The organism is Halolactibacillus miurensis (assembly GCF_900116255.1).
GTDB classification, from domain to species: Bacteria; Bacillota; Bacilli; order Bacillales; family Amphibacillaceae; genus Halolactibacillus; species Halolactibacillus miurensis.
Genome location: NZ_FPAI01000021.1, coordinates 1 through 47123 on the forward strand (window position 1 = coordinate 1; position 47123 = coordinate 47123).

The 47123-nt window shown below is 34.3% G+C and carries 50 protein-coding genes and 1 pseudogene; 35 read left to right on the plus strand and 16 right to left on the minus strand.

What is annotated here, in order from left to right:
* The 3 genes from BM390_RS11520 to BM390_RS11530 all read left to right on the plus strand — a co-directional run.
* On the plus strand, window positions 1–495 hold a 495-nt coding region (locus BM390_RS11520; protein WP_143103178.1), incomplete at its 5' end, for an RNA-guided endonuclease TnpB family protein.
* 505 nt (window positions 496–1000) lie between these two features.
* Entirely contained in the window at window positions 1001–1588 is a 588-nt protein-coding gene (locus BM390_RS11525; protein ID WP_062323844.1) for a recombinase family protein, read from the plus strand.
* Between the two features lie 28 nt (window positions 1589–1616).
* A complete protein-coding gene (locus BM390_RS11530; RefSeq protein WP_089854890.1) occupies window positions 1617–2096 on the plus strand; it encodes a DUF2538 family protein in 480 nt (159 codons plus the stop codon).
* Window positions 2097–2219: 123 nt separating this feature from the next.
* On the opposite strand, the gene BM390_RS11535 is transcribed toward BM390_RS11530, so the two are convergent.
* From BM390_RS11535 to mobQ, 9 genes and pseudogenes are all read right to left on the minus strand, one after another.
* Window positions 2220–2750, minus strand: coding sequence for a hypothetical protein (locus tag BM390_RS11535; RefSeq protein ID WP_089854893.1), 531 nt, complete (start codon window positions 2748–2750; stop codon window positions 2220–2222).
* Window positions 2751–3272: 522 nt separating this feature from the next.
* Window positions 3273–3932, minus strand: a pseudogene (locus BM390_RS11540) (DUF6710 family protein); the annotation flags it as partial.
* Window positions 3933–3942: 10 nt separating this feature from the next.
* A complete protein-coding gene (locus BM390_RS11545) occupies window positions 3943–4167 on the minus strand; it encodes a hypothetical protein (protein ID WP_089854896.1) in 225 nt (74 codons plus the stop codon).
* Between the two features lie 118 nt (window positions 4168–4285).
* On the minus strand, window positions 4286–4474 hold the full coding sequence (locus BM390_RS11550; protein WP_089854899.1) for a hypothetical protein: 189 nt from the start codon (window positions 4472–4474) through the stop codon (window positions 4286–4288).
* A gap of 63 nt (window positions 4475–4537) precedes the next feature.
* Window positions 4538–5074 (minus strand): DUF4411 family protein, encoded by a 537-nt coding sequence (locus BM390_RS11555; protein ID WP_089854902.1) that lies wholly within the window; start codon window positions 5072–5074, stop codon window positions 4538–4540.
* Window positions 5071–6237, minus strand: coding sequence for an ImmA/IrrE family metallo-endopeptidase (locus BM390_RS11560; protein WP_089854905.1), 1167 nt, complete (start codon window positions 6235–6237; stop codon window positions 5071–5073). The genes BM390_RS11555 and BM390_RS11560 overlap by 4 nt, the downstream gene beginning before the upstream one ends.
* Before the next feature lie 138 nt (window positions 6238–6375).
* Entirely contained in the window at window positions 6376–7101 is a 726-nt protein-coding gene (locus BM390_RS11565; RefSeq protein WP_089854908.1) for a Fic family protein, read from the minus strand.
* Window positions 7102–7103: 2 nt separating this feature from the next.
* Window positions 7104–8597 carry an ArdC family protein gene (locus tag BM390_RS11570; RefSeq protein ID WP_089854911.1) on the minus strand — a complete coding sequence of 498 codons (1494 nt, stop codon included), beginning with the start codon at window positions 8595–8597 and terminating at the stop codon, window positions 7104–7106.
* Window positions 8598–8615: 18 nt separating this feature from the next.
* Window positions 8616–10664: a MobQ family relaxase gene (gene mobQ, locus BM390_RS11575; RefSeq protein WP_089854914.1), complete on the minus strand. Its 2049-nt coding sequence runs from the start codon at window positions 10662–10664 to the stop codon at window positions 8616–8618.
* A 244-nt stretch (window positions 10665–10908) separates the two neighbouring features.
* Between mobQ and BM390_RS11580 the strand changes: the two genes are divergently transcribed.
* Both BM390_RS11580 and BM390_RS11585 read left to right on the plus strand, forming a co-directional pair.
* Window positions 10909–11130: a hypothetical protein gene (locus tag BM390_RS11580; RefSeq protein ID WP_062323067.1), complete on the plus strand. Its 222-nt coding sequence runs from the start codon at window positions 10909–10911 to the stop codon at window positions 11128–11130.
* On the plus strand, window positions 11130–11387 hold the full coding sequence (locus BM390_RS11585) for a hypothetical protein (RefSeq protein WP_089854917.1): 258 nt from the start codon (window positions 11130–11132) through the stop codon (window positions 11385–11387). The genes BM390_RS11580 and BM390_RS11585 overlap by 1 nt, the downstream gene beginning before the upstream one ends.
* A 68-nt stretch (window positions 11388–11455) precedes the next feature.
* Here the strand turns inward: BM390_RS11585 and BM390_RS11590 are convergent, their stop codons facing one another.
* The 4 genes from BM390_RS11590 to BM390_RS11600 all read right to left on the minus strand — a co-directional run bounded on the left by BM390_RS11590 (window position 11456) and on the right by BM390_RS11600 (window position 13769).
* Window positions 11456–12115 carry a DUF5710 domain-containing protein gene (locus BM390_RS11590; protein WP_089854920.1) on the minus strand — a complete coding sequence of 220 codons (660 nt, stop codon included), beginning with the start codon at window positions 12113–12115 and terminating at the stop codon, window positions 11456–11458.
* A 137-nt stretch (window positions 12116–12252) separates the two neighbouring features.
* Window positions 12253–12423, minus strand: coding sequence for an antitoxin VbhA family protein (locus BM390_RS15530; protein WP_156321419.1), 171 nt, complete (start codon window positions 12421–12423; stop codon window positions 12253–12255).
* Window positions 12424–12442: 19 nt separating this feature from the next.
* Window positions 12443–12706 carry a hypothetical protein gene (locus tag BM390_RS11595; protein ID WP_062323061.1) on the minus strand — a complete coding sequence of 88 codons (264 nt, stop codon included), beginning with the start codon at window positions 12704–12706 and terminating at the stop codon, window positions 12443–12445.
* A 10-nt stretch (window positions 12707–12716) separates the two neighbouring features.
* The gene (locus tag BM390_RS11600; protein ID WP_089854923.1) at window positions 12717–13769 is read right to left on the minus strand and encodes a ParM/StbA family protein; all 1053 of its coding nucleotides are present in this window, start codon (window positions 13767–13769) and stop codon (window positions 12717–12719) included.
* Between the two features lie 637 nt (window positions 13770–14406).
* Between BM390_RS11600 and BM390_RS11605 the strand changes: the two genes are divergently transcribed.
* Window positions 14407–15564, plus strand: a complete 1158-nt coding sequence (locus tag BM390_RS11605) for a hypothetical protein (RefSeq protein WP_089854926.1) — start codon at window positions 14407–14409, stop codon at window positions 15562–15564.
* 425 nt (window positions 15565–15989) lie between these two features.
* Here the strand turns inward: BM390_RS11605 and BM390_RS11610 are convergent, their stop codons facing one another.
* Both BM390_RS11610 and BM390_RS11615 read right to left on the minus strand, forming a co-directional pair.
* Window positions 15990–16421 carry a helix-turn-helix domain-containing protein gene (locus tag BM390_RS11610; RefSeq protein ID WP_089854929.1) on the minus strand — a complete coding sequence of 144 codons (432 nt, stop codon included), beginning with the start codon at window positions 16419–16421 and terminating at the stop codon, window positions 15990–15992.
* Window positions 16422–16727: 306 nt separating this feature from the next.
* Complete coding sequence (locus BM390_RS11615; RefSeq protein ID WP_177220719.1) at window positions 16728–17009, minus strand: helix-turn-helix transcriptional regulator; 282 nt, start codon at window positions 17007–17009, stop codon at window positions 16728–16730.
* Between the two features lie 170 nt (window positions 17010–17179).
* Between BM390_RS11615 and BM390_RS11620 the strand changes: the two genes are divergently transcribed.
* From BM390_RS11620 to BM390_RS11755, 29 genes are all read left to right on the plus strand, one after another.
* The gene (locus tag BM390_RS11620; protein ID WP_062323053.1) at window positions 17180–17431 is read left to right on the plus strand and encodes a hypothetical protein; all 252 of its coding nucleotides are present in this window, start codon (window positions 17180–17182) and stop codon (window positions 17429–17431) included.
* Between the two features lie 474 nt (window positions 17432–17905).
* Entirely contained in the window at window positions 17906–18637 is a 732-nt protein-coding gene (locus BM390_RS11625) for a hypothetical protein (RefSeq protein ID WP_089854935.1), read from the plus strand.
* 163 nt (window positions 18638–18800) lie between these two features.
* Window positions 18801–21818 (plus strand): thioester domain-containing protein, encoded by a 3018-nt coding sequence (locus tag BM390_RS11630; RefSeq protein WP_143103179.1) that lies wholly within the window; start codon window positions 18801–18803, stop codon window positions 21816–21818.
* A 66-nt stretch (window positions 21819–21884) separates the two neighbouring features.
* On the plus strand, window positions 21885–22316 hold the full coding sequence (locus BM390_RS11635) for a hypothetical protein (protein WP_089854941.1): 432 nt from the start codon (window positions 21885–21887) through the stop codon (window positions 22314–22316).
* Window positions 22317–22533: 217 nt separating this feature from the next.
* Window positions 22534–22920: a pXO2-26 family protein gene (locus BM390_RS11645; protein WP_089854947.1), complete on the plus strand. Its 387-nt coding sequence runs from the start codon at window positions 22534–22536 to the stop codon at window positions 22918–22920.
* Window positions 22921–22925: 5 nt separating this feature from the next.
* A complete protein-coding gene (locus tag BM390_RS11650; RefSeq protein ID WP_089854950.1) occupies window positions 22926–24134 on the plus strand; it encodes a CpaF/VirB11 family protein in 1209 nt (402 codons plus the stop codon).
* Between the two features lie 18 nt (window positions 24135–24152).
* Window positions 24153–24965, plus strand: coding sequence for a hypothetical protein (locus BM390_RS11655; protein WP_089854953.1), 813 nt, complete (start codon window positions 24153–24155; stop codon window positions 24963–24965).
* The gene (locus tag BM390_RS11660; RefSeq protein ID WP_089854957.1) at window positions 24962–25681 is read left to right on the plus strand and encodes a hypothetical protein; all 720 of its coding nucleotides are present in this window, start codon (window positions 24962–24964) and stop codon (window positions 25679–25681) included. The genes BM390_RS11655 and BM390_RS11660 overlap by 4 nt, the downstream gene beginning before the upstream one ends.
* 22 nt (window positions 25682–25703) lie before the next feature.
* Entirely contained in the window at window positions 25704–26066 is a 363-nt protein-coding gene (locus tag BM390_RS11665) for a hypothetical protein (RefSeq protein ID WP_089854960.1), read from the plus strand.
* A gap of 23 nt (window positions 26067–26089) precedes the next feature.
* Complete coding sequence (locus BM390_RS15535; protein ID WP_177220720.1) at window positions 26090–26236, plus strand: hypothetical protein; 147 nt, start codon at window positions 26090–26092, stop codon at window positions 26234–26236.
* Window positions 26237–26270: 34 nt separating this feature from the next.
* A complete protein-coding gene (locus BM390_RS15540; protein ID WP_177220721.1) occupies window positions 26271–26414 on the plus strand; it encodes a hypothetical protein in 144 nt (47 codons plus the stop codon).
* Between the two features lie 267 nt (window positions 26415–26681).
* Window positions 26682–28025 carry an RNA-guided endonuclease IscB gene (gene iscB, locus BM390_RS11670; RefSeq protein WP_089854963.1) on the plus strand — a complete coding sequence of 448 codons (1344 nt, stop codon included), beginning with the start codon at window positions 26682–26684 and terminating at the stop codon, window positions 28023–28025.
* 80 nt (window positions 28026–28105) lie between these two features.
* The gene (locus BM390_RS11675) at window positions 28106–28444 is read left to right on the plus strand and encodes a CagC family type IV secretion system protein (protein WP_089854966.1); all 339 of its coding nucleotides are present in this window, start codon (window positions 28106–28108) and stop codon (window positions 28442–28444) included.
* A gap of 23 nt (window positions 28445–28467) precedes the next feature.
* Window positions 28468–28872, plus strand: coding sequence for a hypothetical protein (locus tag BM390_RS11680; RefSeq protein WP_089854969.1), 405 nt, complete (start codon window positions 28468–28470; stop codon window positions 28870–28872).
* Window positions 28869–29453 (plus strand): TraC-like domain-containing protein, encoded by a 585-nt coding sequence (locus BM390_RS11685; protein ID WP_089854972.1) that lies wholly within the window; start codon window positions 28869–28871, stop codon window positions 29451–29453. Before BM390_RS11680 ends, BM390_RS11685 begins: the two co-directional genes overlap by 4 nt.
* A gap of 15 nt (window positions 29454–29468) precedes the next feature.
* The gene (locus BM390_RS11690) at window positions 29469–31448 is read left to right on the plus strand and encodes a VirB4 family type IV secretion system protein (RefSeq protein ID WP_089854975.1); all 1980 of its coding nucleotides are present in this window, start codon (window positions 29469–29471) and stop codon (window positions 31446–31448) included.
* Window positions 31445–32791: a hypothetical protein gene (locus tag BM390_RS11695; protein WP_089854978.1), complete on the plus strand. Its 1347-nt coding sequence runs from the start codon at window positions 31445–31447 to the stop codon at window positions 32789–32791. The genes BM390_RS11690 and BM390_RS11695 overlap by 4 nt, the downstream gene beginning before the upstream one ends.
* Window positions 32788–33846 (plus strand): bifunctional lytic transglycosylase/C40 family peptidase, encoded by a 1059-nt coding sequence (locus BM390_RS11700; protein WP_089854981.1) that lies wholly within the window; start codon window positions 32788–32790, stop codon window positions 33844–33846. Before BM390_RS11695 ends, BM390_RS11700 begins: the two co-directional genes overlap by 4 nt.
* 17 nt (window positions 33847–33863) lie before the next feature.
* Entirely contained in the window at window positions 33864–34424 is a 561-nt protein-coding gene (locus tag BM390_RS11705; protein ID WP_089854984.1) for a hypothetical protein, read from the plus strand.
* A 9-nt stretch (window positions 34425–34433) separates the two neighbouring features.
* Window positions 34434–34862: a hypothetical protein gene (locus BM390_RS11710; protein WP_089854987.1), complete on the plus strand. Its 429-nt coding sequence runs from the start codon at window positions 34434–34436 to the stop codon at window positions 34860–34862.
* A 1-nt stretch (window position 34863) separates the two neighbouring features.
* The gene (locus BM390_RS11715) at window positions 34864–36390 is read left to right on the plus strand and encodes a VirD4-like conjugal transfer protein, CD1115 family (protein WP_089854990.1); all 1527 of its coding nucleotides are present in this window, start codon (window positions 34864–34866) and stop codon (window positions 36388–36390) included.
* Window positions 36391–37251: a conjugal transfer protein TrbL family protein gene (locus BM390_RS11720; RefSeq protein WP_089854993.1), complete on the plus strand. Its 861-nt coding sequence runs from the start codon at window positions 36391–36393 to the stop codon at window positions 37249–37251.
* 12 nt (window positions 37252–37263) lie between these two features.
* Window positions 37264–38625 (plus strand): coiled-coil domain-containing protein, encoded by a 1362-nt coding sequence (locus BM390_RS11725; protein WP_089854995.1) that lies wholly within the window; start codon window positions 37264–37266, stop codon window positions 38623–38625.
* Window positions 38626–38758: 133 nt separating this feature from the next.
* Entirely contained in the window at window positions 38759–40045 is a 1287-nt protein-coding gene (locus tag BM390_RS11730) for an IS110 family RNA-guided transposase (protein WP_089854998.1), read from the plus strand.
* A gap of 426 nt (window positions 40046–40471) precedes the next feature.
* Entirely contained in the window at window positions 40472–41479 is a 1008-nt protein-coding gene (locus tag BM390_RS11735) for a DUF3991 domain-containing protein (RefSeq protein ID WP_089855000.1), read from the plus strand.
* The gene (locus BM390_RS11740) at window positions 41457–43526 is read left to right on the plus strand and encodes a DNA topoisomerase (RefSeq protein WP_256212437.1); all 2070 of its coding nucleotides are present in this window, start codon (window positions 41457–41459) and stop codon (window positions 43524–43526) included. The genes BM390_RS11735 and BM390_RS11740 overlap by 23 nt, the downstream gene beginning before the upstream one ends.
* 215 nt (window positions 43527–43741) lie before the next feature.
* A complete protein-coding gene (gene iscB, locus BM390_RS11745; RefSeq protein ID WP_089855006.1) occupies window positions 43742–45085 on the plus strand; it encodes an RNA-guided endonuclease IscB in 1344 nt (447 codons plus the stop codon).
* A gap of 13 nt (window positions 45086–45098) precedes the next feature.
* A complete protein-coding gene (locus BM390_RS11750) occupies window positions 45099–46064 on the plus strand; it encodes a hypothetical protein (RefSeq protein WP_089855009.1) in 966 nt (321 codons plus the stop codon).
* A 138-nt stretch (window positions 46065–46202) separates the two neighbouring features.
* A complete protein-coding gene (locus BM390_RS11755) occupies window positions 46203–46868 on the plus strand; it encodes a restriction endonuclease (RefSeq protein ID WP_089855012.1) in 666 nt (221 codons plus the stop codon).
* A 97-nt stretch (window positions 46869–46965) separates the two neighbouring features.
* Here BM390_RS11755 and BM390_RS15545 read toward each other — a convergent pair whose 3' ends face one another.
* Window positions 46966–47109 (minus strand): hypothetical protein, encoded by a 144-nt coding sequence (locus tag BM390_RS15545; protein WP_177220722.1) that lies wholly within the window; start codon window positions 47107–47109, stop codon window positions 46966–46968.
* Between the last annotated feature and the right edge of the window lie 14 nt (window positions 47110–47123).

Genomic DNA, 47123 nt, shown 5'->3' on the forward strand with positions numbered 1-47123 from the left:
CGCAGATACGAACAGGCAAAGAAAGACGGCAAGCCGTTGCACGAAGCAAAAAATTATCAAAAGCAAAAAGTGAAAGTTGCCCGTATTCACGAAAAGATTAAACATGCACGTACGGATTTTCTGCACAAACTCAGTACCGATATTGTCAAAAATCACGACATCATAGGTATTGAAGATTTGCAGGTGTCAAATATGATAAAGAATCACAAGCTCGCAAGAGCGATTAGCGAAGTCAGTTGGTCAGAATTTCGTTCAATGCTTGAATATAAGGCAAAATGGTACGGAAAACAGGTGGTGCCAGTAGGAAAAACCTTCCCTTCGACCCAACTATGTTCTTGCTGTGGCTACCGAAATAAAGACGTTAAGCATCTTGCTTTGCGTGAATGGAAATGTCCAACGTGTCACACCCATCACGATAGAGATCTGAACGCAAGTAAAAATATTGAAGCTGAAGCGATAAGACTTCTAACCGAAGGGACTTCGGGGATAGCCTAATCCATAACTGACCGTTAGGTTGGTCTTCTTAGGAATCTCCATCTTCAAATTTCGTAAGAAATTAAGGTGGAGTAGTTCAAATAAGGATTTTTTTCTATCTACATTTAGTGTAAAAAAAGCTACTAAGAAAAGAAGCGAAAGGGAGAAGAAAAGATCTGTCAGTGGAGATAGCAAGGTATAAATACTTATGTAAAGGACACTGATGAGTAATGAACTTCCAAAAAGAAAATATGCTTTCATTTTATTTTCTCCATTTATTTGTCCTAAAGGCATCTTCAATGGTATCAGCTAGTGAACTACTCCTACCACTTACCACCCTTACGGGTTGCTTGAAGAGGGAGACTTCTTTCGGAAGTGCGTTAAACCAAACCCTTTTAAAATATAAAATATACATCACACCTTTTTGTATAGTCATAACTTAACATTTTTGACTATGAAACTAAAGTGTGATAGAATCAGTATATAGAGTTTGGTCAAAACACTTAGTCAAAAGTGAGGTGATATTTTGGAGTATGGATATTGCAGAGTGTCAACGAATGGTCAATTTGCACATGGTTCATCTTTGCAAGCGCAAGAAGAAGCCGTTACAAAAGCTGGCGCAAAAAAAATCTACAAGGATGTTTATACTGGAACAAGCAAAGATCGACCAAATTTCCAAGAATTATTAAATGTTCTATCACAGGGAGATACATTAATTGTTACTAAGCTCGATCGCTTTGCTCGCTCAACTATTGAAGGAACAAAAATTATTAAAGAATTATTTGAAAAAGGGGTAACTGTAAAAATATTAAACCTTGGAACAATCGAAAACACTCCTAACGGGCGACTAATTTTTAATATTTTTATGAGCTTTGCAGAGTTTGAACGGGATATGATTATGGAACGAACACAAGAAGGAAAAGCCATTGCTAAGCAGCGACCAGACTATAAAGAAGGGCGACCGAAAAAGTTTAAGAAAGCACAAATCCATCATGCACTAGATTTACTCGAGACGCATAGCTATAAACAAGTTGAGGAGCTAACGGGAATTAGCGCAAGTACACTAACTAGAGCTAAACGAAAAAGAAAGCAAGAAATAAATAAATATAATTGAAAAACATACTATCAAGGAGGGCACGTTGATGTATTTTATCAATAATAGTCACGAAAAAAATTTTAATCATCTTACACAAATGGTTTTTAGAGCATCGAATGATGTTGAGTACCAGGTACTTTCCTATGTTTTAGCATTACCTGAAGTTTATAATCGCTGTATTGAAGATCCGTTACTTCATGAATCACCATACGCATGGATTTATGATTATAAGGATGTTTCTTATACAGAAAAAGACGGTGACGAGTTAATAGAAGTATTCGACATAGAATATAAAACAGATAAAAAAGGCGTACCTGTTTATAGTGATGCATACTCGGTACTACCTACAAGCTATAAAATCATATTAGACGTAGGCATAAATTTGTTTAATAATCGTGAGCAAGATTTCACGGTTATGGATGGCCTAGGCACATGGGACGATAAGTTATTCAAAGTATTTCTTCAGCTCATTTTAATTAGAAAATCTACCCGTAACATGCCTGGTGTAAAAATAACCCTACACTAAAGAACATATTCATGAAGGAAACGATTATCATAGGGTCTCAATTTCTAAACTATTTAATGCACCTTATATTCACTCAGAAGATAGAAAAGACCTTGAATAAAAGCCTTTCTATCTTCTTTTTAATTAGATGGTAGATAAGAAATCTTCATAGGTTAAGTAGTATGAAGTTAAAGAAGAGCCTTCTTTAATGTGCATATAAATAGCCCATAAACGTAATGCGCTTTCTTCAGATAATTTATTATATATAATCTGTTCTTGTTCTGAATCAATATATCCTAAATCATATAAATCAAAACAATTATTAAGTGATTCGCAGAGTTCCTCTAGCGATTGGTATTTATTTATGATATTTCCTAACATTTTTTCTTTGTCAAAAATATTAATAGCCTGGCTCGCATTCTCATGCTTTTCATATCCGATATTGTCAAATAAAAATTTAATAATAGCTATCTCTTCATCTCCGTAGATTGTTTTAAATGTACACTGTTTGTTTGTTCTACAACCGATTTCCACATCTACATCTGTTTCCTCTAATAAAATTTCTAAACAGGTGTCAACGTTATCAGCTTGTATCACTGTTATGATTTCCTCGCTTTGTGTTTTAAGAATGAAATTTTGTTCTTCTTTCTCTAGAAAATAAATGGTTTTTGTCATGCTTTTTCCTCCTTGATTTTTCGTTTGTCATGCCCCTGAAACGAAATGTGTTCCCGAAAAGGGGAGTATTTTTCCCTTTTGCATGATGAAATCTAAAACCAGCATAAAAAATTGTCAATATGACCATGAAATACCGGAACATCGTGAGGATATGTCGTGAAAGCTTATTGATGGTTTTTTCAAGAACTTTGGGGATCGGCGGAAAGGTTCGGGTGCCCTGCCGCCTAGCCCCTTAGTTCGCCTGGTGTGTTTTACGATTCAGGGGCAAAAGGAAAAATACGCAATAAAAAAAGCAAGCGTATGCTTGCTATCCGTACGGAGGGGTCTATGGTATATAAGGGTTTTGTTGTCGGATATCCGTCAATAAATCATCAGGAATCTAGAAGAAATTAAGAAACGATTGGGGTTTCTTTAATTCTTCTGATTATCGAGGATTTTAGGGAAGAGCGAGACAGTTAGTGCCTGTCCGCAGCTGATCTTTAGCTGCTTACAGACACTTGCTGGACCTTCAGGCTACCCAACTTAAGAATCAATATCTAATGCCTTCTCACTATCGTCTAATATTATTCGTCCAATTTCAAAAATAGCGGCCATTTCAACAGACCTAACAGGAGCGAGCTTGGTAGAACTTTTCTTGTCAAAAAAATACACACCATCGGTAAATATCTCATTATATATTGGCGTTAAATCTAAACAACTTGTTACCTTAAATGGCGATTCATTAGTTATGATATTAATCGAGGACGAGTGATAACCATTTTCTATCACAGCAATGTTTAAAGGCTTTATCAAGCACACTTTATGATTAATTGGTTGATGCTCCCATTTATTCCCGACAGCTTCTCCAATTTCTTTAAAAGCATCAATCATCCTTTGTTTATTCCAGGGAAAAGAAAATACCAGGGTTTCACTAGGTGATATAAATGAATTATCATCTCTACGATCTTGTATATTTACTATTTCATAACCAGAATCAGAAAGCTTATGAAAATAATAGTTGCATTTATTTGTATCAAAGAACAAGTCCATAATGCTATTATTCGAATTAATTTGGTACCCCGTTTTCTTTATAATATTATTTATCAACTCAAATTGATGAACTCTACCTAAAGAATAAATGACATCTTTAATTCTATTCTCTGCCTTCTCTCGTTTCAACTGATTAACAAATGATAAAATCTCACTAAATTCATTATTTTAAAGTTGAACAATCTAATATTAAAAGTTCACTTACATCAATCCCTATTTCGTCGCATATTTGTTTGGCATTAGCATATTGCATTTTCCCATCAGGATTTGTTATTTGATTTTTCACCCACCGATTAAGTCCTGTATGAATGCCCTTAGTTTTATCATTTAATTTTATAGCAAATTCTTTATTTACCGGATATAATCCTTCAGGTTGTTTTTTAGCCATTTTTTCTACCTCCATTTTTCGATATATATTAATTTCCAATAATGTATTTCTATTTTACCATAGTAAAAAAAAGAAGACACGCTATCCATTTCAAATTAAGATAGATAGCGTGTCTGTTTTAAACTTCATTATTTGTTTTCCGGTACAAAGCAACATATTTGTTGCTTCCAATTTCACCATACCCTAAAACTTCATCGTCTAATGATTTATGGCGATCACTTGTTAAACTATTTACTGTCTGCCATTCTACTTGATCCATGATTGGCTTTTCACTTGCTTCAATTTCATATAAATAATATTCTCTCATTGGAAGACTCTACCTTTCTAATTCTGTACTGATGAAACTTAAAAGAGGTATAGAAAGACCTTTTTATATTGTACATTTTACTTCTCTCATTAAATCATATAAATTAATGCACTCTACATTTAAGTCTTTACAAACATCTGGTATTCTCGGTTCTTTACTTGTTGGATTATTTGCATTTAAATTCCGGTTTGATTCCTCCATTGTGACAATGGTATAGTCATTAGCTTTAGCTATTGCTATCAACCATGGATCAGCTTTTTGATTATCTGCCCATTCATGAAAACTTTTTTCTGTATAAAATGGTGAACTAGCTATATGTCTTAATACATTTTGATATTCTATTAATATATCATCGTCACTATTCGGATGAATTATTTTTCCTTTATCCAAACAATTGTTTTCCACCCAAACTTGCAACTCATCTTTGGGTTTGTGTTTATCTTTAACATGACAAAGTTCATCTCTAACCCTGTCTACTAATAATATCGATTGATCATAAGTCTGTTTAAACCATCCCCAAAAAGACGGAACTAAATCAAATTGATAAAATGTTCTATATGGTGATATCAAGCTATTACTATCCACTAGATATGTTTTCATTGTCCGCCCTCCATATGTCGTACTAACTTATCGTATGTGTTGCCTTTAGCACCTAAGAGCTCATAAGCTTCTGTGTATAATATTTTACCTTCTTTTGCTCTTCTATCAACTGATCGCACAAAGTTAATATCCATTCTAGAACCCTGTGTACGATAATAATCTCCACCAGACTTCTTTGATTTTTTTTCTTCTTTTAGCATATTTTCATTAATTTCTTCTAATAGCAAGGGGTATAACTCATTAAAAATCTTCGGTGATATCAACTCTTCTTGTTTCATCTTAATACATACTACCAAGTCACTAACATTAAATTTGTCTGATATATTCTTTAAATTTTCATATGGGGTAAGGTTGTGATCAAAAATGTTTACTAGTAAATCTAAAGGAAGCAACATTTCTGCTGACACTCTATTACAAAACCTTTCTAATTCTGCATTTTCAAATTCTTGATCTCTTTTAAATCTATCATTGTACAACTCGTCCAATCCTAACCATATATGAACTAATTCATGGCACACAGAGAATATTTTACCGTTCTCACTATCTTTAGAATTTAGAAAAATGAGAGGTGCATATTTATCAATCAATACAAATGCCCTAAATTCAGAAACATCTAATGATCGATGAGTATTATTTCCCGCGATTCCATTTTGCATCAGTATAACACCTATATTACTTACTGCTTCTCTTAAGATATTAAAAGTATCTTTATTCTTTTTGTTCCAACCCTTTTCTAAGTTCAACTTCTCAATAATATCTTTAGAGACTTTTCTAAAATCATCTTCTAAAGTCTTACATCCAACAAAAGGTAGCGGTGAAAAACCATCTTCAACTAAAACTTCCTTCATGAAGTTTTGTCTCTTTTCCATGCTTCTAATAGTATCTACTAATTCTCTGCTTGGGTTCTCATTTTCTAAATTATTTATTGTTCTATATTTCAACAATTTAATATCTTCTTTGGGTGGTGTTTCAAGAATAAAATAGCCAAAAGGAATACGTAGCTCCTTACTTAGTTTATTCAAATCGGTTACACTCAGTTTGCTTTCGATTGTAGACCATTCCCGTATTTTTGAAAACTTTTCAGATATATTTTCTACGCTTTTTCCTGAAGCATGGATTGCCCATCGAATAACACTTGGATTAACACTAATACCCTTAGCCATTTTTTTCCCTCCCTCATACAATCAAAGTTTATCATAGTAATAAAATTGGAGCTATTTATTAAAGCGGAATATAGTAAAATACAGTAAGTTTATTGCTTTTTAACTTACTATTTCCTAAAACTATTTATTTAAAACACCCTATCTTTCATATTCATCATCAAGCTCTTTTATTTGTGCTTTTTCTTTATTATTAAATCGTTGCATTCTTTGAGCTTCATCACAAATCAGCTCATAAGAAAACTTAGTTATGCCATCAATATCTTGTTTTGCCAAGTAGTTAACATAAGTCGCTTTATCCTTTGCTTGAATGATTAATGGTGGCAAGTCATGCTGCATTAACGAGTAATTCATCAACATCCGGCCAGTTCTTCCGTTACCATCTGAAAATGGATGAATACGCTCAAATTGAATGTGGAAGTCCATAACCACTCTTAAAAGGTCTATATCTTTACTTGTACCTTCTAACTGATAATTGAGATTATCAATCCATTGCTGCATTAAGATAGGTGTTTCCTGGGGGGATGCGGTTAGAAAGTCAGCCCCTTGAATCGCATTTTCACTTGTTTTGAATTGGCCCTTATCAACGAGTAATCGATCCATAAGTTTTTCATGAATATCCTTTAAGACAGAAAGGTTTAACGGTTGTTTATCTCGTAACTGGTCAATGACATAAGCAAAAGCATCTCGATGATTTTCTATCTCAAAAAATTCACGTCTACTATAACCACCCGGTAACGTATCATGTAAAATAATAGACACTGTATCAGGTAACGTTACCGTATTACCCTCGATTGCTGATGAGTGATGGGCTAAACGTACGAGCACATCTTGAAAATACTCTTCTAATTGGAATTTATTCAGCATGATTATAACGTCCTTTCAATTGATTTTATCGGTATATTGGGTGTGTTTGGATGTGAATCTTGATGATCTGGAATACCATCGTTGTCTGTATCTGAGCTGTACGGATTCGTTCCTAGCTTTAGCTCTTCTAAATCTGTTAATCCGTCCTGATCGGTATCTCTTGTACTTAGATCATGAGCTGGATTCTCTTTCGTTAACGAGTGGCCATTTAAAATCTTTGCTAATTGTGTCTTTAATTTTCCTAATTCCGATGAAAAATTGGAAACCAGTTTAATATTAGTTAGACTCTTTACGCCAATCGCATACATTTTTTTCTTTTTCAAATCCAATGGGTCAATGATATCTCTTTCAAAGATATGCGTATTTCCCTTTTCTTTATCTATTTGCTTCACTTGATCAAGTGGCAAATAGCCTTTCGTCTGTTCAAATGTTGCTTTTGCTAATTCTTTATTATCATATATATGCCCAATTGTTTTAATCTCTTCCAGGTTATTTAATACACTCGGTGAGAAATCTCCTTTTACAATACCATACTGATTACCATATTGAACGAGACTTACTTTTTGTTCGCCCTCAATCGCAGGTGCCATATTTTCATCGAGAACAACACCAATATCAAATGTAATGTCTTTCTCAACTATGACGTCCTCAATGCGTTTAATGATTTTTGCACTCTCTTTTTGGATGTCATTTTGATATTCTAACAATAAGTCTTCACTATGTTCTGCTGCCCAACCTCTTATATAAGGAAAAGAATAATCACTTGTATCCATGCCAAAGTTTTTACATGTGATATAAGCTACGGACTCAGCTTGCAATTCTTTTGTTTTCTTATCATATCCATGATACTTACCTTCAGGTTTATGGAAAATAGCATGAGCGTATTCATGAATGAGCGTTTTCTGTTGATTCGTAATATCTCGTTCAGGTCGTGCATTTAGTTCAATGCGGTGTTCTGAAGGCATATAGAAGCCGTTACTAGCCCCTTCATACGATTTATTTAACGTTATAGGTAAATCCCTTTCAAACTCATTTACGAGGTGTTTAAACGCCTTTTCTGCAAACTCACTAGCTGGCACATTCTTAGGCATAATCGGATTTAAGGGTAACGGGACACCGTTTGTATCGCTCACATCAAAAACATTTACCCGTTGAAAGCCGACAATCTTCTGTGTTTTTTCTTCTTTACCAGTTCGTTCATTCATCTCTTTCACCGACTTTGTTCGTGGAGCGATAATCTTAATGGCTTTGGCGCCTTTATTCACCTTGCGTCCGAACTTGTTCCACGCTTTAAATCCTGCGACAAATGTTGCGTCTTCTCGTTGTGAATAGATTAACATCTGATTTCGAAAAGATCGTGTCGGTAGTTTCGTGTAAAAATCCAAGAATTTTTGATATGCTTCCGGATCTGCTACAACCTTTTTCACACCATTAACCAATTCTTGATAATCCTTACTTACTTTGTCTTCAATTTGATCTAATGCACTTGTCGCCAATGTTACCAGCTCCTAAAATTATATTGATCGTCCTTGACTTCTTTTTCTGGTTTTCTTTTTCTTTCGTTTTAAATCTTCTTCAAATTGTTTCTTAGCAAAGCCTTCTTGCTTTCTATCTCTTAGAATACCTTGCATCATACTTCTTAGGCCTTGAACGGCTATTTGTGGAGTAATCTCTTGACTGATAACTCTACGTTCTAACGTTTCATTCATTTCATATAACGGAATAGCATGATTAATATTTTTCTCTCCAACCTGTTCAGGTGAAATTTTCAGAATGTTCACTTTGCTTTCTTTTGATAGCTCTGGATTTGTTAAACATTCTTCTTTAAACAATAGAAGATGAATCGGGTTTTTCCATTGGAAATCCGCAAAATGATTGGCCATAATTTCTCTTTTCACTTTATAAGGTTGGTTGAGTACTTGGATGATTTTTTCTTGATCTTCTGTCGAATATTTTCTTAATTCATTTAAATTTAAATCTACAGATTCACCATAATATTCGCTACTTGAAACAAGTAATTCTTTTTCATGAATCGTTAACGATGACAGATTAATATCCGGTTGCAATCGATTGATTTCCATGTCGTAGAATTCTGTCATTAATGTTTTAACCTCATGCAATGTAACAAGCTTTTCCGAAGTGTCCTTTAGTACATTAACCCGAGGGTTGGATTGGTCTTTTAATAATTTAATCCGCTCAATGTAGTTATCATCTGTGATACCTAACTCAGTGTTAATTTGTCTAAGTTTATTTCCAGCAAGCTCGATATGTTTTTCAACATTAACAACAAATGTCCATCTATTCTTAAGAATACTACTTAGTTCTTGTTGGACTTTTTCACTCTGAATATTCATATGAAGAAGGTCAATTTCATCATCACTTAAGAAATCATTTTGACTAAGCGTTTCATCTACTAATCTCACTTTTTCATCGTAATCTAAACTCTCAACATCCCAGTGCTTATAGTAATCTTTAATAAATCGATTAGCTTCATTTTCTAAAATTTGTTCAGCTTGTTCGATGGCTTTTTCTTCAGTTTCAATGCGTGATAATGCTTTGTATTTATCTTCAGAATCAGACTTGAATGTTACTGATTTTTTCCATTTCTCAAGTTGGATTTTTCGTTCAGATAGTGTTTCACTATTTACAAAGAATCGAAGTTCTTTTGCGGCATGTGATAAGACTGCTTTTTCTTTTGGCGTAAATTTTCGAGTGAATTTATTTTCAAATTGAATTGCTTGTTTCTTTTCTTTAAATGCTTGAATAGATTCAACTTTTTTATTGTACTTTTTCACGTCTTCATTGTAACTTACACGTTCAGATTCTCGACCCTCTTTTTGCATTTTTCGTGCAACAAACCCCTCATGAATTGTTGGTATTTTTTCTGTTCCAATCGCTTTATTTGAAAGATGAGTAATACGTTCGTTGATATTGTTTTTTTCTAAATATTCATTAGCTGTATCCGCCCATTGTTTACGCCAATTATTAAACGTTTTTATTGAATCCCAATCTGTCATATTTATTTTATTAAACTTTTTTTTACCTTTATCATCTAAAACATGTTCGCCATTTTCATCATAAATGTATTGTCTTTTAGACTTTATTCCCCACGACCCGTCTTTATTAAATGGACGCATAGTTAACATAACATGAAAGTGAGGATTGTTTTCATCATCTCGGTGAACAGCAATATCAGCTACCATACCTTTATCTACAAATGCTTTTTGACAATAGTCTTTTGCTAGATTATTTTGTTCTTCTATCGACAACTCTCTAGGTAATGCAATATTAAATTCTCTAGAAAATTGAGCGTTATAATTCTTTTCTACTTTATTGACTTCATTCCATAATTTTTGTCTATCAGTAGCCCATTCAGGTGCATGTTCAGGAGCTAATATAAATGAATCAGGAGATACTTCTCTTTTATAAAACCATTCTTTATCTGTTTTTTCATCAAATAATCTTTCACCTGATCGGTAAGCAGCAACTGCTAATGGACTTTTCGGTTTATTGTCTTTTGTCACTTTTGATATTACTTGACCAGAAAAATGATAGATAGCCATATTTTGTTCACCTTCTTTCTAAAATAACATGAGCGAAGCGAATTTTAACACACGCTTGACGGAAACCCAAATGCAATATGGGTTTTAGCACTCACTCGATAGAGTGTATAAGTGCGCCATTAATCACTTCGTTATGGATTATTATATCACTTAAATTGTTGGTTTGTAAATGATATTGGTATTTTATATTGAATATACTCTTTGAATCGTGTATGATTATATAAAACAATGAGGGGGGTATATAATGTCTAAATCTATAGAATCGACATTAACTAGTATTGACGAGCAGATTAATGCATTGAAGAAAAAAAAGAAAGAAGAACTAGCAAAAATGGAGCAGAAGGTCGGAAAGAAATTTATCGCCACTTTTGATTTATCTGATCGAACTATTGATGATATCTATTCAATCATTGAACAATTAAATAATAAGGATCAAACACCTAGTTCAATCAAAAAGAGTGAATAATGGTGACAAATAAAATTGATAAGATTGATAAACAAATAGAAAAACTAGAAACAGAAAAAAAAATACTTAAACGAAATATTAATAATCATCTCTCACGAAAAGAACGCACACGACGATTGATTCAAATAGGCGCTTTAGCTGAAAAATACTTTGATATTAGCTATAACAACTTAGATGAGGTTGAAGAAATTTTCTTGCAATTCTCAAGTTATATTAAACATAAAAAACTTAATAAACACAAAAAAAACCTCCAATAATATATGTATCGTATTATCTATTATTGGAGGCCCTCACCATATTTAATTTATCATGTCATTATCAGTTACTACAGATTAAAGTCTAACTCTTTAACACTACCGTACTCTTTAATAAGAGGATCTCCTGACCCCCAACTATGTTGTGCTCTTACAGGTAAATCATACGATAATTTTATTCGATATAAAGCAAGTTTTTCTGCTGTCTCTTTATCAGTAATACAAAACGGACTATCCATTTCATTAAATAAAAAGTAATCTCCTTGAAGAGCATCACAATGATCACAACAATTTGCTAAATATGAATTCTTAATTGTTTTTGAGTATCTCATTTTATAGTTGTATTTCGATTGAATATATTTTAATACTTTTTCAGGTAACGGATCAATATAAGAAGCCACATTTATTTCACCTGTGTAATAATGATAAATTGCACATTCTTCTTCATTGTCTTCATCTTCATCAAAGTCCAACCAATAATAATTTTCTATCCCAAAACCAATTACCTTTGTATTTTCCCCACACTTAAAGCATTGTCTATGTCCTTCAATTATGTAAAACACATCGCATATTATATAATCAAACCATTCTTTTTTTAAAATCCATTCATGAAAATCCGGATAGCTATCTTTGTGTGGCGCTATCCACTTTTTAAGTTCGGGATTCCATTTTGCTCCTATAGTTTTCGCCGTATCTTTTTCTTTATAAGGTACGTTCAGTATAAGTGGCATACTATCAGCTCCTCTAATATGTTTGTTTTATAATTCCGGTAATTTTTTAAAGGTACTTTAAATAAAAAGCCCCTTTGATAGGGGCTTAATTTAATATTTAGTAAAAACTAACTTGAGAACGTGAAAAATAAGATTGATCAGACTTTAGCAGCCAACTTCATATTTTCTTCTTTAAAAGTTTTTTCAGTGATCTCTCCGTTTAAATATTTAAAGGCAAGTACCTCTTGTTTTTCAGAAACTTCAAGTCCTTCCATAGTTAAACTAGCCTTTGCTGATTTTAAACCTTTATCATATGACTTTTTATCCATCTTGTTTCACTCCACTATTTTATTTACCGAGGTTGAGAAATTCCGGATCAGCATCAACTCTAAAATCATTGTTACTGTTATTAGTTGGTTGCTTTTTTGTTTCTTTTCTTTTAGACGGATCGTTTCTCATATCTGATGATGGGAAACCATGTCTATCAATATACTCCTTCAGTGCTAATCGAATATACTTGCTTTTCTCTCGGCTTTTAATACTTTTTAAAAAGGCTTGTATCTCCTGGTGTTCTACATCATCATAAGAAAATAACTGTGTTTTTGTAGCCATCTGATCCCCCCTAGCTGCTTTGCATATTGTTAACAAGTAGGCTACAGAATTTATCATAACCATGTACATTGGCCGTCTGTGAATCCTTAACAACATCAAGCGATTCTTCACCGAATACATCTTTGAAATATTCACCGACAGCATTTGCTCCGCCACCCGTCACAACAAACTCATCAATATTTTCTCTAACAGCAACAATACGATCAATTTCTGATACAATTTGATCAATCGTATCAACAATAGCTTCTTTTGCTTCTTGTTCAAACGGATATTGCGAACGTTCTGATATTTTTAGTACATAACCATTCCTAAATCCTTCTTCGATTTGAAGTTGATCTAGCGTTTTCAAGCTATATTTAGCACTTAATTTTCTTTGAACAGCTTTATAGATATCATTCATACCTTGATAAATCGTACGTGACTGATCATCAATACGTTTCATTCCTTTATACGTATCAATAATCGTCGTCCCTGATCCAAAATCAATGACGGTGATTGTATTGTCTGTAAGATTTTTATGCATCTTTCCATCAAGTAAATACTTGTTTAACAAGGTCCCTAGTGGTTGTTCGAGTAAGCGTACATCAACAACGTTGATAACTTTTTCTATACCGTTTCTTTTCACTAAATGTTTTTTCTTCAAAAACTCTTTTAGCTTAGCATCTAAATCTGTTTTGATTTCAGCCGATGGCATTCCTGTAACAAGAACAACCTCTAATGTATCTTCTTCATATTGTGATGCTAATTCTGCTAAAACAAACTGGCAAAGCAGCTTAAAACGTTTATTATTGTATCTGTTTTCGTGCGTATACGTGTGAATTAATTTATTTGGTGAAATAGCTTCTCTTAATTTTTCTCCCCATATGTATTCTGTACCATCATCAAGTGACGATTCAAATACGTTATACTGATCAGTTCCTTTATCAAAAAGGTCACTAATGCTTGATTGGCCTAACGCACTTTTCTTCGCAAATGAACTTGGTGCAATGAAAACTTTTTCCTCATTATTACTTACAGCTTTCACAAAACCGTTTCCAATATCAAAACTCATTTTCACTAACATTCATACCAGCTCCTTTTTTAAGTTTCATTTAATTTCTAACTTTATTATAACACCCTTCATTATATAATGCAATAGATATTGATAAGTTTTATAGATTGCATTATATAATGTAATATATTAAAGATTTTTATACATAAAGCAATATATACTATAATATATAATGAAGTTATTTTTATTACATTACATATACTGTGATATATAATGTAATATATGATATCTCTTTATAAAGAGATCGTTCTACGCTGAAAAATATATTTGCCAAATTTTTTTTTTAGTGGTATTGTAGATGTATCAAAAAAAACGCAAAACAAAAACGCCATGTTAGCACCAACTAACACCGCGTCCTTGTTTTAACGAATAAATAATACATAAAAAGACTCCTAGCCATCTCTATAGTGTTAGCCGCACTATGAGACGGTTTACCCTACACCAACTAGGGAAAACACTGACCAGAATCTTTTTTAATTTATTCAATTGATATTTAAAGTATACTAAATATCATTGAATAAGTAAAGAGAATCACTCGTCTTTTTGTCTTTCTTTTCAACCTTTTTCGGACGTGAAGAGACAATGTTTTCCTAATGATTTTTTAGGGGGAAACATTGTCTTTTTGTGTAATCAAAAGGAGAAGGAAAATATGTTAAATACAACATCTGCAAATCTCAACCCTCAACACTACATCGTGTCCGGCGTAAAGTTCTTTAAAGACACTCTCGATAAGCTCCGCCTAGATGCGAGTGTGACAGATCAGCCAATCACCGCATCGGAAATCTCTGTTCTTATGATTCTACATAGCTATGCAGATGAAACAGGACAGATCCACTCACTCACACATGACAAAAATACCAGCGATCGTAAAGCACTAAGTATCTCAAATATTGCTCGTGATCATGAACTTGTTTACGAGACAACAAAAAAAGCTTTCGACTCATTAATTGCACGTAATTACATAACTGAAGTCTATACATCAAATAGCATGTATTATGAATTAGTTGATTATACTGAGCTGAATAATTCAAATAACTTAAATTATTTCAGAATTCCACAACGATTATTTGAGGAAAAGGTCTTTGGCCAATTGATTAAACATCGCTACCATACGGCACCACTCGTCCTACTAGAGTTAAGTCAATACTTTACTCGACAAATCGGACTAAATAAACGTTTTTCAACACCTCAAGACGTATCGGCTACTCGAACGATGAATTATTTAAAATCAGCTTTAAAAACAACGGCTAAGCGTGTACGTGCATTCACAGATATCGTGAAGAACGTCTTTGTTTTTAAACCGATTGATACCAAAGTAAAAGCGCCTTCAGAATCAAGATCGAATAGACTACGAACATTTGCACAAGTATGTATTGATAAATTTGAATGCTCAATGAACGTTGCGTGTTTTAAAGAAAACGATAAACAAAAAGAAAAAGAAACTTATTCATACGCAAAAAGGGAAATAGCTAACCGTATTAAAAATGCTAGTATTCCTTTAAAGTGGCGTGATCGTTTAGATATCAATAAATCAATGCAGCGCATATCAAAGATTGCGCTTCACCTTGATTGTATAAATAAAAAGCATCACATGTTGAGACAAGTCTTGTTACAAGTAGGGGATGCCTTAGAAACCCTTCACCTTGATGGAGAATTACGTGATATCAAATCTATTGGAGCCTTTGTCAATAAACTTTGTAGTAATGCATGGGAAGATTATAAAACTCGTAATCTATCAGCTGAAGACCGTATTGAAATCATGACAAACTATCAAACACAATACGAAGAGCATCCTGCATTCCTCTAGGTTTTCAAAAAAATAACAACATATAACCCTTTCTAAAAAATCGCAAAAAAAGAAAGGGCTATTTGCATGCCTTTTTTTATTCTCTGACTTCCACAATCCTCTCTATGCTCTATTTTTCCTTTAATAAATATCTTGTAGAGACACCTATTCCCTAATATATACAAAAAGACAAAAAATTATAAATGTATTTCAAAACATCTGAAATTATAAAAATGTATTTCAAGATATGTGAGAAGTGAATACTGTATTTTAGCTTATGTGAATTTGTTAATACTGTATTTCAATCAATAGAAAAAAGAGCTATAGACCTCGTTTTCAAAGGGTTTATAGCTCTCTAGAAAATCTCTTTATTCTTTCTTGTTAATTTTTATTTACTCTTGTTTTGTTATATAAATTATTTGATTCTTTAGACAAGAATTGTCGGATTAATGAAACTCATTTTTCTGTAAAAATAATAGTAATCGCATCATTTTTTCTCTTTGCTCATCATTTAGTGGATCAAATACGCTATGCAATTCAAAAAGTAAATCACTATTATTTAGTTTTTTTATAAACATTAATAATTTTTCTTTTTCTTCATCACGCATTTCCTCAAATAATTCAACAACTTCACTGATATAAGCATGATCAGATACATTAGCAGTAAATGCATCACTTTTTCCAATCAAATAGTCAACAGATACATTAAAAAAATCGGCCATATCCCACAAGCTACTAACTGACGGTTTTACAAGTCCTTTTTCATACTTTGAGATAGCAGCTTTAGATACACCGATAATTTTGCCGAGCTCTTCCTGTGTCATTTTATTTTCTTGTCTTAATAGAACTAAACGTTGTGGCAATAAATCTCTTTTCATATGGAACACCTCCCTTGTAAGTTTACTATAAGTTTACTATACCGTCTAAATGTAACAAATTAAAGAACATTTACAAATATAGTTGAACATAAAGATACAATATGGTACGTTTATATCACGAAAGTAAACAAACAAGATACAAAGGAAGGTATTTCATGGCTCATTTTGTAGAAGATAAAGAAAAATTGGTACACATGTTGAATATTATGATACTAAAGGGTGATAAAAGATCAAAAGAAAAAAAATAGAAAAACCACTTTACAAACAGATGTTCTTGATATAACATCTAAATAAGAACAGGTGTTCTTATTTTTGCTTTTTACTTAAAGACTTCATTACATCAATAATTAATTGTTTATCGTCATCATCAAGGCAACTAAATAATGTTTGTGCTTCAGAGTCAGATTTATTGAACATGTAATCAAGAGAGACGTTAAATATTTCAGATAACTGTAAAGCCTTTTCAACTGAAATAGCAGCATTACTTTTCTCATATCTTTGAATTTGTCTAGGAGTCACATTTAATAAATCAGCAATTTCTTTTTGTTGTTTATCTTTTAAAATTCGTAACTGTTTAATTTTGTTCATTAAATCCATCCTTTCGTGTAAATGGTTGACGAAAAGAAGAAGGTGTTATAAAATAGACTAAACAGACATTTAAAGTCTTGTTTTGTATCAAAAAGGGACTTTAAAAGTTACTTTGTCATTTTACGACATCTTAGCATTTTGTGTTATAAAAATTAGAAGGTGGTGCTTATATGAGAAAGAATAAGTTACCGTTGATGCTACGCTTTGATTTTTTATCTTTACCTAAAGGCACAGTGAGAACTTTCAGCAAAGACATCTACGAAGTCAAATCAGGTTTACTGGTTAAAGACATACATACTAACAAAGTTTTCCGAATACAAGATATCTTTTACGATATTCGTACCGTAAAAGACGCCAATGGTAATATTGTTGCCAAAAGAAAGAACCCTCAACGAGAACTACACATAATAAATCATACTTAACAAAAATTTTCATCTGCTATGATGTGGACATTGTCCATGTTGATCATTGAAAAGTACATATTAAGGTGGAACTCGGTGAAAAAGTCACGTATCGAGAATTCTATACCATATAACTAGTTAGTGGGGGCGACGCTTAAAATCCACTTGTGACTTCGCAAAGTAAGAACAGCACAACATGTGTAAGGTTGTTGGAATGAGCCAAAAACCAACAGAAATGAAAAAGAGTATTGAGTTACCAGCGCTCTGTGAAGGAGCAACCGACTGGTAAAGATCCCTTTTTTTCGACAACGTAAACAATAAAAATCCAGGGTTGATCTTATTTTTCTTACTAAGATCAACCTTTTTATATTTTGTCACAATTGTCTGTAGTCTATTGTAAACGGTAATGAGGAAAATGTGTACATCATAGCAGATGAAAACAAGTGTAAATTGAAGGAAAATGCAGTATAATTAAAAATAAGGACGGTGATCAACGTGAATAAGAAATTTGCAGCGACTCTCTTAACTATTACAACAGTCGTTATTGTTGGAACAACACATACTGTTTTAGGGTCAGAACAAAAGCAAGCGAGCTTAGTATCAGGCATAGCTAGAACAGAAATTATTCAAGAAAAAATAAATACAAACAAAAATAACTTACAGTTAATCCATCAAGCAAAAGAAGAACTTAGTATTGCAGAAGAACTTTTAGATAATGAATCCCTAAATAGTGCAAACGAAAAAATTAACAACGTTCCTCCCTTCATTCGTAAGTTATTTACAATAGAATTTAATGAGTTAACAGAAAAAAAAGAGGCAATGGATGAACAAAAACGTATTGCAGAGGAAAAGGAACTAGCGGCAGCAAAGCAAGCTGAACAAGATGCACAAGTTAAGAAAGAAGCAGTACAAACGGACACAAGCGTTGCATCATCAACCGTTACTCAATCAAAAACAAGCAGCAACACGAACACAACAACAAAGAAAAAGAGTACGCAATCAGGTACAAGCAGTAAAACGCCTGACACAAAAGAAACAACTGCATCTAAAGAATCGACAACAACACCCAAGGAACCAACACCTGAAGAATCAACAACCAAAGAATATTCATCACCAACAGATGCTAGGAAAACAGGCGAAGGTGAAATAAAAAACCATGGTGGTACTGGTAACTCAGGAAGAACTTATGAAGAGTGGACTTTTACGGTTCCGTCTGATTGGGATTAAATCTTAATATAGTAACTAGTTATTATAAATCAAGTCTAGAGATATTGGGGCAACCCTATGTCTGTAGACTTTTTTGTTTGATGAAAATTTAGAGAGGAGAATTATATTAGTGAAAACACGAAAAGAACGATTAGTAGCTTTATGGATAACCATTCTTCTGTGTTTGCAGGTTATTATTTCGCCGTTAGCCGTGTTTGCGGATGCTGACAATAAAGAGACACCAGTTGATCAGAATGGCGATGGGTTCATTTCTGATGATGAATTACTTGAAGTGACCGAAGAAGAATTAGATACACAGTCATTAGCTGTTAATGAGAAGGGAGAAGTGTTGTATAACGGTGAACCTCTTTACGTCGGTGGCAGCAGTGAAGAAGTTCCAGTAACTCTAGATCGTTTGATGCAAGAGGGGGTGAAGCAAAAATTAGTAACCAAAAAAGAGAGTGCCGGTTTACTTTCCGATTTCTTTTTGGCAATTGCTAATTGGATATCCCCTACGCTTGTTCAAGCATCAGATGCGGTGCCAAACATTCGCTACAACGGATCTGTTTCTTATAGCTATTCAACTGTTGGCGATTTTACCATTGATGGACGGCAGGCTTTTTGCGCAGAACATGAAGACTCATCTCCACCCACAGGCACACCATTTAACTCTTTAAAACCATATGATAACGAGAAGATTCAAAAAGCGTTATACTATGGTTGGGGAGGACCTGGCAACCTCTTTTCTAGTCGAAATGAAGGTATCGTTGTGACATCCTTAGTTTTATCAACCATTTATTCTGGTACTACTTCAGGTAGAAACTATCAAGGGTATAAAAATTTGATGGACAAAGTAAACAATGGTTCAGTACCGGATACGGATGTTAGTTTATCCGACACTAATCTTTCAGTTAGTGTAAAGAACGGAAAGCAAGTTTCTCAATCGACTACCTTTCAATCAGATAATAGCAACAGTATTACAATTAATTTGCCATCCGGCGTGACGCTAGTCAACGAATCTACTAATAAATCCTTTACTGGTTCGGCGACAATCAAGGGTAATCAGAAGTTTCATTTAGAAGCTTCCTTGTCTTATGACAAATCTTATAGTTCAGGGAATCTAGCAGGTTCAATGGAAACATATCAACCTTTTCTAACAAAACCAAAATCGGGCGGTTATCAAGATTTAATTACAGCCAGGGCATATAAAGACCCTGCAAACACAACAAGTTTCAGTGTACCGTTCAAAGCACAAACAGTTACCATGACGAAGATTTACAAGGATGAATTTACAGGTAATACGATTGATAGTACCACATCCACGGTTACGATTGGCTCAACTTATCGCGCATGCGGGCCGAATGAATTAAGTTATCAAGGTTACCCGATGATAAAGAAAACTTGGTGTAGCGAAGGCACAGTGCCAAATAAAAATTTCACGAAGACTTTTTGGTACAATTCAGAACACACTTTAAAAATCAACTACTACAACGAGCATAATGGAAAATATATTAAGTCTCTTGGTGAATGGACGTATGAAGCCGGAGAAAATTACAGTAAAACGGTTGTAGATAGTTTTGTTTTTGGTAACAATGATACACTTTATAAATTTAGTGACACTGATAAAACAATCAGTGGGACGATGGGACGTGGAAATAAAACAATTAAGGTTAATTACTATCCGCATCATGATATTGCTGTTACATGGAAAAACAGATACGCAAATTATGATGTATTTAAGAAGGATGAATCAACTGAAAAAGTTGGTCATGATTACAGTTATGATCAACCTGACACATTTACGAAAAATAGTTTAGTCTATGTAAGAGAAAACAACAATATTTTTTCAGGTCAATTAGGATATAGCGATAAATCACATACCTTTTATTACCGATTAAGACGAAATGTCACGGTCAATTATAAGGACATTAGAAATGGTGATGTGATTAAGGATGCTAAAAGTTATGATTTAGTACAGGGAAACACTTATTCAGAAAGCCCAGCGACAATCAAAAACAATAATTATACGTATCGATATGTCAAACATAGTGGTAGCTCAGAAAGTGGTACGATTGGAACGAGTGATGTAACGATGACCTATCACTATGATTTGCCGTTAGCTAAAGTGGGTTTGGAAAAAATTCAAATATATACGGCACCTAGTAGCAAGGGACTGCCAGTGAAAGTGAAGCTAAGTAAAGTGAATAATTATCAAGTTGCTGTTCCTGATATGACTGATTCAACTAAGTCCATCACAGTCGCACTATATCAAGGATCAACAAAGATTGATTCAAAAACATATGTTGCAAAGAATTTGCCGTATGATGTGTCATTCACTATTCCATCAAATGTTCTTAACAAGAATGAAAACAAGCCATATACCGTTAAATTTGAAGGTTATGACACTCATAATTGGGATGTCATTAACGGTCAAGGTGAAATAACTACAGACGGTTATACATCATCAGAGCGCACGATACAAGTTAATGCAGCTACAGATGATCACCTATCTTATCAAGGCGTTGTTATGACTGAAAGAGAAGTTGGAAACATGATGAAAGTCTTCTACGAAACATTAGATATTCCAATTGCTGAACTAGACCCGATCCGAACAGGATATGGATTTGAAATGCCAATCGATATGTCATATGAAAATGATTTAGGCAATGGTGGTACTGATTTTTCCTTTAATATGTTTGCCCCGATGGATATTGTCGATGATACCTACGTCGAATACGATACAAATGGCAGCATAGCAACTGTTCCATTAGAATTAACGAACAATGTCACTAGCACAGATAAAACAAGCTCTAAACAACTATTTGAACTACAACACATGAACGTTGAACGTATGACAGGTCACTTATTTACAGATCAACAAGTGGCTGCCAATGATTCGAGAATTGAAAAAGAGATTATATCAGGAGATCGTAAGTTTTATCTTCCGATTTGGGGATATGTCGGGAAATATGATTTTAATGTCGCATCAGATGAAAAAATAGGTATAAATCAAATTGCCGTAAACATTGATTATACGTTAGATGTTGTTGGTCATATGTATTTGCACATGGATTCACCAACAAAAGATAAAGATGCCATTCATTTTGAACCAATCAATAAAGATGATCCTTTTCCTAATGGCGTACCCAACAATTGGACAGATGAAGAAGTAGAAGCATTTTATTCCTGGTTAGAAAAGTAAGCAGAGTAAGGACAAGATGATTTAAAAGTCTTGTCCTTTTTGCATTTTTGAAAGGAGATGTGCATTTTGTTAGTAGCAAAATCAATAAATATTAATGAACTTAAGAACAATATCGATGAAACAAATATGCTAGATAAGTCTCAAAAAAATTTCTTAGAGAATCTTTTAAATATTGATTCATCCTTTCTCCATTATTCGTTTGGATTAGGTGATCATTCAAGTGTGAATTGGGATTTTATTTATACAGAGTTGAAAACATATGTTATTCCTATCTTCTTAGAAACAGATTGGACATATACTTACTCTCACACAGTATTTGATGAAACAGTTTTTATTGTAAATATAACTTTTTCTCAAGAACAAAAAATCGCTGATTTTTTAATTGGTTCAACTTATGAAAATGATAATAGGACCATTTTTAATCAACTTGAGATATATCTCACTGAAAAGAATGGGCGTCTTCTGAAAGGAGTTAATAATGAATTTAATCGAAAATAACTATATTATCCTATTTCTATTACCTTTAGTTGGCCTTGTCCCTGCTGTTTGGTTGTACGCTAAAGCTATACAATCAGAAATGGAAAAAGAAAGAGCAAAATATACATTATTTATAATATTAATAGCGCTATCCTTCTTAATAATATTATTGTTATACACTTTTCATTAATTATTGAGGGTAATTTAGGTATTACTTTATAAAGGGAGGAAATCAACGTTGATTAAAGATTCTATCTCTATGGTTGGTTTATTTTATATAGCGATGGTGGCGCTAATGCTTTTGTTCACAGCACAACGGGAAGGAATCAATCATGATGCAGTTGTGTCGGCTATGGTAACATCTGGGCAAGTGTCCACAATGCAAGGATTGGACAACAGTGCACGGACGACAAGTGATGCGGTATTTATATCAACCAATCAATTTGAAGAACAGTTTGAAAAAACGTTCGCATCTAACATGAATGTTGATATTGATATCAGTAATATATCGTATGATTATTTTCAGGATAACGGTGATATTAAAGCTGTGAAAATCATTGTTAGCAGTCAAGACGGACAAGAGTATACTACATTTTTAAGACAAAATTTCTATGAATTGGAGTGATTGACTTGGTAAGTCAAGAAATATTACAGGAAATCAAGAATGATCTAAAAGAGTATCATTCAGAACTTTATTTAAAATCTTTCGTAGATATGGATTCGAGAGACATACTAAAGCGCATTGTTAAAGAAAAACATCAAACAATTTTAAAGGATGAAGAACGATTAAATTATGTCGTATCCGAAATCGTTGGGTTAGGTGTAATTGATGACATCATAAGTAAGGATGAAACAGTAACGGATGTCAGTTATAACGGAACTTCTTTAATTGTTGAAACACCAAATGAGAAGTATGAACACGAAAGTGTTATTGAAGAAGATTATATTAATCAAATTATACAAAAATTCGCTAATGCAGTAGGAAAGGAATTTACACCTAAGTCACCAATTCTTGATGCCGCACTTAATAATCTTAGAATCAATGCTGTTCATCGTTCTATCAGTAGTTACGGTACGACAATGGCTATCCGTGTGAGTCGTCCTGTATTGGCGCTAAACCATAGTAATTTTGAAAACTTTGCTCCTGAGTATATGTTGGAATTCTTCGAAGCAGCTGTTACATCAAGGTGTAACATTGTTATTGCAGGCGAGACAGGAACAGGGAAAACAGAACTTCAGAAATTCTTAACAAGTTTTATTCCCTTTGATGAGAAAATCGGATGGATTGAAGATACTTTAGAGGGCCATGTAAAAGAATTATTTCCTGAAAAGGATATTATTAGCTGGCTAGTCACACCAAGTACTAATCATTCTACGTTAATTAAAGCCATGTTAAGAAATAATCCGACGTGGATCAATGTTTCCGAAACAAGGGAAAAAGAAGCCTATGAAATGATTCAAGCCGTATTAAGTGGGCACCATATGATTACTAGCGCACATACAGTCAATGCGCGAGCTATACCGACTCGATTTATTAATATGGCCAAGATGGGGTACGTCGTTGATGAGAAATCATTAGAAAGAGATATTTATAGATATTTTCAGTTGGGCGTATTCATCAAAAAGAAACGTATTAAAGGAAAAATGATACGATTTCTATCTGAAGTTGTTTTCTTTTTAGATGGTGGAAAATGCCACACGATATTTGAAACAATTGAAGAAAATGATACACTCAATCATCGCTTTCATACATTACCGATTGAATTTACTAATCGATTAAAAGAATTCAATATTCAGCTAAGTGACGTGTTACGCATGAATGAACCAATGACAGTATAATAGATGGGGGTAAGAGAAGTGGCAAAGAAAAAAAAGAAAATTTTTAACATTGATGAAATCAATGCTTATAGAGTCGCATATGGAAATCCAATTGAACGGAAAGATATTATCAAATCGATAATCTTTCCGTTTTTTATATGCGCTCTTTTTGTCTTCATCCTATTCTTTAAATGGTGGCTAGCTGTTATTGCAGGTTTTATAGGTGTGGTGTATGCATTCAGCTATACGATTCCTCAAAATGAACGAAGAATTTATGAGTTGAAGTCATTTAAAGAACGCAACAAGTTTGTAAACAACATGACACAGATTCTAACGAATGCGGATCGCACAGTCTTACAAGCGATACAGATTGTATCTGATCGAGCAGAAGGAGAATTCAAACAAGAATTAATGATTCTGCAATCTGATTTAATTGAGGGGTCTAGAGAAATAACATTGCGAGCTTTCAAGCGTTTGGAAGAAAAATATCCTAGCGATGTAATGTTTGCACAGTATATCGAGCAACTTACGACGGCAACTTTAGAAGGCAGAAACAATTTAGATACATTAAAAGATATCAAGTCGTATCACAATATGATTAAAGATCGGCAAAACTCATTTTTTATATCCAAAAAAGAAAAACATAAAGAATTTAATTTCATGGTTAAAGTAGCATTGGTATTTATAGGTGCTATTATCTTTTCTTTTGGCTTCCGACAATATATCGATGTATTCGCTAACGGTATTATTGGTTGGGTGACAGCGAGTATCTATTTAGTTGCTGTTATGTTTATCTACCATTCTTTTAATCAACGAATGGCAGATGATAGTGTACTGGAGGTAAATGTATGACAACGATGGAAAAAGTTTATCATCGATTAGCCGAGAAAGACCTTAGAAAAATGCTGCATCGCATGAGATATAGTGAAGATAAATTTTATGAGATACAAAAGAAAAGAGTCATTCGTGGTGCGCTGATGCTGCTACTAACTATATTTTTAAGTTTATTTTCTTGGGTATATGGTGTGTTTGGTTTGATATTGACCGTTGTGCAATGGATGAGTCAATATCGATCAATTAAAGGTAGTTATCGAAATTTTATATTTAAGCAACAATTAAACTTTTCTAAATTTGCAAGAATGCTAATTCCTTATCTTTATGAAGATGGAGCAACCTTATACAGTGTATTTAATCGCTTATTAAATCGACTAGAAGAAAGCTATGTAAAGCAATGTTTAGAACGATTAATTATAGACATGAATAATCATCCGAATTCTGCTATCCCATTCAAAGAATTTGGAGAGACAGCATCAGGAACAGATGAAGGTGTTTTATTTATGCATACATTGCATGATTATCAACAGAACAGTTTTGACCGTAGTATCATTCAAGAACTTGGCCGCATGGCAAGCGAAGACTTGTTTAAGGGAATAGATGAAATTATTACTTTTAAATTAAAAAAATTCAATCTGTTTCCCACTAAATTAACAATGATTAATTTAATCATCGCTATGGGCTATATGTTTTCTGTATATAGTCACTTATTTAAAGATCTCTTACCTAAGTAACATTTTGAAAGGATTTGATTAAATGATAGAAGGTAGTGTTATGAACGTCGGAAAAATATATATGACTATGTTATTAGTTGCACTGATTGTAACAATATCTGTCTTTCTTTTCCATGTTCAGCAATCCAATCATTTTAAGCAGTATATAAATTATCAGATTGAACGTTCCGGTGGACTCACATTGGATACGATAGACAGAATTAACCAATATAGCGAACAAAATTTTAGCGGTGTTTTTTCTTTAGATGATTCTCAACAAACAGAAAAAAAACCATATGGCGAAACTGTTGAATATCAAGCGAATGTAAGTATTAAGTTTCTATTTTTAGACTTCGATATTGTTGAGTTACCAATTTCAGGGTCTGCAATATCTTTAGTTAGATAAACAATTTGAAGGAGGTGTTATTCATGTTAGATCAAAACACAGATCGCTCAGGGTGGGCGATGGTGGCCCTTGTAGCATTAGGGATCACTGTGGCAATCGTTAAAGTATCATCAACAGAAATTGGTACTTTAATTACGGATCAAATTAAAGCTTTATTTTTAAATGTATAAAACAAAATCTAGTTAATAAAAAGGAGACGATAAAATGTTAGATCAAAATACAGACCGTTCAGGGTGGGCGATGGTGGCCCTTGTAGCATTAGGGATCACTGTGGCAATTGTTAAAACATCATCGACAGAAATTGGTACGTTAATTACAGATCAAATTAAAGTTCTGTTTACTGGTTGATGATTTTCATTGCTTGTTAATCCACAGTCAATTACCCACCACTTAAACGCTAACGCGTTTTGAAGTGGGGCTTGCAAAAGCTCTAATTGTCTAGCCTAAGTCTTTCGAGGACTACGTTAGAAAAGTGAATACGGCTTTGTATGATTCCCTAGTACATTTTGTCGTTCAGGCGCTGTAACAACTCTGAGAGGTAGGAGTGGTCAACCTGTTGCACGAAGCTTTTCTAACATTGGCGAAGGGAAACTAACCCTAAAAGGAGGGCGAATCTTGAGAGTATTCGTCAAATCCATGCGAGGGTTCAATTTGGACCCTTGCAAAAACCAAAAAGCAAGACAATTACTCAAAGAAAAGAAAGCCAAAATTATAAGTTACAAACCTTTTACGATTCAAATGTTGATTGCGACGGGTGAGACAACACATGAATCGCATGTCGGTATTGATTTAGGCGCTAAGTACACAGGTGTTGCGATAACACAAGAAGACAGAGTCTTAGCAAAAGGCGACATTGAATGTCGCCAAGATATAAAGGCGCTACTTGAAACTAAAAAAATCTACCGAAGGAGCAGACGCTCTCGTAAAACACGTTATAGAAAATGTAAATGCAAACATAAAACAACGCGTGTTTACTCAAACAAGAAAGGGAAATGGGTTAAGAAAAAAACATCTTTCACAAGCCCCAGACCCAAAAGCTGGCTACCACCAAGTCTTGAAAGTCGTACACAAAACTTATTCTTTTGGATTGATACATTCACTTCCCTTTTACCGAAGGTAAAATTGCATATTGAAGTTGGAAAGTTTGATGTCCAAAAGATGAAAAGTCCAGACATTCAAGGAAAAGCCTATCAAGAAGGGGATACCTTTGGGTATCACGATGTCCGTTATTTTGTTTTTGCTCGTGATCACTACACCTGTCAAGTGTGCAAGAAAAAAGGAAACATTCTTAACACGCATCATATTATCTATCGAAGCCACGGCGGAAGCGACGCACCTTCAAACTTAATTAGCGTATGCACAGATTGTCACACAAGCGACAATCATAAAAGAGGTCGCATTCTTTGGCACTGGATGGAGAAAAGAAAAAAAGTACCAACGTATAAAGAACCGCCATTCATGAATGCCTTAAGAATACGCACGTTTCGTAGATATCCTGATGCTAGAATCATCTACGGTTCTGAAACAACGCCAAGAAGAAAAGAACTTCATCTAGAGAAGACACATTATAATGATGCGATTGCCATATCAGGCATTCAACATATCAAAGAAAATCCACATACGATATTTTATATCAAGCAATTCAGAAAGAAAAAACGTTCTTTACACGAAGCGACAGCTAGAAAAGGTCGGAAGAACAAGAACCTAACACAAAAACGCAACAAAAAAAATACAAAAGAAATGAAAGGTATTCATTTGAATGACACTGTACGCATTTTTGGAAAAATCGGCTTTGTTAGCGGATTTACCACCACTGGTATTTATATCAAAGACATCCACAATGCCTATATCACAAAACCGGGAAAGACATACAAACAAGTCGGTTTCAAAGATGTGACAGTGGAAAATCATAACAACAATTGGCAATTCATCTCCCACCTAGCTCCTGACGGAGCTTGAGGAAGGAGACTTCTTGCCTAAGTTCGTTGAACGCTTTTATAAATGAAGCTATATTTTAAAATCAGAATGGAGAATGACACATGAAAAAATTTCTACTTAAAAAGACTTCTAAAATAATATTAGCAATAGGTTTTCTATACTTTATTTTATTACCAGAAGTAAGTTTTGCAGCATCGACATCACAAGTGAAGACGAAATTAAATAGTGGTTTTACAGCTATACAAGGTGTTCTAACAGGTGTTGTTGTTGTTATTGGTGTAATTGCAGCCATTAAAATTTTCCTTAAATACATGCCTTCTTTAGATGATCCGCACAGCAAAAATGAAATGTGGAAATCTATCGGTGGTGTAGGCGTTGCGGTTGGTGGCGCAGCAGCAGCCGTGTGGCTTGTACCGTGGATTTTTTCACTCTTCCAGTAATCATAGCGAATGGGGAGATAAAGATGTCAGATGTTAATGATGTAAAAGCAAGTTTACTAGAGTTGTTAAATGAAGGTCGAGAGAATCAACGCAAGTGGTTTTTCCCCCGAAATGTAGATAGTCGTTATAAATTAATTGCTAATCTCACATTAGGTGAGATTGTTAAATATTTCATCCCTGCACTAGCTTTAGTTGCAGGGATTTGCTTTATACCGCCTTATAATAGCGCCATTCTTTGGATAGTAAAATCTGTTTTTATTGTACTAATTCTACTTGTGCCAATGGTTTATGTTATGTATCGGCCAGTAAAAGGACGAGATAATATTCGTACGAAAGACTTTATCAAAGAATATGCAATGTTCCAACAAAAACAAAAAGTGTATTACAAAGAACCGAAAAAAAGACCGTGGGAGGTTGATCCGTCATGAGTGATAAATTTATAGATGAATTAAGCCCAATCGGCGGTGTGTATTCAGATTTTATCTATATGAAAGATAATCGGTTGATTTCTATTATTAAAGTGCAGGGGTTTAACGTAGATATGTTATCATCCTATGATCAGAACGCATTATTTGATGATTATGGTACATTCATTGCACAAAATGCACACTACCTACCGCAAACTGTATCAAAAACTGTTCCTATTAGGTTGGAAGATTACATTAAAAATTGGAAGAAAGTTTATGTCATGTCTGAAAAAGAAACGCAAACCAATGAAGAATTACGACAACTGAGGGCAAGCTATTTGGCAGAATATCAAAAAGTAGAATCGAATGTAAAGATGGCCAAGAAAGAACATTTTATGGTCTTGAGTGAGGATATCAAAAATCCAACAATTGAATTTTTAAAAGCAGCTGAACAAAACTTACGAGCAAAGACAGACGAGGTTAAACGGTCTTTAGGTGATTTCCTTGAAGGATATACATCGAATATTACTGTTTTAAGTAGTTATGAGGCGAAGAAATTACTTCACCAATACTTAGATTATGAAATGTCTATGTTTGGATAGAGAGGAGAATAAAATTTGGGATTACTAATGCCATCAAAAAAGAAAAGTAAAACACAAAAAACAACAAAGAATGAGATAAAGTCACTCATTGATCAAGAATCTTTGGAAAGTATCTATCCATTTGTCTTTGAACTAAATAGAGAATACATTGCATCGAGTGGAAATTACATTAAACCTTACGTCATTTTGACGTATCCAAGTGAACCGACAGGAAATTGGCTTTCCCCCCTAAAAAAATTAAAGGGGAATATCACGATTAGTCAATTCCTTGAACCTGCTAATGGGGAGGTCTTAAACAGTTATTATAACGAAACAATTAAGAATAAAGAAGCTGAATTATTAAGAACAGTTGATTATCAAATGCAACAAAAGATAAACCGAGAGATTAAAACCGCAAAACAGCAATTAGAGCAGTCGTTAGATGAAAAAAGTGCGTATGTTTATTTATACACATACATACTACTTCAAGGTACGTCTGAAGCCGAATTAAAGGCCTTAGAAGAAAATTTAAACCGCATCTTATTAAAACTACACGTTAAAGCTATTACGCCTTACAGACGCATAGATGAGGCATTCTGGTCAACGCTCCCAATCCAGCAGAACTCTTTAAAAGAATACACGTACTATATGACGAATTCAATGAGTGCCAGTTCTTTTTTTCCTTATGATGATAATGAAATTTGTGATATCACGTCAACTTCAACATTAGAAGGGATTAATAAAGAAACGGACAGTTGGATTTCGATTGATTATAAAAACAAACGAAAAACACTTAATCGTGGGAAAGTTGTGATTGGTACTTCCGGTGTTGGGAAGACGACTTATATGTGGTCAATTTTATTAAAGAAGCTCGCTTTAGGTGAAGATCAGATTTATATTATTGATCCGGAAAATGAATACAGCGAAAAGGTTCGGAAATACGGCGGAACGGTCATTGATTTATCAAGTGTCAGTTCAACGATCATTAATCCATATCAAATTTTTTCATCGGTATTAGATGATGAAGAAAATAATCACAGTATTCATGAAGATTTAAGCGAAGTGGAAGTTGAAAACTTAATTAAGCAACGGATTCAACGGTTAAAAGGGTTTCACAAAGTATTAAAACCTGATATGAACCAAGAAGAAATATCAATTATCTCGTCGGAGTCAAAAAAACTTTACGATACGTTCCGGTCAGTTAAAAATCTTAATGTAATGGAAAATACAGATTGGCCAATTTTAGAAGATTTATATAATCGCTTGAGCGAGATGAAAAGTCATGATCCAAGTAAGTTTAAACGTGTTGAAAGTTATTATTATATTTTAGAAGACTTTGTTCATGGATCAAGTACGTTATTCAACGGACATACGAATATTGAGTTAAATACAAAGGTTGTGTCCTTTAATCTAAAGCCACTTCAAACAGAAAAAGACGTACAAAGCGCTGCTTATCTCAACACATTTTCTTATCTTTGGGAGATTATCACAGCTGATAAAACACAGTCTTGTGAACTTTTTTGTGATGAATTCCACTTCTTATTATTAAATGAGGAAAGTGCTGATTTCTTCTTTCAAGCCTATAAACGGTTTCGGAAGTACAATGCAGGGGCGACAGTCACCACCCAACAAATTGAAGATGTATTGAACGCTCCTAAAAATACGGGCGCTGCCATTATCGGTAATAGCTTTACAAAGATATTTTTCGGATTAGAAGGACGAGAAGTCGATGTATTAAAGGAAAAATTAAAACTTCCCTTCAGCGAAAAAGAAATAGGTTTCCTGAAGCGTCAAACACAGGGGGAAGCACTCATTAGTTATGGTAGCCAACGAGCGTTTTTAAAAGTTGTTCTAACGGAAGAAGAAAAGCGCATCTTGAATCCTGAAGAGTATGAACGTACAACGGGTAAAGATGCACGAATACAGCCTGATTGGTCAAGTAAAGTATTCCTTACACAAAATGAAATATTTGAAATTGAAGATTTAATCGATAAGGAGGTGCGACTGAAACGATGAAAAAGATTACGACTATTGATAACTTAACGTTTTATGTTAGTGGGTTATCTTATAAAGTTGAGGTCAACGAATCAGATACAACGGCAAGATCAATTGAAGATTTAGAAGACCTTGAACGTATTCATCCTGCTTATGTGGAATTAGACAGTGTTAGTCGTTCAGATCAGAAATACCATTTAAATTATGAACTTCCGGAAGGCTATCAACCATTCACTCATGCGAAAAAGTATAAAGTGGTATCAAAACTACAGCTCATTCAACGGCTGTTAGCATTTGATCCTTTAGGTGACGGAACAAAAACATATTTAGATTTGAATAATGTCTTTTTCAAAGGGTTTAAAGAAATTAAAGTATTATATCGTTCAAATGGGCACTTACCTTATCACGGTATTACCCCTTTAGAACAGTATAAATTGTTTGCACTAGGGTTAATCAGTGAAAAGTTCACTTATAAAAAATATGTGGTGAACAAAGATTTATTGTTAAAAAAAGAAGATGAACATTTATTGTATCGTATTAATGCAGCGCAAACCGTTAGTGAATTAAAAACATTAATTAGTGAAGTGTTGGTTGATGAACAAGCTAAGTATCATGAAACAATAAAAAAAGAAGTCGATCAGAAACAATCTAAAAAAAGAAAATCGTGGGTGTTAAGAGGAGTTCTAACTATATCAATAGTTAGTGCTTTTTTCTTTGGCATGCAACAAGTTGAATCAGCATTGGCCGACGCTTATGAAGATGATTTATATCAATTAAATTTAGAGAATGAAATTTTACTCGCTGCATCATCTGGACAAGTAGAACAGGCGGCGGAATTGATGGAAGGACGAGGCGACGACCCGAAAGTCATCGCTCAATTATTTTTAGATACGGGCATGTATGATGAAGCCATCGCCTATGATGAGACGATGGAAGAAAACGTCATTGATCGTTTATATGAACTAGATCAAAAAGAAAAGATTTTAGGTTTGGCATCAGACTCAGAATTTATGGCCATTGAAAAGCAAATTGTGGAATATAATACCGATGTTCTAGATAATCAAATATCACTGATTGAAAACAAAGACACACTTAAACGTTTAGGTTTAGCGTACATTGAACATGAAGACTATGAGAAGATAGAACGATTACAACAATTTTTAGATGATCAAGAACTTAACCAGTATGTTGAGCGCTCATATTTGATGAAAGACATTACAGAAATCAATAGACAGATTTATGAGCTATCAGAAAATAGTGATGATCAAAACAGTGAAGAAATTGAAGTGTTGAACGAAACATTGAGAAGTAAACAACGAGAATTACTAGAAATTGAAGACTCTTTAGGGATTGATGTGCAATGAATCCAGTAGCTGTAAAAATTGCGATGCAAATTGCGGCGGAAGCCTATAAACATCGCAAAAAAATTATAATCACCATTTTTATTATGTTGATTTTTCTTTTCATTTTATTCACGGCTATTTTTAGTTCTTCAGATGAGTCTAGAAGCGACTACCCTAACATAAATGATGAAGTAATGGCTTTTCATCCTGTAGTAAGTAGTTTTGCAATGCAGTACGGTATCCCAGAGTATACAGACATAATATTAGCAATTATTATGATAGAAACAGAAGGCAAGCAACTTGATATTATGCAAAGCTCAGAGTCACTAGGATTGTCTGCCAACGCTATCACTGATCCTATTCAATCTATAGATGCCGGTGTTAAACACTTGTCTGAAATGATAAGCGATGCAGAAAAGAAAGGATTGGATTATTGGACACCTATTCAGTCGTATAACTTTGGTGGAGGATTTAATGATTATATTGAATCAAACGGAAAGCAATACACATTTGATTTATCATCAAATTTTGCAGCAAGTAAGTCAAATAACAAAGTTGTCCCCTATCAAAATCCTGTCGCCTCTTTCAATGGTTATTGGCGGTATAGCTATGGAAATATGTACTATGTTAAGTTAATTCAACAATTTATTGGTGGCGCAAGTGATATTGGTAATGTAGATGCAAGTCCTTTAGGCGGTGATAACTATCAGACGCTAATGAGTGAAGCTTTACGATATGATGGTTGGCCATATCAATGGGGAGGACAGAGTCCTGGAACGTCGTTTGATTGCTCGGGACTCACACAGTATGTCTATAATTCAATCAGCTACGGTTTACCACGAACAGCAGCTGAACAATATAATGCAACGATTCGAGTTGCAGAACCGCAACCAGGAGATTTAGTATTTTTTAAGGGTACCAATCCCTCACGTCCGGCTAATTCTATTACACACGTTGGTATTTATGTTGATCATAACCGTATGTTTGATGCATCATCATCAGGTATCGGCTATCATAGTTGGTCGAGTGGTTATTGGAGCAAACACTTTGCTGGATTTGGAAGAGTCCTTAAATAGAGGGAGTGAAACTAAATATGAAAGTGAAATTAATTATTATTTTAAGCGTTATAACAATGATATCATTATTTGCCAATCTTGTTATTTCCTTAAATTTAACACAAGCATTGTCTGAGAAAGATGATGCCATTAATCAATCTCAGAACTATGAAAAAAAGCTTGAAGAATTAGAAGGAAAAACAATACAAGAAAGTCGTCAAGAATATGTAAATGGTGATGCTGTTGAAAAATTGATTGAGTCTTTTTTTAGAACAAACTATGAATATGATCAATCGGGTTATAAAGAAAGAATTCCTAGCATCAAGCCATATGTCAGTGACGAAGTGTATGGCCAATTAACAACGGCGGGTGTTCCTGAAATACCTGGTATCGAATTCTCAAATACTATTGAAAATATTCAAATATATTCAACCGAAAAATCATCACATGTCGAGTCGCTTATTTTACTAGATACTACTTATCAGGTCGAGGGCTTTGATAACTCTGTCATAACCCAATTATTTAATATTCAGGTAAAGGGCGATGTAATTACTAAATTAGAACAAGTCGGTACATTTTCTAAGCTCTCGGAAAGTTAGGTGGATGAAATGAAATTTAAAATTATAATGGTAACGACATTGAGCCTATTGCTGTATGCAATGGTTCTTTTTTTATCTGGTATTTTACCTTTAATAGGTCAACATAAGACATCTTTTAACCAATCCATACTTCTTGAATACGCCATTGACTTAATGCGGCACCCATTTTCAAATGCTAAATCAATGATTATCAGTGGAAATCCCTTATTTATCATAGGTATGATTGCGGCTACAGGCGTTATTGTTTATATGATAGTTAAGATGTTTTCTAAAAAAGATTATGAGAATGTGGGAGAAAATTATGGGGTGCAAGGTTCAGCTCGATTTGCTAAGAATAAAGAGTTGTTTATTGATGAACAATTATGGCACCTTGACTCCAATTTGCTAAATAACATTATTGTAAATAATTTTAAAAAAGAATTGAAAGATGGTGAATGATATGAAGGAAGCGTACAGTGGCATTATTTCAGGTATCAAAGATGGTGAGTTACTTATTCAACATGAAGAAAGTAAATTAGCTAATCGTAATTATTATGTTGTAGGAGGGCCTGGTTCTTTTAAAACACAGTCGTTTGTTTTAACGAACATGGTCAATATAAGAGATTGTTCCATCGTTGTGACAGATCCGAAAGGCGAAGTTTATGAGAAAACAGCGAAGATCAAAGAAGCGCAAGGATACGAAGTCCGGGTGATAAATTTTAAGAACATGACAGCTTCAGATCGTTATAACCCCTTTGGTTATGTACGTAAGGACTTAGATGCAACGACAGTTGCAAATACGGTTGTCAGTGCAAAAAACGATCCAAAGAAAAAAGACATTTGGTTTAATTCTCAGCTTAGTTTACTAAAAGCACTGATATTATTTGCAAAGACTGAATTTCCACCAGAGAAACGCAATATGGAGGGTATCTTAGACTTTCTACAAGAATTTGATCCTGAAGCCAATGAAGACGGCGAAAGCGAATTAGACAATCAATTTATGGCCTTAGATTTAAGACATCCGGCTAGGCGTACTTACGAATTAGGATTTAAGAAATCACAACAAAACACAAGAGGAAGCATCATCATTAGTTTACTCACAACTATTGGTGATTACGTTGATGAAGAAGTATCAAACTTTACAAGTACGAACGATTTCTTTTTTCAAGACATTGGGAAAAAACGTATAGCACTATATGTATTAATCCCTACGATGGATAAGACCTGGGAATCTCTGATTAATCTATTCTTTACACAAATGTTTCAAGAGTTATACTTACTCGGTGATAATCATGGTGCAAAATTACCCGTACCAACCGTATTTTTACTTGATGAATTCCCCAACCTCGGACGTTTTAATGATTATGAAGAATTTTTAGCAACGTGTCGTGGTTATCGTATCGGATGTTGTACCATTCTTCAAAATCACTCGCAAATGGTTGATAAATACGGTCGAGATAAAGCTGAATCGATACTTGGTAACTGTGCATTCAAACTGTGCTTAGGTAATGTTAATGAAACATCGGCAACCTATTTTAGTAATCTGATGGGTAAAACAACCATCAAAGTTGATACAGGGGGTCATTCGGTATCGAAAGGAAAAACAGGTAGTTCATCCAGTTCTCATAATTACTCATATTCTCAAAGGTCATTGATGAATATGGATGAAATTTTAACAATGAAAGAAGACGAAAGTATTTTGATTATTGCCGGAAAGTACCCTATCAAGATGAAAAAAGCTTTTCAATTTAAGCTATTTCCTGGACTACTGGATCAATACACGGTGTCGCAACAAGATTATCGATATCATATGTCCGATGAAGCCAAAGCGTATTATGATAGCCTAAATGAAGCTTATAATAATGGTGTTAAGACAATAGAAGAAACACAATTGATTGAAGCACAAAACGCATCAGAAGACAGACAAACCCAAGAATTAGATAATGCAAAACGAATGATGTCGGTGTTGAGAAACGAGGTGGAGTAAATGGTTTCAGATTGGATAAAAGGGGAACTTAATGGTTTAATCGAAGACACTTTAAACGGTTGGATAGAAGAGTTCATGAATTTTATTTTATCACTCGTCAATGAGCTCGTTTTTAATATACCTGAGAATGACTTTGCAAACGATATAATTAATATTTTAACTTGGTTGACCAGTTTGGCTGCGGTTGTCGTTGTCGTTTATAAAATTATCGAGTACATCATCAATACATCAACAGGGACACAACAGTACCCTTTAGATGAAATTTTCGTTCGTGTGGGAAAAAGCGCAGGAGCTTTATTGGTTTTACCTTGGTTTTTGCGTTGGATGATCTTTGACGTAGCTTTTCCTTTATCCAACTATTTTGCGGCAGCAGGGACAGATTTTGATGGACAGGCCGGATTCACACTATTAAAAGCAGCCTTAACAGGTTTTTATACAGGGATGGGTGGAATTGTACTTGTTTTATTTTTAATCTTTTTCCTGGTTGTCTTCATTATGTTTCTTTATTCCGTTTGTGTATTTTATGCAGATATATTACTGATGCAAGTTTTTATCGCCCCCGTAGCTTTATCAATGATCGCTGATGATAATAACTTTATGCAAGTATGGTGGAGAGAATTGTTATCACAAGTGTTATCACTATTAACAAAACTCTTTCTCATGACGCTCATTATTAACACTTTATTTACAGGTGAAGGTAATATGATGCTAGCGATTGGGGCGGGAGCACTTATTATTAAAAGTCCATCTATACTAAAACATATGTGGTATGGCGGTGGCGGCGCACGTGCGACAACAAGAGGTATTGGATCAAGTGGATCAATGGCTACACGTGTTATGATACAAAAGTTAATGAAGTAGGGGGTAACAAAGTTGTATTTGATAGAGTTTAAAAACATCAATCATACAGACGATATATTCTCTTTCGGTAAATACCTCACATTTACTAGGGCAAATGAGATGCTTTTAGAAGCTGTTAATCGATATAAGATTAAAGGCAAGAAGTCTAAAATCGGTTATAAAATTATTGAACAAGAATCCAAAGATATTTTATTTAACTCTCGCATCATCATTAATGGTGATATCGAGAGTCTTTTTAATATCATTTTAAATAATAAGGGCATAGATATAGACATTAAAAACTATGTTAAAAACGTTTCTGATGAAGCAATTATAGAAACAAGTATTAATATCCCTGAAGCGAAAAAACAAAAAGAAAAAGTTAATGATCTACGTGAAGAAAAAGAGCAATTAGTTACTTTACTTAGAGAACAAGAAAAAGAGTCTAGTAATAGGGAGTTAGAGCATCAAGAACAATTAAATAGACTAAAGCAAGAAATCGATCAAATTAAACAAGTTGTGGATAGCAAGGGAAATGAAGAACAAAAGTTAGAACAGGACCGTCTTAATCAGATAAAGGCATTAGAGGAAAAAAGATATCAACTTGAGCAACAAGCTCAAGAAAAAAGAAATGAAGAAAAACGAAAAAGAGAGCGTCATGAAAAAACTTTAGCTGAACTTGAGAAACAAAAAGAACTAGCTGAGGAAGAACTATCAACTTTAAATGAACAAGTAGAGATGTCTGAGGTTGAACGTAAAAAAAGACGACTAGAGCTTGAAGAACAACAACGGGAGTTAGAAAGAAGTAAAGAACTAACATTAAATCAAATGACATTAGAGGAAGCAAAAGTAGATGCAGAATTCCCTTTAAACAATTCTAAAAAAGAAGCACCACTCACACAAGCCGTTTCTGTACCAAACATTGAAGAAGAAGAGCAAAATAAATGGATTATTTTTTCGAGAAAAGCATGGGGAATAGCGAAAAAAATTACTCGATATATATTTATTAATAGCAAAAGACGTTTACGAGTGCATCGACAGAATAAACGAAAAAAGAAAGCTTTTGATGAACAATTACAGAAAGCGAAGATAGCATTCTTAAAGGAAATTCAGCAAGATAAAAAGCATCGAGAAAGACAGATTACGAAAGCTGAAAGAGAACGTTTAAAGGATCAGATGGCTTATGAACGCAAAGAAGCTCGTTATTTGAGAGAGATAAAGAAAAAGAAAAGAAGTTTTCCATCAAGAACTATATTTAGAATGTTAATAATTCTTCTGTTGATCTATGTTGCATTTGATTTCTTCATAAACCGTGATAGCAGTTATTTAATGATTATCCAAGAGAGGGGAAAATCTGTATATTATTCATTAATTGAATCTATTTTTAGCCTATAAGGAGCATTCCTGTAAGGAACTAAATACGAGGGAAAATAAATGATTTTGAAGAATGCAAAAAAGAAGCCCCTTTGGTACGATAGTGAGTGTCATCGATGACCTCTAATTCAAGTACCGAAAGGAGACTTCTACAATGGATTTTACACAAAATCAACGCTTAATGCAAATCACAGAAAACACATTAATTATTGGGGTGGATATCGCTAAACGTAAGCACGTGGCTCGCGCGATTGATGATCGCGGTCGAGATCTTGTGAAACGCTTGGCGTTTGAGAATACACTCCCTGGCTTTAAAGACTTATTGACCTGGGTTGAAACACTCAGACATGTCGAACGACGCTCAGACGTTATTATTGGCATGGAACCAACAGGACACTATTGGCTGAACTTAGCTTATTATCTACAAGACCTTGGGTTTAAGGTTGTCGTCGTGAATCCGTTAAAAGTGAAGCGTTCGAAAGAGATGGACGATGATTCACCAACAAAAAACGATGCAAAAGATGCGAAGGTCATCGCACAATTAATCAAAGATGGCCGGTTCAACGAACCGACGTTACCAGAGGAGCTGTTCGCCGAATTACGTGAAGGTATGAAGTTACATGACATGATTCAGGAAGACTTATCATCGATCAAAGCACAAGTGCATAATCTGCTGGATCGCTACTTCCCTGAATTCCTTACGGTATTCAAAGACTGGACAGGTCGCTCGGCTTTGCATCTCTTAACAGAGGGATACTTCCCTGTGGATATTATCAACACATCGGAAGATGTGTTACTAGAAGAGGTCAACAAGGTAACGAAGCGTTCAGTAGGTATAAAGCGTATTCGCGCTTTGAAAACGGCCGCTGAAAATAGTGTAGGCATACGTGTTGGTTTAAAGATGGCACGTCAGGAAATGGCTTATCTTATGGATCAATATCATGGCTTGGCAGAACGATTAGCGTCACTAGAAAATGATCTCGTCACGCTTGTGATGGAGGTTCCAGGCGCAGAAGAAATGATGAATATCAAAGGCATTGGAGCGATGACAGTGGTGGCCTTCTTTTCTGAAGTTGGTGATATCACACAATACCGAGATCCACGCCAAATTATTAAACTAGCGGGACTTAATTTAAAGATGAACCAATCGGGCTTACACAAAGGGCGCACCTCCATTACAAAAAGAGGACGCAAACGACTTAGAAATATTCTTTATCAGGTTGCCATTCCATTAGCCAAGCACAATGCCGCCTTCAGCCAATTACATGACTACTATCGCACACGAGCCAACAACCCGTTAACAGGGAAACAATCCTTTATCGCCTTAGCTAGAAAACTAATTAAAATCTTTTATGTGATAGGCACACGCAAGTGTGCATTTGATCCACAACGCATGATGCAAGATATCCCATCATTACAGGGAATTCAGGAAGCTGCTTAAAAGAAAGTAAGTACACAAGATCAAAAAATAACGCTGATGACACACCGTTACATCTAAACAATTGAAGCACGGATTAGCCGGTCGATATTATTTCCATTAGGGCCTAGACCCACCAAAGGAGCATTTCCGGCATCCACCATGGAGAGGTTGAGCGAAGGAATTTGCGCACATAGATGCCGTGAGACATGGGAGGGTACACCGCCATGAATAAGTGGAGATCCACACGTGCGATTATACCTTTATATACATTTAATGGAAATTAAAGCATTGATGTTTATTTCACCCAGGCCTCGCATTCCAATATTTAATATTTTTTGAATAATTAGGTTTGACTAATCTGTGGTTTAATATCATATTGGATAGAAAAACGGAGTAAATCAACGAAATTTTAAGAATAACTTATTTTATAGAGGGAGGTTGATATTGTTGTTTGTTAATGAAGATCAAAAAAAAGTGGCTAACGATGTGGATATGGTTGATTATCTTCTAGCTATAGGAGAGCCTTTGAAGCAAGAAGGAAGTTATTATCGTCATAGTGATCACGATAGTTTAGTTATCAATACGAAACAAAACTACTTCACATGGAACTCAAAAGGCGTTAGTGGTAATGCCATTACCTATTTAATGCACGTGAAGGGATTGAGTTTTCAAGAGTCTGTTCTCAAAATAAATGCCGATCTTGGCCAAAAAGAAATCAAGACATTTGATCATCAAAGTTGCAATAATTACTTAGATGAGTTTGTTTATAACGTAAATGAAGTTAGTAATACAGATGCTATTGAGTCTTACCTGATTGGTGAGAGAGGTATAGACAAAGATATTGTAAGGGATTTAATTAAAACAGATTATATAAAGCAGGACAGCTACAAAAATATTGTTTTCAAGTGGAAAAAAGACAATATGACTATTGGAGCCAGCTTACAAGGAACTACACTTATTCCTGAAGAAAAGCGAATTAGCCCAGACCGAGCTTATTTCAAAAAAATACTTAAAAACACCGAAGAAAACACGTATGAAGGTTTTTCCGTTCAAATAGGTCAACCTAAAAAAATATACTTTTTTGAATCGCCGATCGACTTGCTTAGCTATATGAGTTTATATAAAAAAAATATTAAGAATTGTTTGCTTAAAAGTATGGATGGATTAAAGCATGAAATCGTATTTAGAACAATATCTAGTACGTCAGATGTATTGAGACAACAAAAAAAGGATATTGAACAAATAAAGTTATGTGTAGACAACGATCAAGCAGGTAATGAGTTCGCTAATAAATTATCGTGTTATGCATATAAGAGAATAGATAAACATAAAGTGAAATTTACTTCCCATGTTCCCCAACGACCTAAAAGAGAAGAAAAATGGGATTGGAATAATGAGCTTAAAAAAAAGAAGATAGATAGGAGAATGGATCATGAAGGAAGTCTTTGTTTGTGAAAAACCGTCAGTAGCAAGAGATTTAGCTAAAACACTATCAGGTGGATATAAAGAGATAGGTGGCCACTATCAAGGAAATGATGGCCGTATCTATGTGAGTGCTTTTGGTCACCTTGTTACATGTGTAAAACCCGAAGAAATGAATAGCAATTGGGGATGGAAGGGTGATATATCACACCTTCCATTTTTCATTAAAGATATACCTAGAAAAGTAATTGATGATACCGGTATTAAGAAACAATATAAAATAATTGTTGATCAGATGAAACAAGCTGATGTTATCGTTATTGCGACCGATGCAGGGCGAGAAGGAGAACATATTTTTAGAAATATCTATAAACTTGCAGGTATCAATAAGCCATTAAAGAGATTGTGGGTACAAGACAGCACGGATTCAGGTATTCTAAAAGCTTACGAAAACATGAAAGATGGCCAAGACTATGAGGGCTTAGCAGAAGCAGGAAAACTAAGGGAAGAAAGCGATCTTCTTATTGGATTAAATGCTACACAACTCGCAACAAAAGTGACTGGCAATCAAAAAGTGTTGTCATTAGGAAGAGTACAAACACCTACTCTTGCTATGATCGTTAAACGAGACTTAGCAATTGAAAACTTTTCAAAAGAAGTGTTTTATACTGTCATTGCGCCTATTAAAGATGGTAAAGGAGCATTTGAATTAAAATTAGATAAAGATGAGCGATTAGACAAAAATCATGCAAATACAATCCTTAATATGTTGGGTAATCGCACAGGCTGGAAAATCGATAAGGAGATTAAAAAGGAAAAGCCCAAAGGGCTATTTGATTTAACAACCTTACAAGAATACATGAATAAAAAGCATAAGTGGGGAGCAAAAAAAACACTCACTGTTACGCAAAAATTATATGAGAGTAAGTTTGTAACGTATCCTCGTACAGACAGCACATATATTGCAAGTGACGAAAACTTACCAGGTATTTTAGAAAAACACCAAGATAATAATGTGGTAAATCACATACTTACAGAAGGATATAAAATAGAGAAAACATTTGTAAATCCATCAAAAGTTAATGATCACGAAGCTATTACAATCACAACAAATGCAAATATAAAAAATCTCGAAGGTGACCAAAAATTACTGTATAACGAAATATTCACTCGTTTTATTGCGGCTTTTTATCCTTATGCTGTTAAAGAAATAACCACTCTTTCATTTAGTGATGGTGAATATCGTTTCGATACAAAAGATTCACGATATATTGAATTAGGTTGGCGATCTCTATATGATGAAGAAAAAAAATCAGAAGATACATTATCTAACGTAACATTAGATGATATTTTAGATTATGAATTAAAAGAAAAAGCAACAACGCCACCAAAATATTATACAGAGGGTTCGCTGATCAATGATATGAAAAATGCCGGAAAGTTTTTATTGGATAAAGACGAACGTAAAATGTTAAGTGTAGTACAAGGAATCGGTACGGTAGCAACAAGAGCTGAAATTATCGAGAAATTATATCAGCGGGAATTTATTATGAATAAGAACGGAAAAATTATGTCCACTGCTTTAGGTCGTGAACTCATTAATATGATGCCGGACGATTTCAGCTTGTACAATGTTAAATTAACGGCCTTTTTTGAGACATTATTAGCATCTATTGAAAAAGGTGAGCTAAGTACGGAAGTTTTTTATGAAGAACTTGAAGGCATGGTTAATAAGATGGCCAAGGAGATAAGAAAAAACGCAAAACAATTATCTTCAGGAAAAAAAGAAAAAGAAGTGATTGCGAAATGTCCGAATTGTGGCCGTCCAATGTATGAAAATCAGAAAGGTTATTCTTGTTCGGGATATAAAGAAGGATGCTCTACAACACTATGGAAGAACGGTTTAGAAAAACTCGGAAAGAAAAATATCTCTAAAACAGAAGCACAAAAACTTTTATCGGGGAAAAAAGTTAATGTAGCACTAAAAAGTAAAGCAGGAAATAAATATAAAAAAGACGTTACATTTAATACAAAAACGAATTGGATTGAAGTTGGTCAATTACCCCCACTTAAACGCTAACGCGTTTTGAAGTGGGGGCTTGTAAAAGCCCTAATTGTCTAGCCTAAGTCTTTCGAGGACTACGTTAGAAAAGTGAATACGGCTTTGTATGATTCCCTAGTACATTTTGTCGTTCAGGCGCTGTAATGACTCTGAGAGGTAGGAGTGGTCAACCTGTTGCACGAAGCTTTTCTAACATTGGCGAAGGGAAACTAACTCTAAAAGGAGGACGAATCTTGAGAGTATTCGTCAAATCAATGCGGGGGTCGAATTTGGACCCTTGTAAAAACCAAAAAGCAAGACAATTACTCAAAGAAAAGAAAGCAAAAATTATAAGTTACAAACCTTTTACGATTCAAATGTTGATTGCGACGGGTGAGACAACACATGAATCACATGTCGGTATTGATTTAGGCGCTAAGTACACAGGTGTTGCGATTACACAAGAAGACAGAGTCTTAGCAAAAGGCAACATTGAATGTCGCCAAGATATAAAGGGGCTACTTGAAACTAAAAAAATCTACCGAAGAAGCAGACGCTCTCGTAAAACACGTTACAGAAAATGTAAATTCAAACATAAAACAACGCGTGTTTACTCAAACAAGAAAGGGAAATGGGTTAAGAAAAAAACACCTTTCACAAGCCCCAGACCCAAAAGCTGGCTACCACCAAGTCTTGAAAGTCGTACACAAAATGTATTCTTTTGGATTGATACATTCACTTCTCTTTTACCGAAGGTAACATTGCATATTGAAGTTGGAAAGTTTGATGTCCAAAAGATGAAAAATCCAGGCATCCAAGGGAAATCTTATCAAGAAGGGGATACCTTCGGGTATCACGATGTCCGTTATTATGTTTTTGCTCGTGACAACTACACCTGTCAAGTGTGCAAGAAAAAAGGGAACATTCTTAACACGCATCACATTATCTATCGAAGCCACGGTGGAAGCGATGCACCTTCAAACTTAATTAGCGTATGCACAGATTGTCACACAAGCGACAATCATAAAAGAGGTCGCATTCTTTGGAACTGGATGGAGAAAAGAAAAAAAGTACCAACGTATAAAGAACCGCCATTCATGAATGCCTTAAGAATACGTACGTTTCGTAGATATCCTGATGCTAGAATCATCTACGGTTCTGAAACAACGCCAAGAAGAAAAGAACTTCATCTAGAGAAGACACATTATAATGATGCGATTGCCATATCAGGCATTCAACATATCAAAGAAAATCCACCTACTATATTTTATATCAAGCAATTCAGAAAGAAAAAACGTTCTTTACACGAAGCGACAGCTAGAAAAGGTCGGAAGAACAAGAACCTAACACAAAAACGCAACAAAAAAAACACAAAAGAAATGAAAGGTATTCATTTGAATGACACTGTACGCATTTTTGGAAAAATCGGATTTGTTAGCGGATTTACTAACGTAGGTCTTTACGTCAAAGACATCCACAATGCTTATATTACAAAGCCGGGAAAGACCTACAAACAAGTCAGTTTCAAAGATGTGACAGTGGAAAATCATAACAACAATTGGCAATTCATCTCCCACCTAGCTTCTGACGGAGCTTGAGGAAGGAGACTTCTTGCCTAAGTTCGTTAAACAGTTAGAAGCTAAAAATAGGGAATTAACACAAAGTAATAATAGTTTGACCAAAGAAGTTGGCTTATTAAGAGTAAGGTCTGGCAAATTAGCTTCGGAATTAAGTAATCTAAATTCCGAAAATAGTCAGCTAGAACAAGGCTTATCAGATGTTATTGATAATGTACCTAGATTTGATGAATATATTAAACTTTTGGGATTTCAAAGAGTAATAAATCGTCGATCGACAGAAGCTGAAATGTATCATTTTAATAAGGCAGAGGCTCAAGATGTTTTTAAACTAGGCTCAAATGTTGTTAAGAGTTTCATGAAAAACGAGGAAGCAAATATTCCATTTAGAAATGACACAACTAAAACAGCCAAGCTACTATTTGATAAACAAGTTAGTTCTACCGGAAATGATTACACACTGAGAGTTCAAGTGACAGATAGGGCTGATAATTCGATTGAAACGGATAGGGTAAATGATTTTATAAATAAGTACGAAAAATACATTACTTTAAACAAAGTCGACCAGTCAATAGATTCAATGAAATTACTTGAAGAAGTAGTAGATAATAAATATTCTATAATTTCAGCCAAAGAAGAATTGGATAGCTTAGAATATCTAAAATCGAATGTTTTAAATGGTATACATGAATCTTATCATGATGAAATTAGAGGCGGATTTATGAGCTATGAACATATTTCGGCATTAGAAAAAAAAGAAAACGCTAAATTAGATGTTGAAATTGCAAATACAGAAAAGTACTTGAATAAATTTCTTGATAAAGAAAAAGAATTGCAAAAATATATTGAAACAAACGGGAGTAATTATAATGATTATCTCAAAGATAATCGAGTGGATGAAATAGTTGACTACATTGATCATACTGGTGATAATTTTGAAGATGCATATGATAACGTTATTGAAGATAAGCAAGAAACATCGCAAAGTTTAAGCTTATAACTTTTTAAAAGATCTCTTTCTAATAAGAAAACGATAGATGTTTGATAATCACTATTTAAAAGGGGCAGATAACGAATGAGTAAATTAGATTGTTTAATATCAGGTGTATTTCAAATTAATAAATAGGGTGGTGCTATTTTGAGAAAAAGAAAAACAAGAATAAATTCAGTAAATATGATACTGTTTTGTGTGCTATTTTCTTTAATAATGGTCGTATACCATCAGGTATATTGGCCATTATTTTTATTTGTTACTATTGTTGGATGTATAGGGTTTACCAGGGTTTTAATTAAACAAAAACTGCAACTAAGACTCAAAAAATCCGGCATAGAAGACATCCTACAGATGGGCGGCTTTCAATTCGAGCATTATTTGGCCACGCTATTTAGAGACAATGGTTATGCTGTCAAAGTTACAAGTGCCAGAGGGGATTTTGGCGCTGATCTCTTACTAAGTAAAGATGGTAAAAAAATTGCTGTCCAAGCGAAAAGATATATTAAACCAGTTGGGATTAAAGCTGTCCAAGAGGTTATTGCTGCAGCAACCTATTACAAAACCAATGAATCGTGGGTTGTCGCCACAAACAGTTTCACAAAATCAGCAAAGGTGCTCGCTCATGCTTCAGAAGTAAAACTAATCGACAAAGAAAATCTGATTAGCATGATATTGAAAATGAATCCTGAAGCAAACGAAGTAGCTTCTAACACCTTGAAAAAAATTAAACCGAAAGATATTCGTTGTAAAAAGTGTGGTGGTGTCATGAGTGTGAAAAAAGGTAAGTACGGTAATTTTTATCTAAATTAGGCGAGAAAACCCCCATCTTCAAGGAATGTTATGGGCTAAGCCCAATGAGTAAGTGGGGGATGAATCGCCTTTGGGCAAGGGATAGGACTTCCCCGTCTTAATTGCCCGACTTGTCGAGTGCTACTTGTATGAGGTGAAAAATAGTTTGTGTACGAGTACCAAACCCTTTTTCATCTTTGTATTTGTCCACTCTATTCAAAAGTGTTTTTGGGAATCTTAATACAACGGATTGTTTTTCCATCATAACCCCCTAAA

Coding starts and splice junctions, on each gene's coding strand:
- BM390_RS11530 (WP_089854890.1), top strand. CDS start 1,617: ATGTATTTTATCAATAATAGTCACGAAAAAAATTTTAATCATCTTACA.
- BM390_RS11535 (WP_089854893.1), bottom strand. CDS start 2,750: ATGACAAAAACCATTTATTTTCTAGAGAAAGAAGAACAAAATTTCATT.
- BM390_RS11545 (WP_089854896.1), bottom strand. CDS start 4,167: ATGGCTAAAAAACAACCTGAAGGATTATATCCGGTAAATAAAGAATTT.
- BM390_RS11550 (WP_089854899.1), bottom strand. CDS start 4,474: ATGAGAGAATATTATTTATATGAAATTGAAGCAAGTGAAAAGCCAATC.
- BM390_RS11555 (WP_089854902.1), bottom strand. CDS start 5,074: ATGAAAACATATCTAGTGGATAGTAATAGCTTGATATCACCATATAGA.
- BM390_RS11560 (WP_089854905.1), bottom strand. CDS start 6,237: ATGGCTAAGGGTATTAGTGTTAATCCAAGTGTTATTCGATGGGCAATC.
- BM390_RS11565 (WP_089854908.1), bottom strand. CDS start 7,101: ATGCTGAATAAATTCCAATTAGAAGAGTATTTTCAAGATGTGCTCGTA.
- mobQ (WP_089854914.1), bottom strand. CDS start 10,664: ATGGCTATCTATCATTTTTCTGGTCAAGTAATATCAAAAGTGACAAAA.
- BM390_RS11580 (WP_062323067.1), top strand. CDS start 10,909: ATGTCTAAATCTATAGAATCGACATTAACTAGTATTGACGAGCAGATT.
- BM390_RS11585 (WP_089854917.1), top strand. CDS start 11,130: ATGGTGACAAATAAAATTGATAAGATTGATAAACAAATAGAAAAACTA.
- BM390_RS11590 (WP_089854920.1), bottom strand. CDS start 12,115: ATGCCACTTATACTGAACGTACCTTATAAAGAAAAAGATACGGCGAAA.
- BM390_RS15530 (WP_156321419.1), bottom strand. CDS start 12,423: ATGGATAAAAAGTCATATGATAAAGGTTTAAAATCAGCAAAGGCTAGT.
- BM390_RS11595 (WP_062323061.1), bottom strand. CDS start 12,706: ATGGCTACAAAAACACAGTTATTTTCTTATGATGATGTAGAACACCAG.
- BM390_RS11600 (WP_089854923.1), bottom strand. CDS start 13,769: ATGTTAGTGAAAATGAGTTTTGATATTGGAAACGGTTTTGTGAAAGCT.
- BM390_RS11605 (WP_089854926.1), top strand. CDS start 14,407: ATGTTAAATACAACATCTGCAAATCTCAACCCTCAACACTACATCGTG.
- BM390_RS11610 (WP_089854929.1), bottom strand. CDS start 16,421: ATGAAAAGAGATTTATTGCCACAACGTTTAGTTCTATTAAGACAAGAA.
- BM390_RS11615 (WP_177220719.1), bottom strand. CDS start 17,009: ATGAACAAAATTAAACAGTTACGAATTTTAAAAGATAAACAACAAAAA.
- BM390_RS11620 (WP_062323053.1), top strand. CDS start 17,180: ATGAGAAAGAATAAGTTACCGTTGATGCTACGCTTTGATTTTTTATCT.
- BM390_RS11660 (WP_089854957.1), top strand. CDS start 24,962: ATGACAACGATGGAAAAAGTTTATCATCGATTAGCCGAGAAAGACCTT.
- BM390_RS11665 (WP_089854960.1), top strand. CDS start 25,704: ATGATAGAAGGTAGTGTTATGAACGTCGGAAAAATATATATGACTATG.
- BM390_RS15535 (WP_177220720.1), top strand. CDS start 26,090: ATGTTAGATCAAAACACAGATCGCTCAGGGTGGGCGATGGTGGCCCTT.
- BM390_RS15540 (WP_177220721.1), top strand. CDS start 26,271: ATGTTAGATCAAAATACAGACCGTTCAGGGTGGGCGATGGTGGCCCTT.
- BM390_RS11675 (WP_089854966.1), top strand. CDS start 28,106: ATGAAAAAATTTCTACTTAAAAAGACTTCTAAAATAATATTAGCAATA.
- BM390_RS11680 (WP_089854969.1), top strand. CDS start 28,468: ATGTCAGATGTTAATGATGTAAAAGCAAGTTTACTAGAGTTGTTAAAT.
- BM390_RS11685 (WP_089854972.1), top strand. CDS start 28,869: ATGAGTGATAAATTTATAGATGAATTAAGCCCAATCGGCGGTGTGTAT.
- BM390_RS11695 (WP_089854978.1), top strand. CDS start 31,445: ATGAAAAAGATTACGACTATTGATAACTTAACGTTTTATGTTAGTGGG.
- BM390_RS11700 (WP_089854981.1), top strand. CDS start 32,788: ATGAATCCAGTAGCTGTAAAAATTGCGATGCAAATTGCGGCGGAAGCC.
- BM390_RS11705 (WP_089854984.1), top strand. CDS start 33,864: ATGAAAGTGAAATTAATTATTATTTTAAGCGTTATAACAATGATATCA.
- BM390_RS11710 (WP_089854987.1), top strand. CDS start 34,434: ATGAAATTTAAAATTATAATGGTAACGACATTGAGCCTATTGCTGTAT.
- BM390_RS11715 (WP_089854990.1), top strand. CDS start 34,864: ATGAAGGAAGCGTACAGTGGCATTATTTCAGGTATCAAAGATGGTGAG.
- BM390_RS11720 (WP_089854993.1), top strand. CDS start 36,391: ATGGTTTCAGATTGGATAAAAGGGGAACTTAATGGTTTAATCGAAGAC.
- BM390_RS11730 (WP_089854998.1), top strand. CDS start 38,759: ATGGATTTTACACAAAATCAACGCTTAATGCAAATCACAGAAAACACA.
- BM390_RS11740 (WP_256212437.1), top strand. CDS start 41,457: ATGAAGGAAGTCTTTGTTTGTGAAAAACCGTCAGTAGCAAGAGATTTA.
- BM390_RS15545 (WP_177220722.1), bottom strand. CDS start 47,109: ATGGAAAAACAATCCGTTGTATTAAGATTCCCAAAAACACTTTTGAAT.